Below are 57,671 nucleotides of genomic sequence, written 5' to 3'. Positions count from 1 at the left end.
TCTTCTCCACGATATCCTCCGGAAGATCCTCGCGCTTACCGATGATCCTTACACGCATGTTATTCCGATTGGATCGCTCGATGCTGTCAACCAGATACTTGCGGAAAATATTCATGATCGTAGATACTTCCTCTACTGAACGTTTCCAGTTCTCGGTAGAAAATGCGTATACAGTCAGGTATTTAATCCCAAGTTCATCTGCATTCTCGCATGTTCGCTCGATTGCCTTTGCGCCCTCTGAATGTCCATAGGTTCTTGGCATCAGTCGTTTCTTCGCCCATCTTCCGTTTCCATCCATGATGATCGCAACATGCTCAGGAATATTGATCATTTCTCCATTTATTTCTTTATTCATAATTACTCCAAATTAAACAGTTAAGATCTCTGTTGATTTCTTCTCAATAGCCTTATCGATCAGACCAACATACTTGTCTGTCATCTTCTGGATCTTATCCTCGTTTGTCTTTAATTCATCCTCTGAGATATCTCCGGCTTTCTCCATCTTCTTGATCGCATCGTTTGCATCTCTTCTGACATTACGGATAGCAACTTTTGCATTCTCACCTTTTTTCTTAATATCCTTAACGATCTCTTTTCTTCTTTCCTCTGTCAGTTCAGGGAAATTCAGGATGATGTTCTTACCGTCATTGTTTGGTGTCAGCCCAAGATCTGAATTCAGGATCGCCTTCTCGATTGCCTTTACCAGTGATGGCTCCCATGGTGCGATCATCAGCGTTCTTGCTTCCGGGACGGTGATATTTGCAAGCTGCTGCATCGGTGTCGGTACACCATAATATTCTACCTTGATCTTATTTAAAATGTTAGGGTTGGCACGTCCTGCACGGATCGTAGCATATTCCCCTTCCAGGTTTTCAACTGTCTTCGTCATTTTCTCTTCGTACTGTGTCAACATATCTTTGTTCCTCCTGTTTATTTATACGTTCACATATGTCCCTGTAAAGCCACCGGTAACGGCCTTTACAATACTGTCTTCACCATTTAAGCCGAATAACATCATCGGCATTTTGTTTTCCATTGCAAGAACTGCAGATGCAAGATCGATAACTCCAAGCTTATTATCAACAATGTCTTTCATTTGCATGCTGTCATATTTCTTTGCATTTGGATTTGTCTTAGGATCACTGTCATATACGCCGTCAATTGCTTTTGCAGATAAGACTACATCTGCCTTTACTTCAACCGCCATAAGAACAGTTGCCATATCTGTTGAGAAATACGGATGTCCGATTCCTCCGGCAAAGAAAACAACTTCTCCCTGCTCCATATATTTTACAGCTTTATCACGGTTGAACAGCTCTGTCATTGTTCCACATGCAAATGGGGTCATGATATGTGATTTGATTCCGAATACACGAAAAGCATCTGCGGTATAGATACAGTTCATAACAGTTGCAAGCATGCCGATTGAATCTGCTTTTACACGATCCATATTTTCTGAGGTTCTGCCACGCCAGAAATTACCACCACCGATTACTACACAAAGCTGGATTCCCTTATCCAGAATCTTCTTCACCTGTCCGGCAACATCATATACAGTCTTTTCATCAAAGCCCTGCTTTTTTTCTCCGGCAAGTGCTTCTCCACTAAGTTTCAATAACACTCTGTTCATTTCCATAATTGTAACCTCTTATGTTTTCTCAAAATTTTTCTATCCTAGTATAGCACAATATAACTATATTTCAAACAGGAAGTTGGAAAGATTTTATTCAAATTATCGTAGCTCCGGATCTGTTCTCCATAACAAAAAGAACACCACAAAATCCGACTGGTTTCATGATGTTCTTTCGTTTCTGATATGTTTCTATATACTATTCATTAACAATTGAATCCGGATCATCTTCTACTGTAAACGTATCCAGATCGATCTGGTTATAATATCCTGTATCGTTGATGATATTTGCACTGATATTTTTAACTGTCTGGGATGGAACATAATCATAATCGTTAAACAGATATCTGTGAAGAACAACTACATTGTTCTCCAGATCTCCTGCTACAACCAGACTTCCCTTGCTTCCAAGTGTCGGTGTTGACCATGTAAATGGGAAACCGGTTGAGGATTTCAGTTTGTAATTGAAGCAGTTCGTTGCAAGATCCATGATCTCTTTCTTTGTAAGGCTGGAGCTGATATCATCTACAACTGCATTCAGACAGTCATTTAACTTGGAGATTCCGGCACTCTTTGCCTTTTCGATCATAAGGCTGATAACCTTTCTCTGTCTCCATGCTCTTGTGATATCTCCCTGGTCTGTACTTCGGATTCTTGCATATGCGGTAGCCTGAACACCATCGAGATGTACAACACCTGTCTCATATACATAAGAAGACTGGATGCCATTGACTCTCTGCTGTTCATCGATACACTGATTCAGCTTGTCAAGCTCGCTGGACTTCAATTCGATATCAAGGCCACCAAGTGCATCGATTGCTTCTGTAAGTGCCTTGAAATTTACAGTTACATAAGCTGTGATATTCAGGTCAAGATTCTTATTTAATGTATTGATTGCTTCCTTGGCACCGCCATATGCATATGCATGTGTTACTTTTTCATAACTCTGTGAGTCATTGGCAAGCTCTAAATAAGTATCACGATATACGGAAGACATCTTGACTTCCTGTGTGTCATTATTGATGCTTACAATAATGATCGCATCAGAACGTGCTCCGTTCTCTACCATATCAATATCTCGGCTGTCAACACCAAACAATGCAATCGTCGTATATCCGGTCATCTTCTTTACTGTTTCTTCTGACAGGTCATCATTGGCCTTTACACCCTCTAACTTCTCGTAGTGCATCTTGCCAAGGGCAGAATTGATATAAGCATTTACAAATAATACAACTCCAAGGATGATCACAAGTACTTCTACGATCAATGCAATAATCCATGGTTTGTTTCTGCTTTTCTTCTTTCTCTTTTTTCTACCATTTCCGGAAGCGCTTCTTCTTACCGGTTCTCTGGCCGGTGATTTCTCGTAATGAACATCATCTGTATCATTATAATCGTCAAAATCTTCATCGCTAAAAATATTATCGCTCATTTTTATTCTCCTATGCATTTGTACATCTGATCTGTCACATCAAATCAGTTACTATCAATTATTTACGAATAAACAAAGTGTATTCTACTACAAACATATTTCAAATTCAACCTGTTCATAAAAATATAACATTTACACTATAAATTTAAAATAAACTTCTCGATCACCGGAACCAGACCATCTTCATCATTAGTAAGTGTGATATAATCCGCATGATCTTTTACGATCTGCTGTGCATTTCCCATTGCCACTCCGACTCCCGCATAATCTATCATGGTCAAGTCGTTAAATCCATCTCCGCATGCGATCAGATCCTTGACATCCATATCCAGATATTTCAAAAGCTTTTCAAGCGAAGTTGCCTTATGGACGTTCTTCGGCATGATCTCTACAAAGAACGGTTCGGAACGAAAAACCGTAACTTTATCACCATATAGTGCATTTAATTCCTGTTCCACCTGTTCTGCAACAGTACTTTCCGCCGTCAGAAGACATTTGTTCAGCGGAAAATCAATATACTCTTTGAAATTGTCCACCTGATGTATCTCCATAAAATTCAATCTTGCTTCAAGACTCATATATTCGTCGATCGGCGTACCTGTGATAACTGTATCTCCTTCATAAGTAACCATTCCAATCTTCTTTTTCACACAATAATCATAGATTCTCCGTGCAATATCATTATCGACACATGCCTGATATACCACTTCTCCTGTCTTATAATCAACGATTCTTCCACCATTAAATGCAAGTACATAGCCTTCATATTTATCAAGCTTCAATGTATCAGCTATCTTTCTGATCCCGGGAAGCGGTCTGCCTGAAGCAATTGCTACTACATGTCCCTTCTCCTGTATCTCGATGATCTTATCAAGTGTCGGCTGTGTCACTTCTTTTTTTGAATTTGTAAGTGTGCCATCAATATCTAATGCAATAATCTTCTTCATCATTTTTCTCCATTATGTGTAATCAAATTGATAATATATATTAGATTTGCAGCTTTGTCCAGTAGTTTGCCGAAAAAAAAAGAATCTCATACCGTAATTTTCTTTTCTTGTAAACTACCGCGTGATTGTATTATAATAACCAATCATAAATGCATCTTTTTTATTAAAATTGTGAGGAAATACTATGAATTACGAGCTTTTTGTTAATCAGAAAAAAATATCAGCCGGTACAAAAGACGCTGTTGCGGAATATATAAAACGACTTTCCCCTTTCTGTAAGGTCACCGTCATTCCATGCAAAAAAGCTCCGAAGCCTGTTCAGGATGCGTATAACATCCAGCTTCTTCCCGATAAGGCAGGCACTCAGACCATATCCTCCGAACAGTTTGCATCCAAGATCAACCGGATGAATGTAAACGGGTACTCTCACATCTGTTATTATATCGGTTTTCCGGCATCAGATGCTTATAATGAAAGCTTCTTTATTTCCAGTATGTCCATGTCCGATGAAGTAACTCTTATCGCATTTACAGAACAGTTATATCGTGCTTATACGATCAACAACCATATTACATATCACAAATAATCTGAAGCTGATCAAGCAACATGACACGCATTAACTGATGTGGAAATGTCATATTTGAATAACTAAGCTTAAAATCTGCCTTTCGAATCAGTTCATCTGACATCCCAAGTGAGCCTCCGATCAGAAATGTAACTGTCGTAATCCCTCTGTCTTCTGCCTGCCGTATCTTTTCTCTTAATAACTCTGTTGTACACTTCTTTCCATTAATGCACAACGCTATCACATATTCTGATTTTCCAATACTTTCCATGCATTTGTGGCTCTCTGTATCAACAATTTTCTTTTTTATCGTATCTGATGCATTTTGTGGTATTTTCTCATCTTCATGCTGTATGATCACAAGTTCATGTTTTCTGCCGATCTGTCTTTTATATGCATCGATCATATCAGTGTAATACGTCTCTTTTATTCTACCCACACACACTATTTTAAATGTCATTTCTGCTCCAATTTAATCTGTTCAAATAATTTATTCTCTGCTTCATCTGCCTTATGTGTAAACATACTTACAATAACCGTAACTGCCAGACTGATGATAAATGCTGCAACCCCGCTTCCTAGCTCTGTTGCATTTGCAAGTGTCTGATTCTCAAGGAGAGGAATAAATCTCCAGATCGTACAGACAGCAAGACCTGTAAAAAAACCCGAAATGATTCCTGCCTTACTGGTCTCTCTCCACAAAATCGGCAGTATACAGACTGCTGCTATCGCAGCTGAATAATCCCATGCAATATATAATATTTCCCGGTAATTATTCTGAATAATTATCGACATTACAGCAATAAATCCTGTAAAAAACAAAGCAGCCATCAAATCAATCCCGGTTATCAGAGTTTTTGACCGGATCTTTTTCTCGTATCCAACCATACCAAATAACAGATCAAACATCATTGTATAAATGCGTTCCAACAGACAGATCACGGCACATAAGAACAGTCCACCGGCTATATATCGGAAAAACAACGGATACTCCTCTTTATAACATAATGACGTAATATAGATATCAAGCAGTTTTCCCATTTCAATATCTTCACTGGCTTTTAACGGATACATGCTGACAACATTTAACAACGCCCATACACTAAGAATCACAACAGCTATACCTGTATATATTATGGAAAGAACACGTCCGCGATCCAGACTGCGTACATCTCTTGCTTCCATTGCTCCATGGAACAAAAATGGTAATCCCAGACACCCAAGTCCCATTCCAAGCATGGATATAATATGAGAAACCCCTATACCTCTTCCATCATAATACAAAATATTGAGATATGTACTTGTTCCACCCGACAAATGAACTTTACCGTAAGTATCCAGTATCTCAGCCGGCGTATTCACCGCAAACAGCCATATGACAAGTACAAGAAACATCACCACCATCAATGTATATATAATATTTCTTACAGTACTTCTTATCCTGCGACTTATAAAACACATAGAACATGCGCAAAATAATGAAACCACACATACAACCACGATCATATGTTGGTTTGTCGCACCGCTAAGATATTTTCCAATATAACTGAGAAGACCCATTGTGATCATTCCGGTCAGAATCAGCCAAACACACATGAACATCTCTTTTATAATAAAAGAAGAATATCTGGCGTACAGAAAATCACCCATATCAGAAATTTCTTTTCCTGAAATATCCCGATAAGAACGTAACCTTTTTACAAGGAAAAGGCAGGCAAAGGTTATCCCTGCAAACAATCCTATATGAATAAAACAAACCCCTGCTCCATTTACAGTAATAACCGGTGGTAATAAGATTAACGCCCATAGCAGAACCTCGGCCATTGAATTATTTCCGGCAAGCTGCATTCCATTTAGATCATCCTGCTTTTTTCGTATCATTTTTTCTCTCCCAAATTTATATTCATTCCATTCAACTTTATCATAAACACAGTTTTTCCTTCCGCCTTATGTTCTCACCAAGTTCTCTGTACTGTCAAGACCATATTATGTATTTTTTCCAGAATTCTTTTTAAAATATATGTAATATTCCAAATTTCTGTGCTTCATAATAAAAAATATAGAACATGAAAATAATCTATGTTATAATACCCAAGTATGTAAAATTTGATTTACAATTTAATTACATTGATTTGACATTAAATAAGTTATTTTTTCACAGGAGGATATGGACGTGGACTTTTTTTCAATTCTGACTTTACTGGGAGGCGTAGGGCTTTTCCTGTTTGGAATGAACATGATGGGTGATTCCCTGAAAAATCTGGCAGGAGGAAGTCTGGAACGGATACTTGAAAAACTGACGACCGGTAAAAGTCAGGCAACCGGTGCGATTAAAGGCTTTGGGCTCGGTACCGGTGTCACAGCGATCATTCAGAGTTCAGCAGCAACTACGATCATGCTGATCGGTTTTGTAAATGCCGGTATTATGAAGCTCAGTCAGGCAATTCCGGTAGTATTTGGTGCCAATGTCGGCAGCACCGCAACTGCACAGATTCTGCGGCTTGGTGATCTTGGCGAAGATATGTTTATCCTCAAATTATTAAAACCGTCTTCTTTTGCACCCGTTCTGATCGGTATTGGTGCTTTTATCATTCTGTTTGCCCATAAGAAAAAACATAAAGATATCGCCGGTATCTTAGTCGGTCTTGGTATCTTATTCCTTGGTATGAATACAATGGAAGCTGTGTTCGCTCCTTTAAAAGAATCCGAAACCTTCCAGAACCTGTTCATTTCTTTCAGCAATCCACTCCTTGGTATCCTGATCGGTCTTATCTTAACAGCGATCATCCAGAGTTCCTCTGCTTCGGTCGGTATCCTTCAGGCATTATCCTCAACAGGAGTTGTTTCCTATGGTTCTTCGATTCCAATTATTATCGGTATTAATATAGGAAAGTGTTTCGCGATCCTGCTCGGCAGTATCGGTGCAAACAAAAAGGCAAAACGTGTTGCCATGTCCTATCTGTTATTTAATATTATCGGTGCGATCTTCTTCGTTGTTGTGATCTATGGACTTCAGTTGTTTATCACATTCCCATTCATGGATAAGATCATCAACCGTGGTGTAATTGCAAACCTGCATTTTATGTTTAACTTTATCATTGCGATCCTACTGCTTCCATTCGCAAATAAGATCGCAGATCTGACCGGTAAGATCATCGGTGACGATATGGAATCCAAGATTGACAAAGAGCTTGCGTCTCTCGATCCAATGCTTCTTGATACACCAAACATCGCTCTTACCCAGGCACAGAAGGTAATGTTCTCCATGACAGACTCCATCAAGGAAAACTTCGAACTTGGAAGTCAGTTATTATCGGAATATAATGAAGAAACTGCCGGAAAACTTCTGGAAAATGAGATGTTCATTGATAAATGCGAAAGTGCGTTAAACGAATATCTGTTAAAGATCACCTCCAAGCGACTGCATTCATCCGAACGAAAGCTGGCATCGGAATTATTAAACAGTGTCAGTGACCTGGAACGAATCGGTGACCACTGTGAAAATCTTCTGATCGTCAGCAGAAAGATCTCCGATGAAAAGATCTCCTTCTCTACACAGGGAACCATGGAGATCAATACGCTCTTACAGGCTACAGCCAATATCATCGATACAACCTTTACTGCTTTTAAAAATGATGATCTGACTGCTGTTTCCCGTATCGAACCGCTTGCTCAGTCGATCACAGAGGTAAAAGAGATCATCAAAGATCACCATGTTATCCGTTTACAGACCGGAGACTGCGATATCGACGGTGGTTTTGCTCTTGTAGATATCCTGACCAGTCTGGATCGTATCGGAAGTCACTGTTCCAATATCGGACTTCATATTGCAAAGAAATTAACTACAGATTCCTTTGACGAAATGCATGGTCATATCTACACAAATGGATATAAGACCTCCGAAGAATACAAAGCACTCTACTGTTACTACATGTCTCTGTACTCTGATCCGATCACCGAAAAGTATAAAGCGAGCCTGTCAGAGCTGGAACATAAGATCTCGCAATCAGATGCAAATAAATCTTCTGCTCCGAAATCTGTGGATCTGAACACAGCTAAGGCAGATAAAAACGAACAGCATACCAAAAAAGAGCCTAAATTAAAAGAAATCAAAAAGGCAAAGATTGAAAAAGTAAAACAGAAGAAAGACTCTAAGAAAAAATAAAGATTATTCTGATAATAAGTATTATAAAAAGATACTCTGATCACGGGATCATACAGGTCCTTTGCTTTCAGAGTATCTTTTTTATTTTCTTTTATTCTTTGATACTGCATTTTATTATTATCTGATATTGTATATCGTATAGACAGATATACATAATGACTCTATCTCAATCACGGCTTTCAATTACAATTAACAATCCGGATTCAAATTCGATCAGGCCGCACTCTGCGATCAGCTCATTGCTGACGCCGATGCTTTCTCCAAGCTTCAATGTAAGCCCCTGCGCATTATAATAAAAACCCTGAAGCGTTACTCCGGTCACCTGTTCCGTATATGGAAGCAGTGACACATATCTGTATGCATCGTTACGCTTCACAATATGCCGGTGTGCTGTCATCGTAATCCTGTTATGCTCGTCGATCAGATATGCCGATATTCTGGCCTCTGCAAACTGCTTTAATAAGCCAATATTGGCAAGGGTATGATCCATACGGGTTCCGGTTGCTCCAACCAGAATTACTTCATCCGGTCTGATCTCCTGCTCCAGTATATACGAGATTGCAACATGGGTATCTGTAAAATCCTTATGTGTATCCAGATCCAGAAATTCTGTTTTTCCCCGATATGCCGCTACGACATCTATCTTTGCAGAATCAAAGTCTCCAATGATCAGATTCGGCAGTATATTACATTCCTTACAGATCTCAAGTCCTTTATCACATGCTATTATTTTTTGAAAATCATAATCGGAAAGAACCGTTTCAAGCAATCTTTTTGAAACGGTTCCTCCTGTAACGATTAAATATCGATTCATCTATCCTGTTACCTTTTCCGGCAGACAGCAGATCTGCTTTCCGCCTTTTTATTACTATCTACTGTATTTCTGAAAAAATCTTACGGAAGGCTTTTACATTCTCTGTCTTGTCCCCTTTAAATACTGCCGAACCGGCAACCAATACATTCGCTCCTGCCCGAATAATCTCTGCTGCATTTGCAAGGGTAACACCACCATCCACCTGAATATCCGTCTGAAGTCCACGGCTGTTTAACAGTTTTCTGGTCTCTGCAATCTTCCGCAGAGAAGACGGAATAAATTTCTGTCCGCCAAAACCCGGATTTACCGACATGATCAGAACCATATCTACATCCTCTAATACATAATCAATTACTGATAATGGTGTTGCAGGATTTAATGCAACTCCGGCTTTCATTCCCAGCTCTTTTATGGCTGCGATGGTTCTATGAAGGTGCTTGCAGGCTTCTGCATGTACTGTTACGATATCTGCTCCACAATTCTTATAATCCTGTAAGAAACGCGTCGGTTCATCAATCATAAGATGAACATCAAACACCTTATCAGATACCGGACGAACACTCTTGATAACCGGTGCTCCAAATGAAATATTCGGCACAAAGGACCCATCCATAACATCCAGATGAATATATTCACTTCCTGCCTGATCTATGATCTGTATATCTTCTGCCAGATGTCCAAAATCCGCAGATAATACTGAAGGTGACAGCTTTAACATTTACCATTTCCTCTTTTCTTTTAATTCATTGTATATCATGACATAATCATCATACCGCATCTTACTGATCCTGCCATCACCGACGGCTTCTTTTACCAGACATCCCGGTTCACTGATATGATTACACATATTGAATTTGCAGGTTCCTGTATATGCTGCAATCTCAGGAAAATACAGCTTCAGATCTTCTGCTTCGATTCCTTCTGTATATAACGAACTGAAACCCGGTGTATCCATAATATAAGTATCATCATCTACAAACATTAACTCAGAATGCCTCGTTGTATGCTTTCCACGCTGTATCTTCTCACTTAATCCACCAGTTTGTACATTTGCATCCGGAAACAACGAATTAAGCGTCGAGGATTTACCTACTCCTGACGGGCCTGCAAATACCGTTGTCTTTCCTTTTATAACTGCTTCTAATGTATGGATTCCATAACCGCTCTCCGCACTGATAAACAACACTTCATATCCGCTCTTTGTATAAGATCTGCATATATCCTCACTTTGACGAAATCCTTCCAAATCTATCTTATTAAAGCAGATTATAGTCGGAACTTCATGCTGCTCCATATTGATCAGAAAGCGGTCAAGCAGATTGAAGTTAGGTGCTGGTGCAGACACTGCAAAAATAATTACAGTCTGATCTACGTTTGCAACTGCAGGTCTGTTTAACCAGTTAAATCTGGGCAATATATCTTCAATATTGCCCAGATTCTTCTCCGCATCTAATATCTCTATCTCTACATTGTCACCAACTAAAGGCTTGATCTTTCGATTTCGAAAAACTCCTTTTGCTTTACACTCATATGTGACGCCGTTTTCGCAGACGACATAGTAGAAACCTCCAATACCTTTTATGATCTTTCCTGTCATAATCTCTCCTATTCCTTTGAGAATGACGCAGACAGACCACTGGTATTAAAGCTCGATGTTACATCTATTCCATCTGAATCCGTAATTGTTACTGCAAATGTACCGGAGTTCTGCGATAAGCCACCGATAGGATCTGCAGATCCTATATCCAGAGGGAACGAATCCTCTCCTGCAGCTCCGGAATACAACTTATAGGTTGCGTCACCAACCGTATAGGTAACATTGACTGTCACATTTCCAAAGGTTGCAAAATCGAATCCGGAATTTGTTATACTTCCTGTAAATTTAACAGAATATGTTACTTTTTCAGGTCCATCACTGATCACATAACCAACTGTTGAACCTTTTTCTACAGACGAGCCGGCTGAAACATCCTGACTGATAACCTGACCTTTCTTAACCTCATCACTGTTTGCATGCGATACTTTACCGCTTAATCCTGCCTTTTCCAACAATTCGGCTGCCTTGCTTTCAGATTTACCAACCAGATTCGGGACCTCAACTTCCTCAACCTCTTTACCATTACTTATTATGATCTTAACTGTTGAACCGGATTTCTGCATCGTTTTTCCTTCCGGTGACTGACTGATAACCTTATTCTTCTCTACCGTATCATCATATTCATAACCATGAGTAACAACAAATCCGGCTTCCGTAAGAAGTGTAGTTGCCTGATCATCCGAATAACCTGTTACATTAGGTACTTCGACATCTTCTTTTCCCTCTGATACCGTAATAACAATTTTCTCATCAGCAGGAATCGCTGTTCCTTCATCTACACTCTGACTGATAACATAACCTTCTTCTACCTTATCATCCGTTGCCGTCTCAATTGTATATGCAGTAAATCCTGCTTTCTTTAATTCTTCTTCTGCAGCCGTCTTATAAAGACCTACTACATTGACCATAGGAATCGTCGCCTTATCCGAAGTATCCTCATCTGTAGATCCATCTTCGGTGGAATCTCCTGAATTTTCTTCTGAACTGTTTTCCGTCTTTTTATTATTTCCGGAGAATATTCCTCCAAGTCCACCGGGGCTTGTAATCTTAAGAATCAGGATTGCAACAAGAATCGCAATGATAATCACAACTGCTACACTGGATATCATAATGATCTTCTTAAGCTTCGGATCCAATTCCTCGATCTCATTATCATCATCGTCCTCCGGAGCCATCCCCTCATCACCATATGAATCATCATCGTCATCATCGTCAAACAGATTATCAAATTTGGATGGCGGAATGATCGGAGTAATATCCGGACGTTCCACTACACTTGACGGAGTTTCCTCAACAACAGGTGCTTCATTCATCTGTCTGCCCTCTTTGATCGCTTTCATCTCATCCGATGTGATCTCTACCGTCGGTGAATTTGGTACAACCGGTGGAACTACAACACAATCTATGTCAGGATTTGCCTGTACACGTTTCAAATCTGCAATCAATGCGCTTGCAGTCAAATATCTGCGTTCTGCTTTCTTCTGTGTGCATTTTAAAATTATCTTTTCCAAACTGGTTGGAATATCCGGATAATATTCTCTAGGAGAAACCATCTCTCCCTGTATATGCATAAGAGCGACTGCAACATTATTCTCGCCTTCAAACGGTACATGTCCCGTAACCATCTCATACATGGTGATACCAAGAGAATATATATCGCTTCTCTCATCACTGAATCCGCCTCTTGCCTGCTCCGGAGAGATATAATGTACACTTCCCATTGCATTCGCTGTCATTGTATTTGATGAAGCAGCTCTTGCAATACCAAAATCTGTAACCTTGATTCCGCCATTTTTCGATACAATAATATTCTGCGGCTTAATATCTCGGTGGATCGTATGGTTCTGATGAGCTACCTCCAGGCCTTGGGCTATCTGAATAGAAAAATCAATTGCCTGCTCAGGCAGCAATCTGCCTTTTTTCTGAATATATTCTTTTAAAGTAATGCCCTCTACAAGTTCCATTACTATATAATAGATACCATTATCCTCTCCGACATCATATACGTTTACGATATTCGGATGAGAAAGTCCGGCTGCGGACTGTGCTTCAATTCTAAACTTTGTAACAAAATTTACATCAGAACTAAATTCCGGTTTTAATACTTTAATTGCAACATATCTGTTCAGTACATGACATTTTGCCTTATAGACTTCTGACATACCGCCTGTACCGATCAATTCTATTATCTCATAACGATTACTGAGTATCATTCCTGGATTTAACATGCTTACACCTCTCACTATTTTACAGCTACCACTACGGATATATTATCTCTACCACCATAGTAATTCGCTCTGTCTATCAACTTTTCAACCGCTGCTGTTATATCCCCGCTGCTCTCCAACACGATTTCTTTTATCTCATCATCCTCAAGCATATTAGAAAGACCATCTGAGCAAAGAAGGATTCCATCCCCCTGTTTCATCTCTAATTCAAAAAAGTCTGTCATAATCTTGTCAGATATTCCAAGTGCTCTAGTAATAATGTTCTTTTCCGGATGGTTACGTCCTTTATTTCGATCAAGCTGACCGGAACGGATCAGCTCTTCAACCAGTGAATGATCCATCGTTACCTGCCGTATCTCATCATCTATGAAATACAATCTGCTGTCACCGATATTTGCTACATATAATATATCATCCTCACATACAGCAGCTACAAGGGTCGTTCCCATTCCCTTCCAATCCTCATTTTCCTTTGCCATTTTATATATCTTGTCATTGGCATACAGAATCGCTCTTTTTAGAACGGATACCGAGTTATTTATTGCACTCTCTTTTATATATTCAGTTACACATTCTATCGCAGTCTTTGATGCAACATCTCCTGCCTTATGACCACCCATTCCGTCTGCCACTATATAAAGATTGGGTAATGGTCCGATCGGCTCATCTGTAAAGAAAATGCTGTCCTGATTCTGAACTCTTTTCTTACCGATGTCGGTTCTTCCATCAGATCTCATTTGCTGCCTCCCGTCTAAAAAGTATCTTTTGCTTCTTCATATTTTCTCCGAAGCTGACCACAGGCAGCGTCAATATCTCTGCCCATACTCCTTCTTATTGTAACATTTATATCTTTCTTTTCAAGTATATATTTGAATTTTTCAACAGAATCATTGAGAGATCGACAATACTTTCTCTCCTTTATCGGATTTACCGGAATCAGATTCACATGTCCGTGCATATTCTTAAGAAGCTCAGCAAGCTTATATGCATGTTCCGGTGTATCATTTTCATCTTTCACCAGTGAATACTCGAAAGTAACCCTTCTTCCTGTTTTTTCAAAATAATACCGACATACATCCATCAATTCTGCAATTGAATACTTATTTGCGATTGGAAGAAGTTTTCTTCTGTCTTCATCAGTCGGACTGTGAAGGGATAATGCAAATGTAATAGAAAGGCCTTCATCTGCCAGTCTTTTTATCTGCGGAACCAATCCACAGCTTGAAACCGTGATATTTCTCTGACTGATGTTCTTACCCTGCTCATCATTGATAATGCGAATGAATCGGATAAGATTGTCATAATTATCAAGTGGTTCCCCTGTTCCCATTACAACGATATTCGATACACGTTCACCCGTGATCCGTTCGATCGCATAGATCTGATCGAGCATCTCAGACGCCTCCAGATTACGGATCAAGCCACCGATCGTAGATGCACAGAATCTACATCCCATACGGCATCCGACCTGAGAAGATATACAGACAGAGTTGCCATGCTTATATCTCATTAATACGCTTTCCAACACATTTCCATCCTGTAAACGAAACAGAAATTTATTTGTGCCATCCTGTTTTGACACCAGTCTGGTCACTTCTTCCACACCATACATGTGCTGCTTTTTGATTTCTTCAATTAATTTTTTCGGAACATTGGTCATATCTTCCGCATGTGCTATACCTTTGGCATGAACCCATTCAAATATCTGTTTTGCTCGAAACGCCGGCTGTCCTACTGATTTTACCCAGACCGCAAGTTCATCAAACATCATGGAACGGATATCCAGTTTCTTTATATCTTCTATCTCTGTAAACATACTCTTTTCTTCCTGAATCATGTACTGATAACACGAGAAGCTCAACTCCTCTGTGTCATTCTGTCATCTATTATTTTTTTCTTCGTAATCGCGAAATAAAGAATCCATCACAATGATCAATTCCCTGCAAAAGCGTGATATATCCTTTTTCTCCACGTTCTTTCAACTTCTCCGGCAGATATGGTGCAAGACTTTCCAGATAATACTCCTCGTGCCTTTTTAAAAATATCTCTACATTTTCTTCATTCTCTGTCCGATCAATTGTACAGGTGGAAAAAATTAACGTTCCACCCGGTTTTACATAAGACGCACAGGCATCCAGAATATTCTTCTGTATCTCGGCAAGTTCACTTATCGAGTCTGCCGTCACATGATATTTGATATCATTTTTTCGTGCCATAACACCCAGTCCGGAGCATGGAAGATCCGCAAGAACGACATCTGCTTTTTCTATCATTTTCGGATCAGTTTCCATTGCATTCCATACCTTAGTTGTCACATTATGAATCTCTAATCGGCCCAGATTTTCTTCCAACTTATCGATCTTTTCTTCTGAAATATCCCTCGCATACACATGTCCCTGCTCTCCGGTGCGTTCTGCCGCATACATGGTCTTTCCTCCCGGAGCCGCACAGACATCAAGGATCACATTTCCCGGTCTGATTCCTGCTGCAAGCACCTGCAAACTGGAACTCTCATCCTGAACCGTAAACAGGCCTTCATGAAATCCCGGAACCATACGAATATAATCATATCCCGAAATAATAAGAGAGGTCGGATTATAATATCCTTTTTCTACCTTTATGCCCTTTTCAATCAAATTATTCCGAAATTCCTCAAGTGTTGTATGCATAGTATTCACACGAACCGTCGTTCCGCGATTTGTTTCACCCGCCTGCAGAATCTGTTCTAACTGTTCTGCACTGTAATCATTTAACAGGAATTTTACCAGTTCCTCCGGAATCGAATATTTAACAGACAGATACGCTTCTAGACCATCCTCTTTTTTCGGAAAGATGATAGCTGCTTTATTTCTGCACACGTTTCGAAGGACACCGTTCATATAGCCTTTTAATGTCCGAAATCCTCTTTTAGCAGTCAGGTTCACATATTCATTACAGGCTGCCTCATCCGGAACAGAATCCATATAAAAGATCTCATAAGCAGCCATCCGTAAAATACAGCGGATGACCGGTTTACATTTTTTTACTTTTACTTTTGAAAATTGATTAAGAATATAATCCAATCTGATTTTCTGCTCTGTTACACCTTCTGTCAACCGACCGATGTAAGCCCTCTCTTTTTTATTCATAAACTGGTTTGCCCGGAGTGCTTCCCCTAATGCTTCACCGGCAAATCTGTCATTTTTTTCAATATCCAGCAGAATATCCAGAACTATCTCTCTTGAAGTTTTACTCATATACCATCTGACCTGTCTTAAGTTTATTTCCTGCAAGAAATGCTGCACAATCCATCGGTTTCTTGCCTTCCGGTTGAAGCTTTCTTATCGTTAATGCTCCACTTCCACATGCAACCGTAAAGTTTTTCTTCGTCACATGAACGATCATCCCCGGTACGATCTTTGTTCCATCCTCTAATGTCTCCTCTGTCTGTTCACATACAGAAGCCTCATAGATACGTACCGTCTTCTGATTCATTTTCATATAAGCAACCGGCCATGGCTGCAATCCTCTGATCAATCGTTCCAGTGAAGCTGCATCTTTCGTAAAATCAAGCTCACCCTGCTCTTTCTTTAACATGGATGCATAGCAGCTTAAGGAATCATCCTGCGGGGTTCGTACTGCTGTATGATCCGCAAGCTTTGTAAGCGTAGACAGGATCAACGCTGCACCTGCATCAGCAAGTTTATCATGAAGTGTAACACCGGTATCTGTATCTGTGATCGGAACAACCGTCTTCTCGATCATATCTCCGGTATCAAGTCCTTTTGCCATATACATCGTTGTGACACCGGATTCCGTCTCACCATTGATAATAGCCCATTCAATCGGAGCGGCTCCCCTGTATTTGGGAAGCAGGGACGCATGGATATTAATGCAGCCATACTTTGGAATATTCAAGATTGATTCCGGCAATATCTGACCATAGGCCGCAACAACGATAGCATCCGGCTGATAGTCCCTGATAATCTGAACATTTTCTTCTTCCCTGAGTTTTACCGGCTGATAGACAGGTATATCAAGAGAAAGAGCCTTTTCCTTAACAGGTGTCGGCTGAAGTGTCTTGCCCCTTCCTTTTGGCTTGTCCGGCTGTGTAAAACATGCAAGGACATTATGTCCTGCATCTACGATCGTCTGTAATGGTTTTACTGCAAATTCAGGGGTTCCCATATATATAATATTCATACGACTGTCTCTGCCTCCTTATTATTATCTGCTTACTTTTCTATTCTGTCTCGTATAAACCATCTTCTACTTTATCTTTATATAAGATACCCTCCAGATGGTCTGTCTCATGGCAGATTGCCCGTGCCAGAAGGCCTTCACCTGTTACCGTGATCTCATTCATATCACGATCCAGTGCTTTACAGACAACATGCATCGGCCTTGTCACCTGTCCAACCTTTCCCGGAAGGCTCAGACACCCCTCGTCTCCGGTCTGCTCACCGGACGTCTCTATAATCTCAGGATTAATAAGCGTCAATGGATGCTCATCTCCGATATCAATTACAACGATCCTCTTTACAATTCCAACCTGTGGCGCTGCAAGTCCGACACCATTCGCCTCGTACATGGTATCAAACATATCATCGATCAACTGGGATAACCGTGGTGTCATCTCCGTAACAGGCTTACATTTCTTTCTTAAAACGCTGTCGCCATCGATTCTTATCTTTCTTGTTGCCATTTTTCATTCTCTCCTTAATACATATTTAATGGATTAAAGTCAAATTGCAGACTAAAATCCTGAAGTTCTTTTTTCTCTGATACATATATTTCAATCTGGTCTTTTAAAGCCACCAGCTCATTATACCGATAATTCTTAATATAGACAACCCTTCTGTAAATATCTCGTATCTTTGCTATTACAGGTGCCGATGGCCCGATTATTCTCATATCCCGGTCATTTTCTGAACAGCTTCTGATATTTGAACAGATATCTTCCGCCATTTGATCCAGAAAAGTCTCGTCGGAACATACCATCAATACCACCATCATATTCCATTCCGGCGGATATTTCATAAGTCCACGGTACGCTTCTTCTTCCTTATAAAAATCCAAATAATTCTGAGCTGCTGCTGCCTTTATCGCATAATGCTCCGGCTTATAAGTCTGGATCACGACTTTACCCGGCTGTGTCCCTCTCCCGGCTCTTCCGGCCGCCTGTGTGATCAGATCAAAGGTACGTTCTCCTGCCCGGTAATCATTCTGGAATAAAGTAAGATCTGCAAGAATGATTCCAACCAGAGTTACATTCGAAAAATCATGTCCCTTTACGATCATCTGAGTTCCAACCAATATATCCGCTTCTCCGTTTCCAAACTTCTCTAAGATCTGTTCATGTGCATCCTTCGCTGCCGTTGTATCCTTATCCATACGAAGGACTCTCGCCTGAGGAAATAACCGCTGAACCTCCTCCTCAAGCTTCTGGGTTCCTGTTCCGTATCCACCGATCAGCCCGGAATGACAGGACGGACATACTTTTGGCTGAGGCATCTGGAATCCACAATAATGACAGATCATCCGGTTATTTTCATGCCTGGTCAGGCTGACATCACAGTGCGGACATTTAAGTGCCTCACCACAGTTTCTGCATGAAACGAAGCTGTTATATCCTCTTTTATTGATAAATAACATTACCTGCTGCCTGCGGGCAAGCCGATCCGCGATATCATCTGCAAGCTCCCTGCTTATGATAGATCGGTTTCCTGCTTTTAATTCCTTTCTCAGGTCAACGATCGATGTCTTTGCGAGCTGTCCGCTTCCCGCACGTTCATGCAGTTCAAGCAAACGATATGTCCCGTTAAGTGCCCTGTGATAACTCTCAACGGACGGAGTTGCCGAACCGAGAAGCACGCTTGCATGTTCGAGCTCTGCACGTTTTACTGCAGTCTCCCTCGCATGATATTTGGGTGGGTAATCACTCTTATAACTTGTCTCATGTTCTTCATCTATAATAATGATCCCCAGATTCTGAAATGGGGCAAATAATGCAGAACGCGGGCCTATCACGACATCTACATCTCCATTTTTCGCGCGCATAAACTGATCATATTTTTCTCCGTCACTTAGCCTGGAATTAATGATAGTCACCCGGTCACCAAAATAATTTCTAAAATAGCGGACTGTCTGATAGGTAAGGGCAATTTCCGGAATCAGTATGATCGCCTGTTTTCCCATCTCAATTGTCTTTTTTACAATTTTAACATAGACTTCCGTTTTCCCACTTCCGGTAATTCCATGTAGCAGATATGTTTTCTGTCTTCCCTGTTCCATATCACCAGTCACTTCATCTACAACTGCCTGCTGTTCATTATTTAAAGTGATCTGAAAATTCTCTTTATAATCATAAACACCTGCTGTCCGATACCGTTCTTTACTGATTACAGTAATTACACCGTCCTGCTGCATCGTTTTAAGTGTAGCCGGTGATATATTCCATTTCTGCTTCACGACATCCATCGAAAGATATCGTTCCGGCGTTTCTTCTAACGCCTGTAACAGACGCAGTTTTGCCTGTGCATGTTTTCTATGATATTGCTCCCTGATATCTGCCAGATGCTCTGTATCCATATTCTCCGCAAGCACCACGACCTGATCTACTAATTGTCGAATTGTTTTTTTTACCGGCATTACCGTACGGATCGCATTGATCATTGTAGATCCATAATTCTCACGAATCCATGCCGCAAGCGCAAGCAACCGCCCTTCCACAGGCACGGAACGATCACAGAGTTCTGAAATCTCCTTAATCCGATCCGGCTGATACTCTGTCTGATCTGAAAATCCGATCACATATCCGGTTCGAAGATGATTTCCCCTGCCAAATGGGATCTTAACCATACTGCCAAGCCGGATATCTTCCCTCAGGCCATCCGGTATTCTGTATTGAAATGGACGATCAATAGCTTCATGCGAAATATCGATTATTATATCCGCATATCTTGGTAACATCTTCTTCCTCCAGTACCTCTCTGATCAGGTCTCTCTCATCCATATGATGCTTTACGCCCTTGATCTCCTGATAGTCTTCATGTCCTTTCCCGGCAAGCACGATCACATCTCCCGGTTCAGCATTCATGATCGCATACCGGATTGCTTCCTTCCGGTCAATAATCTCTACATACTTTCCTGTAGTTTTATTGATTCCTGTCTTTATATCATTAATGATATCCTGTGGTTCTTCAAATCTTGGGTTATCGGAAGTAATGATCGTAAGATCTGCCATATTACCAGACACTTCACCCATCTCATATCTTCTCTCTTTTGAACGGTTACCACCGCAGCCAAACAGACTGACCAGTCTTTTCGGCTTATACTCTCTTAATGTCTCCAGAATGCTCATCAGGCTTACTGCATTATGGGCGTAGTCGATCATGATCGTAAATTTGTCCGATATCGGGATCAGTTCTACCCTTCCCTTTACCTTGATCGTTTTCAGGATCTCTTGTATCTTGTCAAATGGAACACCCATCAGATCTGCAACTGCAATAGCTGCCAGGGAATTATAGATACTGAAATTACCCGGAAGATTGACCAGCACATCTCCATCTAACTTTCCTGACAAATGATAACCGATACCGAGATGACCATCTTTATTATACAGATTATGGTTATTTGCCTTATAATCATAATCGCCATTAATTCCATATGTTACAATCTTACAGGTTGCATGTTCTGTCATTGTATCTACATGTGGATCATCTGCATTAAAAATGCCAATTTTACACATTGTGAATAATTTGCTTTTCCACATCGCATATTCTTCAAATGTCTTATGTTCATTTGGTCCGATATGATCTCTGGAAAGATTTGAAAAGATTCCATAATCAAAATCAACCCCGGCCACACGGTCAAGCATCAGCCCCTGTGAAGACACCTCCATAACAACACTGTCTAATCCGTTGTCAACCATATCCTTTAATTTCTTATGCACGATCATGGATTCCGGTGTTGTATTATTTGCTGCCGTAACATTATTGCCGTCAATAATCTCTATCGTTCCGATCAGACCGGTCTTATGTCCTGCACTCATTAGCATCTCGCGAATCATATATGTCGTTGTTGTCTTACCCTTTGTTCCTGTGATACCGATCACTGTCAGCTTGGATGAGGGATTTCCGTAGAAATTGCTGCTGACGATTCCCATTGCATATCTCGTACTGTCTACCTTTACGATCAGTACTCCCGGAACCGGCTCTACATCCTTCTGAACGACCAGGCAGACTGCTCCCTTATCAATTACATTCTTTACATAAGCATGTCCATCAAAGTTTGCCCCGACAATACAGAAGAACAGCCCCTGTTCCCCTACTTTTCTGGAATCATTATAAATCTCTTTTATCTCAACATCTTCGTCTCCGCAGATTACTGAATACTGTAATCCTTTTAACAATTCTCTTGCTTTCATATGCCGCTCTCCTTTTTATAAAAGAAAAAGGCTGCGCAAAACTGCAACAACCTCTTTTTTCTGATTAGTTCTCTTCTTCGTCATCGCCAACAATCTTTACTTTGCCGCTGTAAAGCTCATCAACTGCTATTGATAAAGGCTTATTGCTTGCTGTATTTACAAGTGGCTCCTGTCCTGCGATTATCTCTCTTGCACGCTTAGCGGTTGCAAGCACGATAGAATATCTACTCTGAACTACCGGATGTTCTCCCGGTTCAACCTCTGAATTAACAACTGCCATTAAGTCTGTGTATGATGGATGTAACATAATATTATATCCCCTTTCTGAATTTATTTTTCTTACCAGATGCCTTTCAGGTCATCCCTTATTTCTTTTATATATGCCTTATTATTCGATGTTCTGCATGCATATCCTACAATTACTGAATTCACCGTCTGTATGCACTCCTCCAGATCATCATTGATAACAATGTAGTCATATTTATCCATGTCTGCTGATTCTTCTGTTGCCTTCTTTAAACGCTTCAGTATCACATCTTCTGCTTCTGTACCTCTTCCACGCAATCTGTCGCGCAGACTGTCTATGCTTGGCGCGCTGATAAAAATCAGCAATGCATCCGGGTACTGTTCTTTAATCTTCATAGCACCCATAACTTCTATCTCAAGAATAATGTTCTTACCCTGATCCAGACTTTCTTCTACAAACTTTCTCGGTGTTCCATAATAATTCTCAACATACTGTGTCCACTCGATAAATCCACCGTAATCGATCAGATTTTCAAACTCACTCTTGTCCATAAAGAAATATTCTCTTCCATGTTCTTCACCGGCACGTGGACTTCTTGTTGTTGCTGATATAGATAATTCATATCCGTAATCAGATACCAGTCTTTTTACGACCGTTCCTTTTCCAACTCCCGAAAAACCCGAAATTACAATTAACGAACCTCTGTTTCCCATCTTTTTTACTCCAAATTCTGTATCTGTTCTCTGACTTTTTCGATATCTGTTTTTAATTCGATCGCCCGGTTCGATACATCAAGAGAATTCGCCTTGGAAAGGATCGTATTCGCCTCTCTGTTCATCTCCTGTGCAATAAAATCGAGCTTTCTTCCGACACTTCCGCCTGCCTCCAGTATCTTTCTGGTGCTGTCAATGTGGCTCTTTAATCGAACCGTTTCCTCATCTACACATATCTTGTCCGCATATATAACTACCTCAGTCGCAATACGATTCTCATCAATAACTGAACTGTCAACCAGTTCTGAAATCTTATCGATCAGCTTCTGTCTGTATGCTGTTATTAGCTCCGGAGAAACTTCTTCGATATAATCAACTGCAGCCGTCATATTATCAAGCTTCTCCAACAGATTAACCTTCAGGTTCTCACCTTCCACCATTCTTGACTTCACAAACTTATCAGCCGCCTCGTCAAGTGCACCCTGTATCAGGCTCCATAACTCATCTTCATCTACTGTCTGCTCTTCCAGAACAAAAATCTCCGGAAGTCTGCATATAACCGATGGACTGATATCATTTGTAAGATTGAAATCTGCTGCCATCTGATTCATATAGCCAACATATTCCTCTGCCAGCTCCTTATTATATTTTACTGAGACATTTGTCTCGGTCAGATCTTCATAAGTGATAAAGACATCTACCTTACCACGTTCTATATACTTCTTTAAATATGCTCTTATAGTTGTTTCAAAAAAACTCAATTTCTTTGGTGTTTTTACATTGATCTCGCAAAACCTGTGATTAACAGCCTTAATCTCCACAACTATCTTACGGGCTCCGGAAACAACTTCGCTTCTTCCAAAGCCTGTCATACTCTTAATCATAAAATCACATTCTCCTTAAAACAATGGATACTATATTATACTTCAACCACTATAAAAAATCAAATATTTTATCTGATTACCTCTTCTATTCCGTGTATCGTCGGCTCGGCTATCATAGAATAGTTTGTATGATAAATTACAAATCCGGGTTTTGCCCCTGCCGGTTTTTTCAGATTCATCCTTTTTGTATAGTCGATCTCCACCTTTGGATTTTCTCTGCCGGAGGAATAATATGCCGCAAGCCTTGCCGCCTCTTCATAAGTCTGGTCCGGAAGTTCTTCCGCTCCCTCCATCCGTACGATCACATGTGATCCGGGCATCTTCTTGGCATGGAACCACATATCTCCACCATTTGCAAACTTAAAGGTCAGTTCATCATTCTGCAGATTGTTCTTTCCGACATACATATGAAAGCCGTCAGACGAAATGTAATGATACGGTTTACTCTTATTCGTATGCTTGTCCCCCTTTTTTCCGTATCTGCCTTTGATATATCCGCTTATCATAAGCTCCTCTTTCACTTGTGCCAATGCATTCTCATCCAGAGTCATATCGATAAATGCCTGAACCGACTGAAGATATTCCAGCTCATGTCCCGTCTCAACAATCAGCTTTTCTAATGCTTCATACGTCCTCTTCTGTTTATTGTACTTTGCAAAATATCGTTTGGCATTTTCAAGCACCGATATCGTTGGATCGAGTGGAATCTCAATTTCTTCATTCGTATAATAATTCAGTGCATGGAAGCTCTTTGCTCCCTGCGCCACTCCATATCCATAGGTATTGATCAGCTCACCATATACCTTATATTTCTCTCGGTCTTCGGTATCCTTCATCTGCTTTAACTGCAGATCATATTTCTTGCTGGTTCTTTCGATCGCAGTTGAGATGATCTTCCGCAGGTCTGCCGACTTCTGCCGGATCCTTGTTACCTTGCTCTTCTTAAAGTAATACTCATCTAAAACCTTTGAAATTTCATCCTTATCTTCTGCCTGATAGTCCTGATACATACTGAGTCTTACCGATGAAAATTCAACCGGAACATACCCGTCATATACAATATTCGGCACATAGTTTTCTGTATTAATATCGGAAAACAGTTTCTCAAATTCCTGATACAGCTTCTCTTTCTGAACATCCGTTAACGCTGCTGTTGACTGTCCGCCATCAATCCCCGCGCGATAACAAAGCTCATTTGCGATCAGCGGTGAAATACCTGTAACAGAGGAATAAATTGCCTTTGTGACAGTTACCGGTTTTGTATATACCGTAGATATAAAATAATCCCGGTCTGCATCATATGGGGGACGCTTATCACCGGACGGCGGATATACATACGCTTTACCCGGAAGTACCTCTCTTACCGAGCTTACCAGATGGGATATATGTTTGATACTGTCAATGATCATTCCATCCGCATCCGTGAAGATAATATTACTGTGCTTACCCATGATCTCTATGATAAGTTTCTTTCTGCACAGATCTCCCATCTCATCAAGATGCTCGATCGTGAATTCCACGATACGTTCAAAACCCGGCTGGCAGACATCTACGATTCTGCCATTTCCGATATGCTTACGAAGCAGCATACAGAAATTCGGAGCTGTCATCGGATTCTCCTTCGGCACCTGCAGCAGATAGATCAGAGGTAGACTTGCATCTGCAGATAACAGTAAGCGGTAATTCTCCCTGTTGTTTTTTATAATAATATTCAGTTCATCATTTTCCGGCTGATAGATCTTATAGATCCTTCCATCCACTAATTTCTTTTTCAGATCACTTACAACATTTGATATTACAACTCCGTCAAAAGCCATATGAAACCACCTTTCCTGCGCAGATCCGCATATTTTCATATTCACGCAGCTTGTCTCTCCGTTCTGCGGTAAAAAGGCAGAAAATGTATCGCAACATCTTCTGCCTGATTTTTCATTTATGAAAAATAAGTTTGTTCGTTCATTTTATAATGAATTATACAGATCATTATAGATCTTTGCTGAATTATACCATGAGTAATCCATTCTCATGCCACGCTCCTGAATACCATACCATGCGTCTTTATTATTATAATAAACTTCCTTTGCATAGTTGATCGCATCAAGCAACTCATATGCATTGTAATTTGCAAATGAGAAACCTGTTCCTGTATTCTCAAACTGATTGTATGGTTCTACCGTGTCCTTAAGTCCTCCTGTCTCTCTTACGATCGGAACTGTTCCATAACGAAGTGCCATTAACTGGGTCAGACCACATGGCTCAAATCTGGATGGAACAAGCATAACATCACAGCCAGCATACATCTTATGAGATCTTTCATCCGAATAATAAATATTCGCTGAAACCTTTGCCGGATGAATGCCCTGATAATAACGGAACATATCTTCATATCTGCTATCTCCGGTTCCGAGAACGATAAATTGGACACCATCGCAACAAATATCATTCATAATGCGATCAACCAGATCCAGTCCCTTCTGGTCTGTCAGTCTGGATATGATACCGATCACAAACTGCTTATCATCCTGTGGAAGTCCACATTCCTTCTGAAGTTCAACCTTATTGATCTTTTTCAGTTCACGGAAGTTATCTACACTGTAATTCTTATATACCTGTGGATCTGTTGCCGGATTCCATACATCATAATCAATTCCGTTTACAATTCCCCAGAGTGACTGCCATCTTGCACTCAGAAGTCCATCCAAGCCTTCACCGTAATATGGTGTCTGAATCTCTCTGGCATATGTGTTACTTACTGTTGTGATCTTGTCTGCATATACAAGACCGCCCTTTAACATACTTGCATCTTTTCTGACTTCCAGCTTATCCGGTGTAAATACATAATCCGGAAGACCGGAATCCGCCTTGATCGTATCGATATCCCATTTACCCTGAAACTGTAAATTATGGATCGTCATAACCGACTTCATTCCACTGAAAAACGGATTTCCGGCAAATAATGTTTTCAAATATACCGGAACCAGACCCGCCTGCCAGTCATGGCAGTGCAGGATATCCGGCTGAAATCCAACTGCCGGCAGGATACATAACGCTGCCTTTGAAAAGAAGCTGAACTTTTCAATATCCCACTTTACATCTCCATATGGAGTGAAGCCATTGAAATAATATTCATTGTCAATGAAATATACTTTTACTCCTTCGTACTCCAGATACATAACCCCAACATAATCATTCTTGTATCCAATATCCATATAGAAATGAGTCAGGTACTGCATCTTTTCTCTGTATTTATTTGGAATACAAAGATAGTTTGGCATAATAACCCGAACATCATATTCATTTCTGTCAAATATTTTTGGAAGTGTTCCTACAACATCCGCCAGACCACCCGTTTTGATAAATGGCACACACTCTGAAGCAATATAAGCAACTTTCTTCATCTTCTCTAATTTCCTCCCATGGAATAACTCCAAAATAATATTAATTTTATCATATTTATACATATAATTCAATGAATAAAGCACCTGCATTTTATTGCTTTATAAAAATTTGGATGTAGACTTTTTGTTATTTTTCCATTATCATGGAATTATCCGGTCAATATGATTTTAAATGATAACAACATATCATAAAGTTACCGGTAATTTTATTTGATAAGGAGATCAAACATGTCAAAACAGAATGATGAAGAATTAGATGATATCGAAATGATGTCCCTTGAACTTGATGACGGAACAAAGCTCGAATGTGAGATTGTTGCAACCTTCGATGTTGAAGATACCTCTTATATTGCTTTGCTTCCTATAGAAGCACCGGAAGGCTACGATGATGACGAAGTCCTTGTATACCGCTATATCGAGCTTCCAAATGACGAGTTCACCTTAGAACCGATCGAAGACGAAGAAGAATTTGATATTGTCGCAGATGCTTTTGATGAAATCTTAGACGAAATGGAATTCAATTCCATGTCTGAAGATGATTAGTCATCTTCAGACATGGTAACCAGATTATTTTTAATCGTATATTCAATACTTAATGTTTTTGTGATCTGGTCTTTCTCAAAATAAACACAAATTTTTTTATCATCCACAAATGTTATGACACCTCTGCCATATCGTTTGTGGATGATTTTATTTCCAATCTGCAGCATATCATGATCAACTACCATCTCTGTGACAAAACGCGATATCCGGGCTGTCTTTCCATAAACCACCTTAGGTACATAGATATATAATCCGTACCGTGCTCTGGTAACTGCAACATAGAACATCCTACGCTCTTCTTCTAATTCAGCATCCGCAACCGACTTCTTATGAGGGGTCATCCCCTCTACCGCATTCATGATAAATACCTGATCAAATTCCAGACCTTTTGCCCCATGCATCGTAGCAAGTACAACTGCATCCCTGGTGTGATCCGTCGTTTTCATCTGTTCCTTAAGCTTTATCCTGTATTCATTTAAAAAATTAAACCATTCAATAAAAGAATCCGCATCCCGTGCCATTTCCTGAAATTCATCCGCAATATCCATATACTCCTGCGGATTAATCCCTCTGTATGAGGCATATTCCTTCAAATACTCGTCATACCCAACTGCTTTTCTGATATAATTAACCGCTGCATATGGCTTTAATTCTGCGATTCTTCTGAGATCTGCTTCCAGTGTTACCATATTCTGTACCAGCCTGTTATTATCCCTATAGAATTCTTTCATCCGTTCCGTATCAACCGGATCAGTCTCCAGACTTTCCCGGCTTACGTATCGATTCGGACGATTTATAATTCGTAAAAACAAAGCTCGTTCCCTGTTTCCAAGTGCTGCCTTTATATAATCAAGAATATTCACAACTACGAAATGTGACATCAGATCAGGTATACTATCCTTCACACGAAAAGGGATATTACTCTGCATCAGCTTCATTGCAAGTCCTGATGGTTCAGAATTTGTCCTGTAAAGTACAGCAATATTCGAATACGGGATTCCGTTTTGATTCATCTTCCGAATTTTCTGTACAATCCCGTCTGTTTCCTGTCTCATTCCATCCACTTCGATCACATGAACCCGTTCACACTGACTTTTTTCAAATGCCGAATGAATTGCCTTTTTATATCTTTCCTTATTATTCTTTATAATACGACAAGCAGATTCTACAATGGCACTGCTGCATCTGTAATTTGTATTCAGATATACCAGCCTTGTTCCCGGAAATTCATTTGGAAATCCAAGCATAAGCTTTGTATCCGCTCCACGGAACCCATAGACTGACTGATCATCATCCCCTACAGCAAATATATTCTGTTTCTTTCCAAGCAGAAGTTTTACGGTTTGGTACTGTATCCAATTGATATCCTGAAACTCATCGATCAGAATATATTGAAATCTCTGTTGCCACATTTTCCGAATATCCGATCTGTCACGAAGCAATTCATATGTAAATACAAGCATATCATCAAAATCGATTTTATTGTTTGCACGCAGGATCTCATCATATTCCCGGTAAGTGATTTGAAAATCATCTGCCTTCATATTCACTGAATGGTACTGTTCCACCGGTTTCATCTCACTTTTTACCAAGCCGATCTCTGCTATCACATTCTTTGCAAAATCATCCTGTCCGTTATATTCCATATTATGCTTTTCAATGATTCCATTTATGATCTGATACTTCTCTGATTCGAGTATAATATTGCTACTATTATATCCGTAAGCATGACGTAGGATCATGAAAAACACAGAATGAAATGTTCCAAATGTAACTCCATCGGAATAACCACTTATTTTCTCAAATCGTGTCCTCATTTCATTTGCTGCAGCTTTTGTAAATGTTATCACCAGAATCTGATTCCCGTTTATACCTGTCTGCTCCAGCATATATTTCACACGATACGTAATTACGGTTGTTTTGCCGCTTCCGGGTCCCGCCAGGACCAGCATAGGTCCATCTTCATACCGGATCGCATCTGTTTGTTCTTTGCTGAATTGCTGTTTCTTTTCCAATTGTTTCTTCCCTTCAACTGAAAAGAGAACAGGACGGATACCACCATCTGTCTGTTCTCTTTGTCTTTCCCTGTTATTGAATTCTGCTATAGTTACCCTGTAACTGATTATCTACCGCAGCACTTCTTATACTTCTTACCGCTACCACATGGACATGGATCATTTCTTCCAACCTTTGGAGGTTTTACAAGTGTTCTGGATGTCTTCTCTTTTTTATAAAGCTCGTCTCGCTTTTCTTTTGTAAAGATCTTATCCCATGCAGGTAATGTATATAACCATTCTGCATTACACCCAACCATATTCATATACAGTTTCTCATAATCAATACCCAGTGTTACTTCTGAATCCTCTGTTACATCATCCAGATTGTTAGATGTGATCAAACTGTCATCAATTCCATCCAGGAAACCGATCATTGTCTGAATGCTGACATTATACTTCTCTGCAAGTTCTTTCACAGTTCCTTTCACAGGATCTGCCTTTGGTGTTGCAAGAATTGTTTCATAGATTCCTTTTTCAGCCTGAAAATAATCAAACCAGAATTGCTTTCCTTCCGGTGTTCTGTCATCAAAACCATACGCATATTCGCGCCACTGTGATAATAAACTCATGTTACATACCTCGTTTCAATTTTTAAAACTTTATAGAGTATATCAGATTATACCTTATTTTTCAACATTATTCTTTTTTGTTTCGACGTCTGACCCGGTCTGATTCGCAAGTTCTTTTCCTTTTGCTGTAAGCAGCCTTGTGACCAGACTGATTCCATAAAATAGTACCGGTACCAGAATACACAGAAACAATGCTGCCGAAAAATATTCACTTCCTGTTATCCCAAGGATAAACGCCCAAACAACCAGTCCTAAGATCACTAGGATCATAAGAAAAGCTGCTATCCGCTTTATTATCTCCATTAAAGTCCTTCCTTTATCTTCTTAAAATATTGTTTTATATTCTGCTCATATCCGTTATCCGACGGCTCATAAAACTGCCTGTCCGCAATCTCATCCGGCAGATACTGCTGTTTTACATAATGATTGGGATAATCATGTGCATATTTATAACCTGTATGTCCAAGCTTCTTCGCTCCGCCATAATGTGCATCTCGAAGATAGACCGGAACCTGCCCCGACTGTTCATGTTCTACGACATCCTTCGCAGAAAAGATCGCATTCACAATAGCATTGCTCTTTGGAGCACACGCCACATATATAGCTGCATGTGCCAGTATGATCTGTGCCTCCGGCATACCAACCCGTTCCACTGCCTGCGCACATGCCGTTGCAACACAGATTGCATTCGGATCTGCATTTCCAACATCCTCACAGGCACAAATCATAATTCTCCTGGCAATAAACGTGATACTCTCACCACCGTAAAGCATCTTAGCCAGATAGAAAACAGCTGCATCCGGATCTGATCCACGCATGCTTTTTATAAATGCTGATATAATGTCATAATGATTATCTCCGTCTTTATCATACCGAAGTGCCCGCCGCTGAATACATTCCTCTGCTACTGCCAGAGTTATATGAATCCTGCCGTCCGCTGCCGGCTCTGAAGAAAGCACGCCAAGTTCCACTGCATTTAATGCACTTCTGGCGTCTCCCTCCGACATATCACTTAAGAACTCTACCGCATCATCATCTATACATACATTAAAGGCTCCCATGCCCTTCTGGTCATAAACAGCCTTTAAGATAATGTCTTTAATGTTCTCTTTTGATAACGGCTTTAGCTCGAATATATTCGACCTCGAAATCAAAGCTCCATTCACTTCAAAATATGGATTCTCCGTCGTGGCACCGATCAATATGATCGTTCCATCTTCAACAAACGGCAACAGATAATCCTGCTGCGATTTATTAAACCTGTGAATCTCATCGATAAACAGAATCGTACGCCTGCCATACATAGCTTTCGTATTCTTTGCTTCCTCGATGATCTGCTCCATATCCTTTTTACCGGAAGTTGTCGCATTGATCTGTTTGAAATCCGCTTTTGTCGTATGCGCGATCACCATAGCAAGTGTTGTCTTTCCTGTCCCCGGAGGTCCATAAAAGATCAATGAGCCCAACTTATCCGCCTTGATCGCACGATATAACAATTTATTCTTACCTATGATATGTTCCTGTCCAATTACTTCGTCCAGATTTTCCGGGCGCATTCTCTTTGCCAGTGGAGAATCATCATCCTTCTGATTCTCTCTCATATAATCAAACAAATCCATCTATCTGTCCTAAATTACATCCAATTTCTTAAGAATATCATTCAACTTCATAATATCAATCGGCTTACAGATGTATTCATCATAATCATCACTTGCCTGATTGCTGTCAAAACTTGTTTCATCCAAAGCACTGGTCATTATTACCTTGGAACGTAGCATTCTGGATACCCCGTGCTTTCTCTCAGCATTTCGAATCGATGCAAGTACTTTATAACCATCAATCTTTGGCATCATAATATCCAGACATACAAGTTCGAAGTTTTCGCCTTTTTCCAGGTGTTTTACAAACTCATCCACAGCTGCAATTCCATCCGGTGTAATAACAACCTCTCCGAATTTGCTTAAATATTTTGATAAAAACTTTGCATTTGCAACATCGTCCTCAGCAATTAAAATTCTCATGACAAACTTCCTCCTATACTAGAATTTCAGCATCTTTTCAATCTGGTTCAACATTTCCTTCACTTCCACACGAAATGTCTTCTTCGAATACTTTGTTCTTCGCTCCAGTAAGCCTTCAGTAAATATACCATTAAACATCAATGTCAGTTCTCTCGGGGTAAATACAGCCCGAATCTCTCTCTCTGCTATAGCATCTTCAAAAAGCTTACAGACAAATTCGTTTCTTTTCAGTATACATTCTGAGATAATCTCCCGTGTCTCACTTAAATGTAATAATTCCTCATAATGCAACATGATTGCTCCCATACCGATATAATTATCATAGTATGTAGCATATGTATCTGCATAAAACCTTAACTTATCCATATTTGAGCCACTCTGCTTTACTACCGTCATCTGAATATTTTTATCAAATACAGCATACTGCAGAACTACTTCTGTAAGTACTTCATCTATGCCCCCGAAATACTTATAAATTAGGGTTTCGGATATATTTTCTTTACGAGCCAGATTTTTCGTTGTCAGAGCGTTCAACCCTAGATCGCCGATCAATTCGACTGCCGATGCAACAATTTTATCTCTCCTTGATACATAATTTTCAGCCACACCGTTCTCCTCTCAACACATAAATTTACACCCAATACACCTTTTAATTCTATGTCATGCTCTTTCTTTTGTCAATACAGAGAATCATCCGTCCGTGCTGTTAGTTCTTTTGTTATTTATTTTTCAATGTACCTTTATACTTTGAGATCTATACCGGAACTGTTTCCTGTTCCGACCGGATCATCATTAGCCTTTTCGCCTTTCTACTGTACCGATATGCATTATAGGATAATATATCCGACTGGCTGATCACTTTGTCGTTTGCCTCCTGAACAATCTCGGTCAGCAACTCAGGATCATCTACTATAGACACCCCTGCAAATATCGTTTCATGAATACTGGATGGCAATACATATATATCCTCCCCAACCAGATCTGCACAATCCGCAAGCAGACCTTCATATAAAAGCGCCGCTGCTCCGTTGATCCCAAACGAATTAGACAGCACATAGAGTTTATCATCGTCCTGCGGGAAATCTTCTAATAAGGAATCCGGCACGTTTGCATGAACCTTCAGATAACGAGTAATCTTATCCATTACAGGAGGGAAAAGTCGTGGCGTATTCTTTGCTGCCAACTGATACAACAATTTCGTATCTACCCCCCATCGTTTCATATCATCCTCGGATACTACCGATGACGCAATCCCATTTTGACCGATATGGAAAACACAACGGAATACAATCGCCAGATCATAGAATGGCAGATATGGGACATTCTGCAGCATTTCTTCATTCATAGAATGGTTTATCAAGGTATAAAAGATTCTCTCACTTACCCAGTCAAAATCCAAATAATTTTTCACCTCTTCCCCGACCGGATTCTCCTTGCATCTTCCCTGATAGATTCGTTTGATCTTCAGTACAATGTTGTCAATCTCCTTTTTATCCACATCTTCTCTGTAAAAATCATTGATATAAATCGTAGGTGCCACCATCGTATGTGCCTGTCTTATATTAATTCCCGTCAGCATAATTCCATTATTCTTTACTATTTTATTCACGGTTATGTCCATATCATTCATCTCAAATACCTGAACCAACCCTGTTTTTATAGTTTCTGTAAATTCCTCAAAATTCATTTTATCTCTCCTTCGTAACTTATATTGAAACGTTTCGAAAATTGATAAAATCCGGATTTTTGTCTGAAATATTTCTGACTCCCATAATAAAAAGAGATTAGATTAAAGTCAACATTTTGCGTGTGCTATTTTGAGTCATTTGTGCTATATTAACACATACATATACGCAACGTGCATAACTGCGCGAAAAAAAATAAGCCAAAATCAAATCTGTTTTCTGATATTTTTATGAAAAACAAATCTTTCTTTTGGCTTATTTATTAGCTTTATACTATAATTGCTTTTAATTTTCAGTCATTGTAAATTTTAATTCTGCTTTGTCTCTACATATCCCTTTAAGAATGCAACAAATGCGTCCATCTCTGCGTCAGTTCCAATCGAGATTCTCAGATAATTGTCAATCCTTGGCTTATCAAAATAACGCACATAGATATTATTCTCTTTTGCCGCAGCAAAAATCTCCTTTGCAGGAATACTCTCATGTGTTGCAAATACAAAGTTTGCAGATGATGGCAGACAGGTAAATCCAAGCTCTGCGATCTCTTTCACAAATCTTTCTCTGGTTGCAATGATCTGTCCAACCTTCTCCCTGAAATATGCATCATCATGAATGGATTCTACACCGAGCACCAGAGACGGGCGGTTCATCGTATATGAATTATAGGAGTATTTCACATCATTTAAGGCTTTGATCAGTTCAGAGTTGCTGATCGCATAACCGATTCGAAGTCCCGCCATGGAACGTGATTTTGAAAAGGTTCTGACTACCACAAGATTGTCGTATTTGTCGATCAGCGGAAGTGCTGTTTCTCCTCCAAAATCAATATATGCCTCATCTACGATCACGATCACGTCCGGATTGTTCTTTATGATCTCCTCTACATGATCCAACGATTCGTAGATACCGGTCGGTGCGTTTGGATTCGGGAATACGATTCCACCGTTTTCGCCCTTATAATCATCTATCTTCAGACGGAAGTTCTCATCAAGTGGCATCTGCTTATATGGAATCCGGAACAGTTCTGCCCATACATCATAAAAAGAATATGTGATATCCGGAAACAGAATCGGTTTATCCGAATTAAAGAAGGTCAAAAATGACATTGCAAGTACATCATCGGAACCTACACCTACAAATACCTGTGATGCATCCACACCATGATACTCCGCCAGTGCGTCCACCAGTACGCTTGCCGTCGGATCCGGATATAACCGTAACAGATCCTCATTATCCTGAACCGCTTTTACTCTTGGAGACGGTCCATACGGATTCTCATTTGTATTTAATTTGATCACATTTGTATTCTTTGGCTGCTCACCAGGTACATATGGCTCAACCTGACGAATATTATCTCTCCATGATGCCATGATTTATCCTCCATGTTATCTCTGCTAATCAGCAGGTTATCGTTTTCAGTTGTCTATTCTATCATTTTGTAGGATGAGATACAAGATAGGAATCATCTGACACTTATTTATAAAAGGACTCTACGATTGCATCCACAACTTCTTCTTTGGACTTTTTACCATACAGATAATAGTCAGCATTCGTTTTAAAGGAATCGTAGATATTTTCCTTCTCAAATATCGGCGGCAAAATTTCCAACCGATCTGTATTCTGTTCTCTCTTATCATCAGCAAGCTTCTCATAACCAACAAGCTTACCTTCTTCATCCAGAACATTTCTGGCTGCAGCTCACTCATATCGTCAGATGCGGTAAGGGCATCACTGAGTTCCCTGCTGTAAAATTCTGCGATCAGGATTGCATTTTTATTTAACCGTTTCAGATAATAAAGCCGGTCATAACATTTACTATAGTCAAAAAACACCCGGATCCTGTTTTTGAATTATTGATATTATTATCAAGATAAGCGAATAATCCTCCATTTGGAAATAACTGTATCGTTGTATTCGATATCCAGCCAATCGTAGAATCATCTGCATACACGATTCCAAAGTCAGAGAAATTCTCCAGAATACCCAAATCATCCAGTCGGTTCTTGATCGTCTTCTCGGTCTGAAGCTTTTCAAATGTATCGAGAGCCGGCGCCGTTGAATCGAACTCATAATATAGCTCATCAGAGAATAACAATGCCGCCGTATCTTCTATCTTTCCAAGATAGCTATTCACATTATTAATCTGCTGCCTATTTCCTTGTGCAACCAGGTTAACAACCTTATTCTGCATCTCGTTTCAAGATTTTCTTGTTATTATAAATGAAACAACCCCTACTGTTATCGTGATCACAATAAAAAACAGCAGTATTGTCTTTGCCTTAATTTCTCGTATCTGAATTTCTGTTTTTGTATTTTCTGAAAATGCCATTTTCCGCTCCATATTCAAACTGACATACTACAACCTTCGTTCTATGCCGGGAATAGGTACATTCTATATCTGTACTGCCCGGATAGAAATATTATACTCAATTTTTCAGATATGGCGTATAAATCCTTTTATAACAGAATGTGTTTTTTCCAAATTCCGGCTTTGTAAAATAAAAATGATATTATAGCTCCAACGGCTGTCGCGATCGGTATAGATATCGCAATTCCTCTTACACCAAGTTCACAAAGAAATGCCAGAACATATGCTAACGGAATACGAACGATAAATGCAGATATCATATTTGTAACCAGCGTAATCCATCCATTTCCAGTTGCGGTTGAAACCGTATTAAATGACATGATAAATGGAAGTCCCACATATTCAAACGAAAAAGCAAAGATATACGGCATACCATAGACTAGGACATCTTCTTTTACGCCAAACAGATGAAATATCTGCTCCGGGAATATATGCATCAACGTAAACACGACCAAAGACACACCAATACAGAGAACCAGACAACAGTGCATAGTCTTTGATGATCGTTTCACATCTTTCTTGCCCATATTCTGTGCGATCATGGCTGATGCAGCCGAGCTGATCGCTGCTTCCGGAAGAATTGCAAATCCATTAAAGTTATTTACTATTCCTGCTGCAGCCGATGCTGCTACACCACCCGCCCTGTTAATGAATGTAGTCAAGATCAAAAACGAAAAATTTGTACCAACCATTTGAATACTAAGCGGCAATCCGGTACGAAGCAGAGTGTGGAATTCCTCTTTTATAAAATGAAAAGAAGATGGTTTGAAATCAAACATAAAATCATGATGTTTTAAATATATTATACAAAATAACATCGAACAGCCCTGTGCAAATACAGTTGCAACAGCAGCACCACCGGCTCCTAAATGACATCCGGCAACCAGCACCAGATCCAAAATAATGTTGATCACACATGCAATCATAACAAAGATCATCGGTGTCCGGCTGTCACCAAGTCCACGCATAATTGCACTTAATGCATTATAACCATAAATAAATAATAGGCCCAAAGTGCAAATAAACAAATACTGTTCTGCCTGTGAAAATGCCTCTTCAGGTGTATCAAGTAATCGAAGTAATGGCTGTTTTAACATAAATAACAGTACCATAAATACTGCTGCCATAACTGTCAATGTTATGAATAATGTACTGATCGCTCCATTAATCTTATCCTTACGTTTTGATCCAAGATAATTTCCAAGCATCACAGTTCCTCCGCCTGACAGTCCCGCGGCAAGATTTGTCAGGATCACAAGCACCTGGCCTCCGATATTAGCTGCCGATATGGAATTTGTTCCGCCAAAATGTCCTAATATGATCAGATCGATCAGGCTGTATAAGGACTGGATCAAATTACTGATAAAAAACGGCACAGCAAACCATACAAGCTGCTTCCAGATATTTCCTTTTGTAAGATCATGTTCAAATGTACTCATGTCTACATTCACCTCTTTTGTAATTAAAATGGTATATATCCTTTATTAAAGTCATGTTTTTATTTCTAATTCATACGCTCTAACATACTTATATCACCAGACTGTATTGCCTGAATATTCTTTTTAATTCGTTCTTCTTCCCAGTCCCACCATCTGATTTCTTCAAGTTTCTGAATTGTTTCTTCATCAAATCGTTTACGGATTGGCTTTGCCGGCACTCCTCCAACTACCGTATATGAAGGCACATCTTTTGTTACCACTGCACGAGTGCCTATAATTGCGCCATCACCGATTGTTACACCAGACAAAATAACTGCTTCATATCCAATCCACACATCATTTCCAATTACAATATCACCCTTATTATCCCATGCATCGCATATATTCTTTGCATCCAACCCCCATTCTTCAAAGAAAATAGGAAACGGATACGTAGATAACGATTCCATTGCGTGATTTGCACTGGTAAATAAAAATTTTGCTCCACATGCAATAGAACAGAATTTTCCAATTTTTAGCTTATCCTTATTAACAGGATAATGATACAAAACATTATTTTTTTCAAAATCAATCGGATCATGTACAAAATCGTTGTACATTGTATAATCCCCTACCTCTATATCAGGGGTATTTATTACATTTTTCAGATAAACGATCTGTTTATCGAATGTCCTAGGGAAAATTTTATCTTTCATTTTCTTCCTCCTGTTGTCGAAAATATCTGTATAATTCTCGAAATCTCCATAACTGCAACCTTCAGCATCACACCACCGGACATTTTAGTTTGATATATTTTCCTGCATTTCCTGTAGAAAATGATCCATGTGATTTTCCAGAAGCCTTATCACCCGACTCTTGTCATCTACTCCATCATATATGCTGTAAAGCAAAAAAATAGGCCCATAAAAATCAAGTGCTGTCTGTCTGGCTTTTCTTGTATCCCCCAGCATATCCGAGAACAAAGCTTCTATATAAGTTAACGGTCCACCTGCAAGATAATTCTGATATAACTGTGCCATCTGCGGCTCCCTGTACTGTTCCAATGTCAGCATCTTACGGAAACAGGATGAAAACTCTTCCTCTGTCCAGTGAAGAAACTGCACCTTTGTAAACTGCTTAATTTTATCAAATGCTGTTTCTTTATACTCGGCCACAACCTTTTCCAGATCGCCCTCCGGCATTTCATACCGCTTTACTCTCTCCATATCCAGTTCATTCATTTTATCAATAATACTGTCCAATATCTCCTGCTTGCTTTTATAATGCTTATACAATGCAGCCTTGGTTACTCCAAGCTTTGAAGCAATATCATTCATGGATGTTCCCATATATCCGCTCTGTGCAAATAATTTTAAAGCTTCTTCCAGTATTTTGTTCTTTGTATTCTTTTCTTTAATCTCCACACTTGTCTCCTAAATCAGCCTCATCAATCGGTTACCTTTTGGCCACTTTATTATAGTTACCTATCGGTTACTTGTCAACAGCTATTATTTAAAAATAGAAAAGAACATCGTTAACTGCCTATCAAACTCTTCCACTTCCTGCTCGTCAACCAGATAGCCCTCCGGTGTTGCATATTCCCCTGTAATCCCATCCAGAAACCCTGGTATCAATTCTTTACACAAAAAAAATGATGCATCTTCCCCCTCCGGCAATCCGTGATAACGGATACCATACTCGCTTGCCTGTCTGAAACCACTCTTACCATAAAAATCAATATTTCCTTCATGATATTATATTTTACAAAATCATCCAATGACACCGTCTCATACTTTTCAGGCATTCTCTCTTTATCATCCTCCGGCATATCATGATCTGATGCCTGCTCACTATCCTGTTGCTTCATCCGCTCCACAATACAGTTAAAAATATCTTTTTTGCTCTTATAATGATGGTATAATCTCCCTTTGTCATACCAAGTTCTCCTGCTATCTGGCTGACTGAGACAGCGTCGTAACCATCCCTGGCGAAAAGATTAAGTGCCGCAATTAATATTTCTTCTTTTCTATTACTCATACTAATAACCTCCGGGCAAAAAATAAACGACCGTTTACACTTTTATTTTAGTAAACGTTCGTTTATTTGCCAAGGCTTCATTTTTTAACATTTAAGCAAAACCTGAAATGTTCTCATATCGACTTTATGCTGTGATTATAATTTTCTTTTGCCTCCCATTATTCCATATACATCCTCCTTCAGCCTAAATCCGCACGTTACGTGCTGTCAAAGGCTTTTATGATTTTTTTATTTCATAAAAGAGAATGGTTTTTTCGCGAACCATTTCCCATGCTACAAATTATTCGGTTATATCCCTCTTTGTATCTTCAATTAATTCATTCAGTTTTTTCATAGCTCTCTCAGATTTATTTCTAACCAAAAGATTTCTCAGTTCTTCTAAATCTCTTAACAATTTTCTGTTAAATGCTGTAAATATAATTGTATTATCTTCCACTTCTCTATGCATATCATTTGTCTCCTATTCAAATTATAATTTTACTTTTCCGTTTGTTGCGATCTTTCTGATGCTATTTCCAGATTAAATCTGCACGTTACGTACTGTCAAAAATTTTTTCTTATAAAAAAATTTGTATTTTTCGCGAATATAATAAGCTCTGAAAGATATTCATGGATTTAATGGATCTATCTCTCTTGCCAGAGTTATTTCATCGTCACAGTTTTACTGTTTTAAGCCGATTTTGGGACATAAAAAATACTATGCTAATACGGAGTGCTTTTAATACCACATATATTCTAGTGTTTCAGGATAATTATCATTCTCAATACATTTTTCAACAGCTTTTATAGCTTTATTAAAATATGTCTTCAAGTTAGCTTTGCTATCTCTTTGACAATATTTATGCTCAATAACTTCATGTTTTTTCTATATCATAAATAAATGTTCCAATATCCTGCCTACTATCTTCTGGAAAATACTCCGCTGATATTATATTATTGTCTTTTTTATTTTTCCCAAGGTTACCATAATATTCATTAACTCCCTTTTGATAACCGTATTTTCTGGTAGCAATAGAATGCGCCTCAATATGAATCATATTGTTATTCAACTTCATCTCATACAATTCATGCTCAATCAATACTCTGTCATGTTCTTTTATATCTTTTCTACTCATACGGCTTTGGTATTCCTGCAATCCAAATCCAATATTCTTGCGCTTATTATCAAGTTTAGCACTTGAATCCGCGTTTGTAACAGATTTTTATCTGCGTAAATGTTTCAACAAAAATTTGTGTTTCTCTATCACTACTATATCCATATGAACTGGTCTGATATTTTATCATGATCTCTATGAGATCCCCAATGTAACAAAAAAAGTTTATACCCACAGAACTTTAGATCAACTAATAGAAGAAATAGAACTGGTACAATAGTAGCAAAATCCCCGGAAGAAAAATTCCGGGGATAGTTATTCTTTATTTAGCTTTCAGACATCCACTCAACTAAACTCAATCTTCGGCATACACCTCGATTTCATTAAGTTGCTTTCGGTCTAGAACTTACCAGCCTTTGCAGCTTCCTCTACAGAAACAGCTACAGCAACTGTCATACCAACCATAGGGTTGTTACCAGCACCGATCAGACCCATCATTTCTACATGAGCAGGTACGGATGATGAACCAGCGAACTGAGCGTCACTGTGCATACGTCCAAGTGTATCTGTCATACCGTAGGAAGCAGGACCTGCTGCCATGTTATCTGGGTGAAGTGTACGACCTGTACCACCACCTGAAGCAACTGAGAAGTACTTCTTTCCTAACTCGTTACATTCCTTCTTGTAAGTACCAGCTACCGGATGCTGGAAACGAGTTGGGTTTGTTGAGTTACCGGTGATAGATACATCAACACCCTCTTTGTGCATGATAGCAACACCTTCTGGTACAGAGTTCGCACCATAGCAGTTAACCTTTGCACGAAGTCCTTCTGAGTAAGACTTTCTGAATACTTCTTTAACTGTGTTTGTATATGGATCATACTCAGTCTCAACAAATGTGAAACCGTTAATTCTTGAAATAATCTGAGCAGCATCCTTACCAAGACCGTTTAAGATAACACGAAGTGGCTCTTTACGAACTTTGTTAGCTTTCTCTGCGATACCGATCGCACCTTCTGCTGCTGCGAATGACTCATGTCCTGCTAAGAAACAGAAGCACTTTGTCTCTTCTTCCAGTAACATCTTACCAAGGTTACCATGTCCAAGACCAACCTTACGTGTATCAGCAACTGAACCTGGAATACAGAATGACTGAAGTCCTTCACCGATTGCTGCTGCAGCTTCTGAAGCCTTTCTGCAGTTCTTCTTGATTGCGATTGCTGCACCTACTGTGTATGCCCAGCATGCATTCTCAAAACAAATAGGCTGAATGCTCTTTACCTGATTGTATACGTCTAAACCAGCATCCTTTGTGATCTTCTCTGCCTCTTCGATTGAGGAGATACCGTAGCTGTTTAATACTTCATTGATCTGTTTGATTCTTCTTTCATATGATTCAAATAATGCCATTATATCGTTACCTCCTTCTATTATTTCTCAATCTCTTTGTCTGTACGTGGGTCGATGAGTTTAACTGCATCTGCAACACGTCCATACTGTCCACATGACTTCTCATAAGCTGTGTTAGGGTCATCACCCTTCTTAATGAAATCAGTCATCTTACCAAGGTTAACGAATTTATATCCAATGATCATACCCTCTTCATCAAGAGCGATAGCATTTACATATCCTTCAGCCATCTCAAGATATCTAGGACCCTTCTTTAATGTACCGTACATAGTACCAACCTGTGAACGAAGTCCCTTACCAAGATCTTCAAGTCCGGCACCAATAGCAAGTCCGTCCTCTGAAAATGCGCTCTGTGAACGACCATATACGATCTGTAAGAATAACTCTCTCATAGCTGTGTTGATAGCATCACAAACAAGGTCTGTGTTAAGAGCTTCCATAACTGTAAGTCCCGGAAGGATCTCTGCTGCCATAGCTGCTGAATGAGTCATACCTGAACATCCAACTGTCTCAACTAATGCTTCCTGAATAATTCCTTCCTTAACATTTAATGTCAGCTTGCAGGCACCCTGCTGTGGTGCACACCAGCCAATACCATGTGTAAAGCCTGAAATATCCTTTACTTCTTTTGCCTGTACCCATTTTGCTTCTTCTGGAATTGGAGCACATCCATGATGTACGCCCTGTCCAACTGGGCACATGTTTTCAACTTCCTGTGAATAAATCATTGTGAATCTCCTTTCGAAATATGAAAATCTGCTTAAAGCGGTTATGAATATCTATTCTTTTTTCGTAACCATCAGACATATTTTCTCATAAACCGTCAATTAAGTCTATACCAATTAATAAAAAATATCAATAAGTTTGTCTAAAAATTTGCCATGTTTTTAGATTCATATTATAATTATTTTGGTTTGCTTTTATCTTTTTAGATTTCGGTAAACCAATCCTACATTGTATAAAGAAAAGAGGAATACATATGCGTTTTATAGATCTACATGTCCATACAACTGCTTCGGATGGTTCTTTTACTCCATCTGAAGTATGCCAGATGGCTCTTGATAAGGGACTTGCCGCTCTGGCGATCACCGACCACGATACGGTTGATGGAGTCCCGGAAGCAATCCGGTTCATGGAAAATCATCAGCCGGCCCCGGATACACAGGATTCTCTCCCTATGGAATTGATTCCCGGTATCGAACTTTCGTGCAACTATGGTTCACGCGAGATCCATATTCTGGGCTTCTATATGGACTATACCAATCCCGGACTTCTTGCTGAATTGAACGCTTTAAAAGATGCACGTTTTAATCGAAATGTGGAAATGTGCAAGCTGTTTCAGCGTGACGGCATCGATATGACCATTGAAAAACTTCAAGAGGGAAATCCGGATACAGTTATTACCCGTGCGCATTTTGCAAGAGTTCTGATTGAGGACGGCATTGTCAAGAACAAGGATCAGGCATTTAAAAAATACCTTGGCGAAAAATGCAGATACTATCTTCCGAAACCGGAGGTCACATGTGAACGTGCTCTCTCGATCATCAACCAATATGGCAAATGTGCAGTTCTCGCACATCCATTACTCTATAAGCTTGGTTATAACCAGATTGAGGAATTACTGGACTATCTGAAACCACTTGGGTTAAAGGGCTTAGAAGCTTATCATTCTTCTAATAATTCCTATGAGAGCGGAAAGCTCCGGGCGATTGCAGACAGACATGACTTGTTTGTCTCCGGCGGTACGGATTTCCACGGTGTGATCAAACCGGACATCTCTCTCGGAACCGGTCGCGGCGGTATGCGGATCACCACCGGAATTCTGGACAATATAAAAGCGCATCTTTTTTGAAGAACAGAAAAAAATCTCCATATTCAGATTTTCTACTGAACATGGAGATTTTTCTGTTCTGACATCTTCTTATCTAAAAAGATATTCTTTATTTCTTTTCCTTATCTTCTTCCACTACTGCTGCATTCTTCTTTTCAAGCTCAGCAACTGCATTCTTATGCATTGGAATACGACAGTTCTTGTTATTACCAAACTCAACAATGATAGTTGTGTCATCTACAATATCAAGGATTGTGCCATAGAAACCACTGGTTGTCATAATATTGTCACCCGGTTCCATCTGGTTATGCATTTCCTCTGTCTTAGCCTTCTGCTTCTTCTGTGGACGGATCATCATGAAGTAGATAATTGCAGCAAAGATCAGGATATATACAACGATAAACATTGTGCTGCTACCTGTATTTGCTGGTGTACTACCGCTTAAAACCATTCCTAATGTGTTCATAATATTCTCCTTCTAAACTTCATTTGATGTTAAACTCTCTATCATAGACTTTTTATACGATGCATATGAGCCTTCTTCGATAGCCTGTCTAATCTCTTTCATCATATTATTATAAAAATACAAATTATGCAAGACGCAAAATCTCATACCAAGCATTTCATTTGCCTTTAACAGATGTCTGATATAACCTCTGCTGTAATGCTGACATGCCGGACATCCGCAGCCTTCTTCAATCGGTCTGTCATCTGTCTCATATTTTGCATTCTTCAGATTCAGTTTTCCATGTTTTGTGTATACATGTGCGTGTCGTCCGTTTCTGGATGGATATACACAGTCAAAGAAATCCACACCACGGTCAACTGCTTCGAGTATATTGATCGGCGTTCCGACACCCATCAGATAAACCGGCTTATTCTCAGGAAGATATGGCACGGTTACATCCAGAATATGATACATTTCCTCCGCTGTCTCTCCAACAGCCAATCCACCAATAGCATACCCCGGCAGATCCAGCTCCGCAATTCTTTTTGCATGGTCAATACGAATATCCTCATATACTGCGCCCTGATTGATTCCGAATAGCATCTGTTCCTTATTGATCGTATCCGGCAGGCTGTTTAAACGTGTCATCTCTGCCTTACAGCGCTCCAGCCAACGATAGGTTCTGGCAACCGAATTCTCCACATAAGAACGTTCCGCCTTTGCAGGTGCACACTCGTCAAACGCCATTGCGATCGTAGATGCAAGATTAGACTGGATCTGCATACTTTCCTCCGGTCCCATGAATATCTTGCGTCCATCTACATGCGAGTTAAATGTAACGCCTTCTTCTTTAATCTTTCGAAGTCCTGCAAGCGAGAACACCTGAAATCCGCCGGAATCCGTAAGAATCGGACGATCCCAATACATAAACTTATGTAAACCGCCCATTTTCTTCACAACCTCATCACCCGGTCTTACATGTAAATGATAGGTGTTTGATAATTCAATCTGACAGCCGATTTCTTTCAGATCTGTCGTAGCAACTGCGCCTTTGATCGCAGCAGCAGTTCCCACATTCATGAATACAGGAGTTTCCACTGTACCATGAACAGTCGTAAAGGTAGCTCTTTTTGCTCTGCCATCTTTACAAATAATTTTATACATAATTACTCATTCTCCTTTAATATTCTTTCTCTATAATGCTCCAGTCTGAACGGAAATGCAACAGTTTCTTCTTATTAATTTTATTCCTATCCACAATACGGTTGAAAATTGTAATATTTGTACCAAATATAATGACTATTTTTTATTTACTCACTCTATTTTTAGTCATATTTACTTGTTTTTTATCAATTTTCATCGTCCTTTACCGAACCTTTACCGAAAAATATTGACTTTTTGTGCAATCTTCCTATAATGATAAACGGAAAAAAAATATTATAAATAAGAAGAGATACTACCATTATGATTTTCAGGTATCTCTCAAGAAGGAGGAAACATGTTAGCATCCATCTTAGCAGTAACCATCTTCCTGGCTATGTTTGTGCTGATCGTTCTTGATAAGATCGAACATTATCTTATAACGCTGGGCTGTGGATTACTCACCATCATCTTTGTCCTTGGTATCTGTCTGCACAGTGGACAGGCTATCATGGAAGTGTTAAACGTTAAAAGCATTTTTACAACCAGCTTCTGGCATACAGTTGGACAAGCATCTGAAGATTCCAACGGTATCAGCTGGGCGACCATTATTTTTATCGCCGGTATGATGGTCATGGTTGAAGGTATGAAACGTGCAGGTTTCTTTACATGGCTCTGCATGCTGATTGCAAAGCTTGTACGATACAGAATTGTTCCGATTCTGATCACCTTTATGATCCTGTCAGCATTTCTTTCTATGTTCATTGCAAGTATCACAGTTATTCTGTTCCTTGCAGCTGTAACAGTAGAACTCTCACAATTATTAAAATTCAATCCGGTTCCAATGATCTTGGCAGAAGTCTTCTGCTCCAACCTCGGTGGAACTGCTACCGTCTGTGGTGATCCACCAAACATTATCATCGGTACCTCACTTGGATTTTCATTCTTTGATTTCCTGACAAATACAGGTGTATTTGTTCTTATTTCACTGGTAATTATGATTGTCTATTTTTATCTTGCTTTTCATAAGGAATTAAAGCAAAATGAAGGTGGGGTTGATACCTCAACAATACCAAGTCCTTCAGAAGCAATTACAGACAAATCCGGATTTATCTTCAGCTGTGTTATTTTCCTGCTTTCTGTTGTTCTGCTTCTTACACAGACACAGACAGGGCTGACAGTTGCTGCGATTGGTGTTATAATAGCTATAATCACACTGATCTGTTCCGGCAGACATGGACTGGAACTTTTAAAGAAGATTGATTACAAGACACTCTTATTCTTTATTGGTTTATTTGTTGTCGTTGGTGGTTTGGAGCAGACCGGTATTCTGGAAGTCATTGCAAAATTCATCAAAAACGTCAGCGGTGGAAATATGTATATCATGGTTGCTATTATCATCTGGCTCTCAGCTATCTGCAGTGCCTTTATCGATAATGTTCCATTTGCTGCTACTATGGTTCCTGTTATCAAAGAACTTGCAGCAGGTAATGGTGGGGTTCTTGCCGTCCTTGCCTATTCATTAGCCATTGGTACAGATATTGGTGGAAATGCAACGCCTATCGGTGCTTCCGCAAATGTTGTTGGTACTTCAGTAGCTGCTAAAGCAGGTCATCCGGTCGGATGGGGCGAATATTGTAAGAAGATGGCTCCTGCTACTATTCTTGTTATGATCATTTGTACACTCGGTGTATTTATTCGATATAACAGCGTCTTCTAAGAAACTTACATATTTTTAGGGAGGTTATAAAATATGGACAAACAGGTTATTATCACAATCGGTCGTGAATATGGAAGTGGCGGACATGTAATTGCTCAGGACATTGCAAAACGTTTTAATGTCCCATATTACAATCGTAATCTAATTGAAGAAGTTGCAAAACAGAATAATTTTGATACAGATAATATTAAAGACTATGATGAGTCACCTAGAAAATATCTGTTCTCTCGTACCGTTCAGGGATACAGCAATTCTCCGGAAGAGATTCTTGCCGGTCTTCAGTTCGATTTTATAAAAGAAAAGGCAGCATCCGGAGAATCCTTTGTAATTGTTGGCAGATGTGCCGACTATGTATTAAAGGATATGGATTGTGTAGCTTCATTCTTTATTGTTGCTGATAACGAAGCAAAGTTACAGCGTACTATGGAAACCAAGCAGTTATCCCAACGTGATGCTGAAGCTACGATCAAACGTCATGACCGTAACAGAAAAACATATTACAAGGATCACACTGATATGGAATGGGGCAACAGTAAGAACTATGATATGACGATCAATTCAACCGTCCTGGGCTTCAAAAAGACCGCTGATATCATTGAAGATTTTGTAAAAACAAAATTTGATCTGTAATTCATAATTTACTGACAAAAACAAAGCCGGGTATGAAATATCATATCCGGCTTTCTGCTTTATTCATATCTCTCGTCAATTACACGTTTTGTCTTCTTCTCACTTCTTGGAAGCACCCCAATCTCTACAACCTTAACAAGTGGGGTAAATCCAATCCGACTCTTTACTCTCTCTGCAATACGCTTAGATAACTCTACGAAATCTACGCTTCCATCCGTCTCTACATAGATTCTCATTGTATCTTTTCCATCCAGATGGGAGATGCGAATCTGATATTCACTTGATAATTCAGGGAATTCCTTCAATACTTCTTCAATCTGGCTTGGGAATACATTTACACCCTTGATTTTCATCATATCATCCGTTCTTCCCATAATCACACCTAACCTTGGATGCTTGCATCCACATGGGCAATCTCCCGGAATAATTCTTGAAAGATCATGTGTACGATAACGAATCAGAGGTGCACCCTCTTTTACAAGCGTTGTTATAACAATCTCACCCATTTCGCCATCCGGAACCGGCTCTAAGGTTACAGGATCAAGAATCTCGATATAGATATAATCATCCCAGTAATGCATACCGTTGTCATATTTACAGCTGATTCCGATACCCGGTCCATAGATCTCTGTCAAACCATAGATGTCATATAATTCAATTCCCAGTTCCTCTGAGATACGTTTTCTCATCTTTTCGCCCCAGCGTTCAGAACCGATCACACCCTTCTTCAGGCAAATCTTATCTTTGATACCACGTTTCTCGATCTCCTCTGCAAGAAGAAGTGCATAGGAAGATGTCGAACAAAGGACAGTAGATTTCATGTCCTGCATCATCTGAAGCTGTTTATCCGTATTTCCCGGTCCCATAGGTATGACCATAGCACCCAACTTCTCTGCTCCGTTCTGGAAGCCGATTCCTGCCGTCCAGAGTCCATATCCCGGTGTGATCTGAATACGATCCATATTCGTGATACCTGCAAGCTCATAACAACGCTTGAACATGATTGCCCAGTCATCTACATCCTTTGCTGTGTATGGAATAATAACCGGAAGTCCTGTTGTTCCTGATGATGAATGGATACGAACGATCTCACTTTCCGGTGCTGTCATTAAACCAAGTGGATATGCATCTCTCAGGTCTTTTTTTTCTGAAAATGGAAGCTTCTTAAAATCCTCCGGTGTCGAAATTCTTGTAATTCCTGCTTCCTCCAGCTTCTTTCCATAAAAACTTTCAGCCTTAATCAATGCTTCGATCTGTTTATTGACCTGACTGATCTGTAACTCTGAAATCTCCATTATTTATCCTCCAAACTTTCTATTTTATAAAATATTTTTATTGTATATAATCAAGTGCTCTGAAATTCAGCTCATGTAATTTTTCCGGCAATCTTTTTATCAAAGCCTGTTTGATATCTTCTTTTTCAAGTCCAAGCATACCGGTCGAAATTGCGGCTCCCAGCATCAAGACATTTAACACCTTTGCAGACCCAAGAGTTTCACATGCCTGATCTGTATCGATCACCAAAACCTGATCTACCTGTGTCTTCAGATATTCGATCATAGATGCTCCGTTATAACCGGTCTTCGCCAGCGATGCTGTAACCGGCATAACCGCACGATTGCTGACGACTACTGCTCCGTTTTTTTTCAGATAAGGAAGCATCCGCACCGTTTCTCCCGGTTCAAATCCCAGGATCATATCTGCTGTTCCTTTTGCTATCATTGGTGAATACAGATTTTCACCCATTCTTACGTGGCTGAATACGCTTCCTCCGCGCTGTGCCATACCGATCGTTTCCGCACTCATAACCGGGATTCCTTTCTCCATAGCTGCGGCTGCGATCAGCTTGGATGCAAGCACTGTTCCCTGTCCACCGACACCACACAGAATAATATTCTTATTCATTATGCCTGCCCCCTTTCTTCTTGTCCGTCCCCGATTGCATGTACCGGGCAGAGTTGGCTGCACAAAGTACATCCTGTACAGAGACTTTCATCGATACAAACCTTGCCTTCAAATGTGTAAAGTGCTGGACAACCGATCTCTCTGATACATTTCTGGCAACCTATACATGCATCTGTATCTATATGCATACATCTGGACGACTTCGTAATGGCTATACATGGAGATTTGAAAATAATTGCCTTCACACCCGGTTCTGCTGCAACACGCGCAACTGTCTGTACCGCTGCTTCATGCTCAAATGGATTGATCGTCTCTACTGTCTTAAGACCAATTCCCTTTAAGATACCAACAATATCAATCTTATTTACAATATCTCCCATCATCGTATGTCCGGTTCCAGGATGTGGCTGGTGTCCTGTCATAGCCGTCGTGGAATTATCAAGAACGATCAATGTCATATCTGCCTGATTATAAACCGCATTTACGACGCCGGGAATTGCTGACGCGAAGAATGTAGAATCTCCAACAAATGCAAAACATGTCGTATCCGGTTCTGTATGATAAACCCCCTGCGCAATTCCAAGCCCTGCGCCCATACACAGACAAGTGTCAACCATATCAAGCGGCATGGCATTTCCAAGTGTATAACATCCGATATCTCCACAAAAGATTGTCTTCTTTCCCTTCATAGCGCATTTTACATCATAAAAGGAAGCACGATGAGGACAACCTGCACATAATACAGGTGGACGTACCGGAAGCTCCGGCATCTCTGCCAACTCTTCCGACTGATTGTTCTTTTCACCTGCGGTAAGTGCCTTGTACCGGTCTGCTGCAATACCCTGATCCAATAAGAACTGTGTGATACTGTCCTTTACACTGTCAATCGTGTTCTCACCTGAGGCTGCTACATGACCGGTCAGCTTACCATAGATCTTTACCGGGAGATGATATTTGCCCGCTATATAGGTAAGCGCACGTTCGATCACCGGATCTAATTCTTCCACACATAAAACCGCATCTAACTGTTCCAGATATTCAACTGCTTTTCGTTCCGGGAACGGAAATGGGGTCGCTACTTTAAATATCGCTATTTTTTCTGCATCGTCTCCCAGGGCTTCCATTGTATATGTATAATTGATTCCACCGGTTGCAATACCAAATCTTGTCTCTATCTTTCTACTCACAACATTTCTGTCATATTCAGAAAAGGCATCCCCCAGCTCGACATTTCGCTTTTCAATATTACGATGTGCCTGAAAGGACAGCTTCGGGAAAATAACCCACCGTTTGGAATCTTTCACAAATCCTTCCGATTCATTCTTTTTGTATTCTGCCGCATCCTTTACTTCAATCGTTGCATATCCATGACACACTCTTGTTGTCGGTCTTAAGAATACAGGTGTTTTATATTTTTCCGAGTACTCAAAGGCCTCCTGTACCATTTCATAAGCTTCCTGTGCCGATGTAGGATCAAAGCATGGAACCTTTGAAAATGCTGCAAATGTCCGCGTATCCTGTTCTGTCTGTGATGAGATCGGCCCCGGATCGTCGGCAACCAGAATCACCATACCGCCTTTTACTCCCACATACTCCAGACTCATCAACGGATCAGATGCCACATTTAATCCGACCTGCTTCATTGTTACCATAACTCTCGCTCCTGAATAAGCAGCACCGGCTGCTACCTCCATGGCAACCTTCTCGTTAACCGACCATTCTACATAACAGTCATTTGTTCTGTTCTTTGCAACCGTCTCAAGTACCTCTGTCGATGGCGTTCCCGGATATCCGGAAATCAAATTTACCCCGGCAGCAATTGCCCCAAGCGCAATTGCTTCATTTCCCATTCGAAATTCCTTATGCATCTTTCTAACTCCTGTAATAATCTTGTGAATAATTTTTATTATAAATCTTTAAAATGAAATTCTTTCTTTCCTGTTGCATAATCATCTACAATCTGTCCACATCCAAACAGCTTGTATTTATAAGTAACAAGCCCTTCCAGACCAACCGGACCTCTTGCGTGGATCTTTCCTGTACTGATTCCAACCTCTGCACCAAAACCATAACGGAAACCATCCGCAAACCTAGTTGAACAATTCTGATAAACTCCGGCAGAATCTACCATCTGCATAAATAATTCTGCAGTTTCCGCATTTTCGGTAATGATACTGTCTGTATGATGGGAACCGTATTTATTGATATGTGCGATCGCATCATTTACCGTATCTACAATCTTAACAGAAACAATCAGATCCAGATATTCTTTGAACTCCTGTTCACCGATTGTCTCTCCGCCAATCAGATCTGTTACTTCCTTTGTTCCACGAAGCGTAATTCCATTTTCCTTTAATGCTTTTGCAAGAACCGGAAGAAATTTTCCTGCTATATCTCTATGGATTAACAAAGTTTCCACTGCATTACATGCTGCTGTATACTGGGTCTTTGCATCGATAATAATCGGAATCGCTTTATTTGGATCATAATCTCTATCTACATAAATATGACAGATTCCATCTGCATGTCCCATAACAGGAATCTTTGTATGATTCATAATATACTGAACGAAACTGTTCGATCCTCTCGGTATCAGAAGGTCAACCGTCTCATGACACGACAGAAGTTCATCAATCTCACTGTGCTGCTCTGCCTGAAGCATACAATCTGCCGGCAACCCTGCATCTATTATACTATCATGTATAATCTGAAACAGGATACGATTGGTATATGTTGTCTCCCTACCACCCTTTAGTATCGCACAATTTCCACTCTTAATACAAAGAGATGATATCTGAACAAGTGCATCCGGTCTTGCTTCAAAAATAACTCCGATAACACCAATCGGACAGCTGACACGATTCAGAACTAATCCCTCATCCAACTGGCGTTTTAATGTCACCTTCCCTAATGGGTCAGGCAGAGCAACTAACTGCTCAATTCCTTTTATAACATCTCTTAGTTTTCCCTCATCAAACTTCAAGCGTTTCTTCACTGCCTGTGCAATATGATCTTCTTCTGCCGCTGCCAGATCTCGTTTATTCTCTTCAAAAATCTTTGCCGCATTTGCCCTTAAATTCTCTGCAACCATTAGAAGTGCTTTATTTCTCTGTTCTACAGAGGAAGCTGCCAGATAAGGTGCTGCCGCTTTCATTTTTATTGTTTCTTCTTTTATTCCCATACCTTTTTCAATAGCTGCCTGCTATTATCGTTCCTTCCTATTACAATACATCTGTAATTATTGTTCTTATTTATCTGATATAATATATCAGAATAATACCCTTTTTCACACAGTTTATGTATGATTCACCATATCTATTTTATAGATTTATGTATATAATTGCAATAAAAATACATAATCTTTTACCATTATATCAGTTTTTATATACCATAACAGCCTTCAATATCCGGCTATCTAAGAATAACATGCCGTTGCTTTTTAATTTTTATATTTTACAATCTTTTATGAGGTACAGAATGATTATTTCATATTTCAAATTAATATTTATAAACAAAAAAAGAAAGCGTTTTAACGCTTTCTTTTTTTAAACTATTTCATGTACCTTCAGAATTTCATACAGAAAGTCTCGCGACTTCATCTTCTCCAATCTCTTTCTCGCTTATCTTTCGAACCTCTCAGGATAAGTCTTCGACCTATTAGTATCTGTCAGCTGAATGCGTTACCGCACTTACACCTCAGACCTATCAACCTCGTAGTCTTCAAGGGGTCTTATTTCTTTAAAGAATGGGATATCTAATCTTGAGGGGGGCTTCACGCTTAGATGCCTTCAGCGTTTATCCCTGCCGGACTTGGCTACTCTGCCATGCTGTTGGTCAACAACAGATACACCAGCGGTCCGTCCATCCCGGTCCTCTCGTACTAAGGACAGCTCCTCTCAAATATCCTACGCCCACGCCGGATAGGGACCGAACTGTCTCACGACGTTCTGAACCCAGCTCGCGTACCGCTTTAATGGGCGAACAGCCCAACCCTTGGAACCTGCTACAGCTCCAGGATGCGATGAGCCGACATCGAGGTGCCAAACCACTCCGTCGATGTGAACTCTTGGGAGTGATAAGCCTGTTATCCCCAGGGTAGCTTTTATCCGTTGAGCGATGGCAATCCCACGTTATACCACCGGATCACTAAGTCCTACTTTCGTACCTGCTCCACCCGTCGGTGTCGCAGTCAAGCTCCCTTCTGCCTTTGCACTCTTCGAATGGTTTCCGACCATTCTGAGGGAACCTTTGAGCGCCTCCGATACCCTTTCGGAGGCGACCGCCCCAGTCAAACTCCCCGTCAGACATTGTCCCCCAGCCGGGTCACGGCTGCAGGTTAGAAACCCAGTACTGTAAGGGTGGTATCCCAAGGTCAGCTCCATGACAACTGGCGTCATCATTTCCTAGCTTCCCACCTATCCTGTACAGACAGTACCGAATCCCAGTATCAAACTGGAGTAAAGCTCCATGGGGTCTTTCCGTCCTGGCGCAGGTAACCAGCATCTTCACTGGTATTTCAATTTCACCGGGTGTGTTGTCGAGACAGTGCCCAAATCATTACGCCTTTCGTGCGGGTCGGAACTTACCCGACAAGGAATTTCGCTACCTTAGGACCGTTATAGTTACGGCCGCCGTTTACTGGGGCTTAAATTCAAACCTTCGCTTGCGCTAAGCTCTCCTCTTAACCTTCCAGCACCGGGCAGGCGTCAGCCCATATACCTCACCTTTCGGTTTTGCATAGACCTGTGTTTTTGCTAAACAGTTGCTTGGGCCATTTCTCTGCGGCCACATCTCTGTGGCACTCCTTCTCCCGAAGTTACGGAGTCATTTTGCCGAGTTCCTTAACAACACTTCTCCCGCCGGCCTTAGGATTCTCTCCTCATCCACCTGTGTCGGTTTACGGTACGGGCACATACAAAACAATAGCGGCTTTTCTTGGCAGCTAGCTCACCAGCTTCGTTACTTATAGTTCACTCCGCATTACGTCTTCTCCTTGCAAGGGGGTTTTGCCTCCCTTACGGATACCTCGCTTGCACCGGCTTTTCCATTTCCGGCTCTGGCTTTCTCTCTGCGTCCCCACAGTTCTGTTTGTATGTGGTACAGGAATTTCTACCTGTTATCCATCGACTACGACTTTCGTCCTCGCCTTAGGCCCCGACTTACCCAGGGAAGATCAGCTTTACCCTGGAAACCTTAGATATTCGGCCTTTAAGATTCTCACTTAAATCTCGCTACTCATTCCGGCATTCTCTCTTCTTAACACTCCACTGCTCCTTCCGGTACAGCTTCGTCACGTTAAGAATGCTCCTCTACCAATGTGTTCACATTCCATAGCTTCGGTGGTGTGTTTTAGCCCCGGACATTTTCGGCGCAGGACCTCTCGACTAGTGAGCTATTACGCACTCTTTGAATGTATGGCTGCTTCTGAGCCAACATCCTAGTTGTCTTCGAAATCCCACATCCTTTACCACTTAACACACACTTTGGGACCTTAGCTGATGGTCTGGGCTCTTTCCCTTTTGACTACCCAACTTATCTCGTGCAGTCTGACTCCCGTACATCATCTCTGCGGCATTCGGAGTTTGATAATCTTCGGTAAGCTTTGACGCCCCCTAGGATATTCAGTGCTCTACCTCCGCTAGACTAATACGAGGCTAGCCCTAAAGCTATTTCGAGGAGAACCAGCTATCTCCGGGTTCGATTGGAATTTCTCCCCTACCCACACCTCATCGCCACCCTTTTCAACGGATGTGCGTTCGGTCCTCCATTGCCTTTTACGGCAACTTCAACCTGGACATGGGTAGATCACCCGGTTTCGGGTCTTCTTATACTGACTTTACGTGCTATTAACACTTGCTTTCACTTCGGCTCCGTACCTGAAGTACTTAACCTCGCCAGCACAAGAAACTCGCCGGACCGTTCTACAAAAAGTACGCGGTTCTGCTTTATTCGCAGTTCCACAGCTTGTAAACACAGGGTTTCAGGTTCTCTTTCACTCCCCTCCCGGGGTCCTTTTCACCTTTCCTTCACAGTACTATGCGCTATCGGTCACTGAGTAGTATTTAGCCTTGGAGGGTGGTCCCTCCGCCTTCCCACAAGGTTTCTCGTGTCTCGTGGTACTCCGGATCCTGCTAGGCGTGTTTCTGATTTCATGTACGAGGCTTTCACTCTCTCTGGCGGGACTTCCCAGACCCTTCTACTATCTTCCACACTGCCATATCGCAGTCCATACCCCGTCGTGCACGCACAACGGTTTGGGCTCTTCCGCGTTCGCTCGCCGCTACTTACGGAATCGATGTTTCTTTCTCTTCCTCCGCCTACTTAGATGTTTCAGTTCAGCGGGTTCCCTCCGTATACCTATGTATTCAGTATACGGTGACTGAGGTTTACTCAGCCGGGTTTCCCCATTCAGATATCTGCGGGTCATCGGATATTTGCTCCTTACCGCAGCTTTTCGCAGCTTATCACGTCTTTCTTCGGCTCTCAGTGCCAAGGCATCCACCCTGCGCTCTTTCTAACTTAACCTTACAGCATACGTAGCTTGATATGCTGTGGTCCGTTGCTATCTTTCGATAACTTGATTCGCGTTTGTTTCAATCTCTTGAAACGTTTCTTGGATTATTTGATGTCTTGTTAATTATTAATGGCTTATTAATAATATCTCTTTTCTTTCTGTATGAAATTCTCAAGGTACATTTAAAACATAAGGCTTTATTTTCGCTTCCGGGATTCGTAAGCTTCGCTTACTTCATCACGGACATTCTACAAATGTCCTCCTGTTTGTCAATCGTTCCACCGAAGAACAAGTTCTTCGTGAACCGCTTTCCAAACACCGGACGCTTGTCCTATGTTTTCGTGGAGATAACGAGATTCGAACTCGTGACCCCCTGCTTGCAAGGCAGGTGCTCTCCCAACTGAGCTATACCCCCAGAGTGGGCTTAAATGGACTCGAACCATCGACCTCACGCTTATCAGGCGTGCGCTCTAACCAGCTGAGCTATAAGCCCATCTCTTTTTCTGCTTACACTTGATAAGCACTTTGACCATTTCTGATCAAACTTGGAGCTGGCAGCCACCTACTCTCCCACACCGTCTCCAGTGCAGTACCATCGGCCGCTTACGTCTTAACCGTCGTGTTCGGGATGGGTACGGGTGTTTCCCATAAGCGCATCACCACCAGCAAATATTCTGCTTTTCCTTGAAAGCTTAACAACATAACAACCCTTACTTCTTCCTTTTCCTTAGAAAGGAGGTGATCCAGCCGCACCTTCCGATACGGCTACCTTGTTACGACTTCACCCCAGTTATCGAACCTGCCTTCGGCAGCTCCCTCCTTGCGGTTGGGTCACTGACTTCGGGCGTTTCCGACTCCCATGGTGTGACGGGCGGTGTGTACAAGACCCGGGAACGTATTCACCGCAGCATTCTGATCTGCGATTACTAGCGATTCCAGCTTCATGTAGTCGAGTTGCAGACTACAATCCGAACTGAGACAGCCTTTTTGAGGTTTGCTCCACTTCACAGTTTCGCTTCTCTTTGTAACTGCCATTGTAGCACGTGTGTAGCCCAAATCATAAGGGGCATGATGATTTGACGTCATCCCCACCTTCCTCCGGGTTATCCCCGGCAGTCTCTCCAGAGTGCCCATCTGACTGCTGGCTACTGGAAATAGGGGTTGCGCTCGTTGCGGGACTTAACCCAACATCTCACGACACGAGCTGACGACAACCATGCACCACCTGTCTCTGCTGTCCCGAAGGAAAATTCC

Annotated in this window: 55 protein-coding genes, 2 tRNA genes and 3 rRNA genes (1 of these 60 running past the window's edge); 6 read left to right on the top strand and 54 right to left on the bottom strand. The window is 40.5% G+C overall.

What is annotated here, in order from left to right; genetic code table 11:
* The 5 genes from CLOL250_RS07115 to CLOL250_RS07095 form a co-directional block, all read right to left on the bottom strand.
* Nucleotides 1-355: the beginning of an isoprenyl transferase gene (locus tag CLOL250_RS07115; protein WP_008401600.1), read on the bottom strand. It extends 374 nt beyond the left edge of the window; only the first 355 of its 729 coding nucleotides appear in the window; its start codon is at nt 353-355; its stop codon lies beyond the left edge, outside the window.
* Nucleotides 356-367: 12 nt separating this feature from the next.
* Nucleotides 368-913, bottom strand: coding sequence for a ribosome recycling factor (frr, locus tag CLOL250_RS07110; protein WP_008401599.1), 546 nt, complete (start codon nt 911-913; stop codon nt 368-370).
* A 21-nt stretch (nt 914-934) separates the two neighbouring features.
* Nucleotides 935-1,636 (bottom strand): UMP kinase, encoded by a 702-nt coding sequence (gene pyrH / locus CLOL250_RS07105; RefSeq protein ID WP_008401598.1) that lies wholly within the window; start codon nt 1,634-1,636, stop codon nt 935-937.
* A 193-nt stretch (nt 1,637-1,829) separates the two neighbouring features.
* Nucleotides 1,830-3,062: an LCP family protein gene (locus CLOL250_RS07100; RefSeq protein WP_008401597.1), complete on the bottom strand. Its 1,233-nt coding sequence runs from the start codon at nt 3,060-3,062 to the stop codon at nt 1,830-1,832.
* A 137-nt stretch (nt 3,063-3,199) separates the two neighbouring features.
* Entirely contained in the window at nt 3,200-4,009 is an 810-nt protein-coding gene (locus tag CLOL250_RS07095; protein WP_274922255.1) for a Cof-type HAD-IIB family hydrolase, read from the bottom strand.
* 184 nt (nt 4,010-4,193) lie between these two features.
* Here CLOL250_RS07095 and CLOL250_RS07090 point away from each other — a divergent pair, with 184 nt between their 5' ends.
* Complete coding sequence (locus CLOL250_RS07090; RefSeq protein ID WP_008401594.1) at nt 4,194-4,595, top strand: 23S rRNA (pseudouridine(1915)-N(3))-methyltransferase RlmH; 402 nt, start codon at nt 4,194-4,196, stop codon at nt 4,593-4,595.
* On the opposite strand, the gene CLOL250_RS07085 is transcribed toward CLOL250_RS07090, so the two are convergent.
* Nucleotides 4,579-5,034, bottom strand: coding sequence for a 23S rRNA (pseudouridine(1915)-N(3))-methyltransferase RlmH (locus tag CLOL250_RS07085; protein ID WP_008401593.1), 456 nt, complete (start codon nt 5,032-5,034; stop codon nt 4,579-4,581). The genes CLOL250_RS07090 and CLOL250_RS07085 overlap by 17 nt on opposite strands.
* Nucleotides 5,031-6,455 (bottom strand): hypothetical protein, encoded by a 1,425-nt coding sequence (locus tag CLOL250_RS07080; RefSeq protein ID WP_008401591.1) that lies wholly within the window; start codon nt 6,453-6,455, stop codon nt 5,031-5,033. Before CLOL250_RS07080 ends, CLOL250_RS07085 begins: the two co-directional genes overlap by 4 nt.
* A 286-nt stretch (nt 6,456-6,741) precedes the next feature.
* Here CLOL250_RS07080 and CLOL250_RS07075 point away from each other — a divergent pair, with 286 nt between their 5' ends.
* Nucleotides 6,742-8,739 carry a Na/Pi cotransporter family protein gene (locus CLOL250_RS07075; protein WP_008401590.1) on the top strand — a complete coding sequence of 666 codons (1,998 nt, stop codon included), beginning with the start codon at nt 6,742-6,744 and terminating at the stop codon, nt 8,737-8,739.
* Between the two features lie 166 nt (nt 8,740-8,905).
* On the opposite strand, the gene CLOL250_RS07070 is transcribed toward CLOL250_RS07075, so the two are convergent.
* From CLOL250_RS07070 to glgA, 16 genes are all read right to left on the bottom strand, one after another.
* Complete coding sequence (locus CLOL250_RS07070) at nt 8,906-9,553, bottom strand: thiamine diphosphokinase (RefSeq protein WP_008401589.1); 648 nt, start codon at nt 9,551-9,553, stop codon at nt 8,906-8,908.
* Between the two features lie 58 nt (nt 9,554-9,611).
* Nucleotides 9,612-10,271, bottom strand: coding sequence for a ribulose-phosphate 3-epimerase (rpe, locus tag CLOL250_RS07065; RefSeq protein WP_008401588.1), 660 nt, complete (start codon nt 10,269-10,271; stop codon nt 9,612-9,614).
* Entirely contained in the window at nt 10,272-11,150 is an 879-nt protein-coding gene (rsgA, locus tag CLOL250_RS07060) for a ribosome small subunit-dependent GTPase A (protein ID WP_008401587.1), read from the bottom strand.
* Nucleotides 11,151-11,158: 8 nt separating this feature from the next.
* Nucleotides 11,159-13,378, bottom strand: coding sequence for a Stk1 family PASTA domain-containing Ser/Thr kinase (gene pknB / locus CLOL250_RS07055; protein WP_008401586.1), 2,220 nt, complete (start codon nt 13,376-13,378; stop codon nt 11,159-11,161).
* A gap of 14 nt (nt 13,379-13,392) precedes the next feature.
* A complete protein-coding gene (locus tag CLOL250_RS07050; RefSeq protein ID WP_008401585.1) occupies nt 13,393-14,115 on the bottom strand; it encodes a Stp1/IreP family PP2C-type Ser/Thr phosphatase in 723 nt (240 codons plus the stop codon).
* 14 nt (nt 14,116-14,129) lie between these two features.
* On the bottom strand, nt 14,130-15,215 hold the full coding sequence (rlmN, locus tag CLOL250_RS07045; protein ID WP_008401584.1) for a 23S rRNA (adenine(2503)-C(2))-methyltransferase RlmN: 1,086 nt from the start codon (nt 15,213-15,215) through the stop codon (nt 14,130-14,132).
* Between the two features lie 49 nt (nt 15,216-15,264).
* On the bottom strand, nt 15,265-16,614 hold the full coding sequence (gene rsmB / locus CLOL250_RS07040; RefSeq protein ID WP_008401583.1) for a 16S rRNA (cytosine(967)-C(5))-methyltransferase RsmB: 1,350 nt from the start codon (nt 16,612-16,614) through the stop codon (nt 15,265-15,267).
* Complete coding sequence (fmt, locus tag CLOL250_RS07035) at nt 16,607-17,560, bottom strand: methionyl-tRNA formyltransferase (RefSeq protein ID WP_008401582.1); 954 nt, start codon at nt 17,558-17,560, stop codon at nt 16,607-16,609. Before fmt ends, rsmB begins: the two co-directional genes overlap by 8 nt.
* Before the next feature lie 40 nt (nt 17,561-17,600).
* The gene (gene def / locus CLOL250_RS07030) at nt 17,601-18,062 is read right to left on the bottom strand and encodes a peptide deformylase (RefSeq protein WP_008401581.1); all 462 of its coding nucleotides are present in this window, start codon (nt 18,060-18,062) and stop codon (nt 17,601-17,603) included.
* A 14-nt stretch (nt 18,063-18,076) separates the two neighbouring features.
* On the bottom strand, nt 18,077-20,329 hold the full coding sequence (gene priA, locus CLOL250_RS07025; protein ID WP_008401580.1) for a replication restart helicase PriA: 2,253 nt from the start codon (nt 20,327-20,329) through the stop codon (nt 18,077-18,079).
* Complete coding sequence (locus tag CLOL250_RS07020; protein WP_008401579.1) at nt 20,286-21,785, bottom strand: UDP-N-acetylmuramoyl-L-alanyl-D-glutamate--2,6-diaminopimelate ligase; 1,500 nt, start codon at nt 21,783-21,785, stop codon at nt 20,286-20,288. The genes priA and CLOL250_RS07020 overlap by 44 nt, the downstream gene beginning before the upstream one ends.
* Before the next feature lie 64 nt (nt 21,786-21,849).
* Nucleotides 21,850-22,092, bottom strand: a complete 243-nt coding sequence (rpoZ, locus tag CLOL250_RS07015) for a DNA-directed RNA polymerase subunit omega (RefSeq protein WP_044945455.1) — start codon at nt 22,090-22,092, stop codon at nt 21,850-21,852.
* 32 nt (nt 22,093-22,124) lie between these two features.
* Nucleotides 22,125-22,745: a guanylate kinase gene (gene gmk / locus CLOL250_RS07010; protein ID WP_008401576.1), complete on the bottom strand. Its 621-nt coding sequence runs from the start codon at nt 22,743-22,745 to the stop codon at nt 22,125-22,127.
* Between the two features lie 5 nt (nt 22,746-22,750).
* Nucleotides 22,751-23,629 carry a YicC/YloC family endoribonuclease gene (locus CLOL250_RS07005; RefSeq protein ID WP_008401574.1) on the bottom strand — a complete coding sequence of 293 codons (879 nt, stop codon included), beginning with the start codon at nt 23,627-23,629 and terminating at the stop codon, nt 22,751-22,753.
* Between the two features lie 68 nt (nt 23,630-23,697).
* Entirely contained in the window at nt 23,698-25,446 is a 1,749-nt protein-coding gene (locus tag CLOL250_RS07000; protein WP_044945453.1) for an Rqc2 family fibronectin-binding protein, read from the bottom strand.
* A gap of 144 nt (nt 25,447-25,590) precedes the next feature.
* Complete coding sequence (gene glgA / locus CLOL250_RS06995) at nt 25,591-27,027, bottom strand: glycogen synthase GlgA (protein WP_044945451.1); 1,437 nt, start codon at nt 27,025-27,027, stop codon at nt 25,591-25,593.
* A gap of 228 nt (nt 27,028-27,255) precedes the next feature.
* Here glgA and CLOL250_RS06990 point away from each other — a divergent pair, with 228 nt between their 5' ends.
* Complete coding sequence (locus CLOL250_RS06990) at nt 27,256-27,570, top strand: DUF1292 domain-containing protein (protein WP_008401569.1); 315 nt, start codon at nt 27,256-27,258, stop codon at nt 27,568-27,570.
* On the opposite strand, the gene CLOL250_RS06985 is transcribed toward CLOL250_RS06990, so the two are convergent.
* The 20 genes from CLOL250_RS06985 to CLOL250_RS06905 form a co-directional block, all read right to left on the bottom strand.
* Entirely contained in the window at nt 27,567-29,585 is a 2,019-nt protein-coding gene (locus tag CLOL250_RS06985) for an ATP-dependent helicase (protein ID WP_008401567.1), read from the bottom strand. The two genes, CLOL250_RS06990 and CLOL250_RS06985, sit on opposite strands and share 4 nt — an antisense overlap.
* A gap of 107 nt (nt 29,586-29,692) precedes the next feature.
* The gene (locus CLOL250_RS06980) at nt 29,693-30,196 is read right to left on the bottom strand and encodes an SEC-C metal-binding domain-containing protein (RefSeq protein ID WP_008401566.1); all 504 of its coding nucleotides are present in this window, start codon (nt 30,194-30,196) and stop codon (nt 29,693-29,695) included.
* Nucleotides 30,197-30,250: 54 nt separating this feature from the next.
* Entirely contained in the window at nt 30,251-30,499 is a 249-nt protein-coding gene (locus CLOL250_RS06975) for a hypothetical protein (protein WP_008401565.1), read from the bottom strand.
* Nucleotides 30,499-31,815: a replication-associated recombination protein A gene (locus tag CLOL250_RS06970; RefSeq protein ID WP_008401564.1), complete on the bottom strand. Its 1,317-nt coding sequence runs from the start codon at nt 31,813-31,815 to the stop codon at nt 30,499-30,501. The genes CLOL250_RS06975 and CLOL250_RS06970 overlap by 1 nt, the downstream gene beginning before the upstream one ends.
* A 9-nt stretch (nt 31,816-31,824) precedes the next feature.
* Nucleotides 31,825-32,217, bottom strand: coding sequence for a response regulator (locus CLOL250_RS06965; RefSeq protein ID WP_008401563.1), 393 nt, complete (start codon nt 32,215-32,217; stop codon nt 31,825-31,827).
* A gap of 18 nt (nt 32,218-32,235) precedes the next feature.
* Complete coding sequence (locus CLOL250_RS06960) at nt 32,236-32,823, bottom strand: TetR/AcrR family transcriptional regulator (protein WP_008401562.1); 588 nt, start codon at nt 32,821-32,823, stop codon at nt 32,236-32,238.
* Between the two features lie 148 nt (nt 32,824-32,971).
* Entirely contained in the window at nt 32,972-33,904 is a 933-nt protein-coding gene (locus tag CLOL250_RS06955) for a DUF5688 family protein (protein ID WP_008401561.1), read from the bottom strand.
* Between the two features lie 306 nt (nt 33,905-34,210).
* Nucleotides 34,211-35,272, bottom strand: a complete 1,062-nt coding sequence (gene hisC / locus CLOL250_RS06950) for a histidinol-phosphate transaminase (RefSeq protein WP_008401560.1) — start codon at nt 35,270-35,272, stop codon at nt 34,211-34,213.
* Nucleotides 35,273-35,375: 103 nt separating this feature from the next.
* Nucleotides 35,376-35,501: a hypothetical protein gene (locus CLOL250_RS14165; protein WP_274922253.1), complete on the bottom strand. Its 126-nt coding sequence runs from the start codon at nt 35,499-35,501 to the stop codon at nt 35,376-35,378.
* Nucleotides 35,502-35,688: 187 nt separating this feature from the next.
* A complete protein-coding gene (locus CLOL250_RS06945) occupies nt 35,689-36,036 on the bottom strand; it encodes a hypothetical protein (RefSeq protein ID WP_147554307.1) in 348 nt (115 codons plus the stop codon).
* Between the two features lie 323 nt (nt 36,037-36,359).
* Entirely contained in the window at nt 36,360-37,709 is a 1,350-nt protein-coding gene (locus CLOL250_RS06940; protein ID WP_008401555.1) for an MATE family efflux transporter, read from the bottom strand.
* A gap of 65 nt (nt 37,710-37,774) precedes the next feature.
* The gene (locus CLOL250_RS06935) at nt 37,775-38,404 is read right to left on the bottom strand and encodes a CatB-related O-acetyltransferase (RefSeq protein ID WP_008401554.1); all 630 of its coding nucleotides are present in this window, start codon (nt 38,402-38,404) and stop codon (nt 37,775-37,777) included.
* An 84-nt stretch (nt 38,405-38,488) separates the two neighbouring features.
* Nucleotides 38,489-39,112 (bottom strand): TetR/AcrR family transcriptional regulator, encoded by a 624-nt coding sequence (locus CLOL250_RS06930; RefSeq protein ID WP_008401553.1) that lies wholly within the window; start codon nt 39,110-39,112, stop codon nt 38,489-38,491.
* 84 nt (nt 39,113-39,196) lie between these two features.
* Complete coding sequence (locus CLOL250_RS14160; RefSeq protein WP_274922252.1) at nt 39,197-39,334, bottom strand: hypothetical protein; 138 nt, start codon at nt 39,332-39,334, stop codon at nt 39,197-39,199.
* Nucleotides 39,319-39,555: a hypothetical protein gene (locus CLOL250_RS14155; RefSeq protein WP_008401551.1), complete on the bottom strand. Its 237-nt coding sequence runs from the start codon at nt 39,553-39,555 to the stop codon at nt 39,319-39,321. The genes CLOL250_RS14160 and CLOL250_RS14155 overlap by 16 nt, the downstream gene beginning before the upstream one ends.
* Nucleotides 39,552-39,725, bottom strand: a complete 174-nt coding sequence (locus CLOL250_RS14150; protein WP_008401550.1) for a TetR/AcrR family transcriptional regulator — start codon at nt 39,723-39,725, stop codon at nt 39,552-39,554. Before CLOL250_RS14150 ends, CLOL250_RS14155 begins: the two co-directional genes overlap by 4 nt.
* Nucleotides 39,726-40,005: 280 nt before the next feature.
* Complete coding sequence (locus CLOL250_RS13920; RefSeq protein WP_008401549.1) at nt 40,006-40,173, bottom strand: hypothetical protein; 168 nt, start codon at nt 40,171-40,173, stop codon at nt 40,006-40,008.
* A 406-nt stretch (nt 40,174-40,579) separates the two neighbouring features.
* Entirely contained in the window at nt 40,580-40,840 is a 261-nt protein-coding gene (locus CLOL250_RS06915) for a hypothetical protein (protein ID WP_008401548.1), read from the bottom strand.
* Nucleotides 40,841-41,218: 378 nt separating this feature from the next.
* Entirely contained in the window at nt 41,219-42,229 is a 1,011-nt protein-coding gene (locus CLOL250_RS06910) for a GGGtGRT protein (RefSeq protein ID WP_008401547.1), read from the bottom strand.
* A gap of 20 nt (nt 42,230-42,249) precedes the next feature.
* Entirely contained in the window at nt 42,250-42,957 is a 708-nt protein-coding gene (locus tag CLOL250_RS06905; RefSeq protein ID WP_008401546.1) for an iron-sulfur cluster assembly scaffold protein, read from the bottom strand.
* 251 nt (nt 42,958-43,208) lie between these two features.
* Here CLOL250_RS06905 and CLOL250_RS06900 point away from each other — a divergent pair, with 251 nt between their 5' ends.
* On the top strand, nt 43,209-44,081 hold the full coding sequence (locus CLOL250_RS06900; protein ID WP_008401545.1) for a PHP domain-containing protein: 873 nt from the start codon (nt 43,209-43,211) through the stop codon (nt 44,079-44,081).
* A gap of 88 nt (nt 44,082-44,169) precedes the next feature.
* Here CLOL250_RS06900 and yajC read toward each other — a convergent pair whose 3' ends face one another.
* Nucleotides 44,170-44,526, bottom strand: coding sequence for a preprotein translocase subunit YajC (gene yajC, locus CLOL250_RS06895; RefSeq protein WP_008401544.1), 357 nt, complete (start codon nt 44,524-44,526; stop codon nt 44,170-44,172).
* Nucleotides 44,527-44,538: 12 nt separating this feature from the next.
* Nucleotides 44,539-45,672, bottom strand: a complete 1,134-nt coding sequence (gene tgt, locus CLOL250_RS06890; RefSeq protein ID WP_008401543.1) for a tRNA guanosine(34) transglycosylase Tgt — start codon at nt 45,670-45,672, stop codon at nt 44,539-44,541.
* A gap of 334 nt (nt 45,673-46,006) precedes the next feature.
* On the opposite strand from tgt, the gene CLOL250_RS06885 reads away from it, so the two are divergent.
* A complete protein-coding gene (locus CLOL250_RS06885; protein WP_008401541.1) occupies nt 46,007-47,368 on the top strand; it encodes an SLC13 family permease in 1,362 nt (453 codons plus the stop codon).
* A 33-nt stretch (nt 47,369-47,401) separates the two neighbouring features.
* Nucleotides 47,402-47,998 (top strand): cytidylate kinase-like family protein, encoded by a 597-nt coding sequence (locus tag CLOL250_RS06880; protein ID WP_008401539.1) that lies wholly within the window; start codon nt 47,402-47,404, stop codon nt 47,996-47,998.
* A 59-nt stretch (nt 47,999-48,057) separates the two neighbouring features.
* On the opposite strand, the gene CLOL250_RS06875 is transcribed toward CLOL250_RS06880, so the two are convergent.
* The 9 genes from CLOL250_RS06875 to CLOL250_RS06835 all read right to left on the bottom strand — a co-directional run.
* Nucleotides 48,058-49,293 (bottom strand): phenylacetate--CoA ligase family protein, encoded by a 1,236-nt coding sequence (locus CLOL250_RS06875; RefSeq protein ID WP_008401538.1) that lies wholly within the window; start codon nt 49,291-49,293, stop codon nt 48,058-48,060.
* Nucleotides 49,294-49,330: 37 nt separating this feature from the next.
* Nucleotides 49,331-49,903, bottom strand: a complete 573-nt coding sequence (locus CLOL250_RS06870; protein WP_008401537.1) for an indolepyruvate oxidoreductase subunit beta — start codon at nt 49,901-49,903, stop codon at nt 49,331-49,333.
* Nucleotides 49,903-51,771, bottom strand: coding sequence for an indolepyruvate ferredoxin oxidoreductase subunit alpha (iorA, locus tag CLOL250_RS06865; RefSeq protein WP_008401536.1), 1,869 nt, complete (start codon nt 51,769-51,771; stop codon nt 49,903-49,905). Before iorA ends, CLOL250_RS06870 begins: the two co-directional genes overlap by 1 nt.
* A gap of 38 nt (nt 51,772-51,809) precedes the next feature.
* The gene (locus tag CLOL250_RS06860; protein ID WP_008401535.1) at nt 51,810-53,084 is read right to left on the bottom strand and encodes a glutamate-5-semialdehyde dehydrogenase; all 1,275 of its coding nucleotides are present in this window, start codon (nt 53,082-53,084) and stop codon (nt 51,810-51,812) included.
* Nucleotides 53,085-53,540: 456 nt separating this feature from the next.
* A 23S ribosomal RNA gene (locus CLOL250_RS06855) occupies nt 53,541-56,428 on the bottom strand.
* Nucleotides 56,429-56,759: 331 nt separating this feature from the next.
* Nucleotides 56,760-56,832 (bottom strand) — tRNA-Ala (locus CLOL250_RS06850).
* A gap of 4 nt (nt 56,833-56,836) precedes the next feature.
* A tRNA-Ile gene (locus tag CLOL250_RS06845) sits at nt 56,837-56,910 on the bottom strand.
* A gap of 56 nt (nt 56,911-56,966) precedes the next feature.
* A 5S ribosomal RNA gene (gene rrf / locus CLOL250_RS06840) occupies nt 56,967-57,084 on the bottom strand.
* 64 nt (nt 57,085-57,148) lie between these two features.
* Nucleotides 57,149-57,671: ribosomal RNA gene (locus CLOL250_RS06835) — 16S ribosomal RNA — on the bottom strand; the annotation flags it as partial.

This window comes from Clostridium sp. L2-50 (genome assembly GCF_000154245.1).
Lineage (GTDB): Bacteria > Bacillota > Clostridia > Lachnospirales > Lachnospiraceae > Coprococcus.
This window is presented reverse-complemented; position numbering and strand designations above follow the sequence as displayed.

What these genes read in the sequence shown, in the direction of transcription:
- CLOL250_RS06870 (WP_008401537.1), bottom strand. Translation starts at nt 49,903, where the DNA reads ATGAATAAGAATATTATTCTGTGTGGTGTCGGTGGACAGGGAACAGTG.
- frr (WP_008401599.1), bottom strand. Translation starts at nt 913, where the DNA reads ATGTTGACACAGTACGAAGAGAAAATGACGAAGACAGTTGAAAACCTG.
- priA (WP_008401580.1), bottom strand. Translation starts at nt 20,329, where the DNA reads ATGTTACCAAGATATGCGGATATAATAATCGATATTTCGCATGAAGCT.
- CLOL250_RS07000 (WP_044945453.1), bottom strand. Translation starts at nt 25,446, where the DNA reads ATGGCTTTTGACGGAGTTGTAATATCAAATGTTGTAAGTGATCTGAAA.
- CLOL250_RS06880 (WP_008401539.1), top strand. Translation starts at nt 47,402, where the DNA reads ATGGACAAACAGGTTATTATCACAATCGGTCGTGAATATGGAAGTGGC.
- yajC (WP_008401544.1), bottom strand. Translation starts at nt 44,526, where the DNA reads ATGAACACATTAGGAATGGTTTTAAGCGGTAGTACACCAGCAAATACA.
- CLOL250_RS06915 (WP_008401548.1), bottom strand. Translation starts at nt 40,840, where the DNA reads ATGAGTAGAAAAGATATAAAAGAACATGACAGAGTATTGATTGAGCAT.
- pyrH (WP_008401598.1), bottom strand. Translation starts at nt 1,636, where the DNA reads ATGGAAATGAACAGAGTGTTATTGAAACTTAGTGGAGAAGCACTTGCC.
- CLOL250_RS07005 (WP_008401574.1), bottom strand. Translation starts at nt 23,629, where the DNA reads ATGATTAAGAGTATGACAGGCTTTGGAAGAAGCGAAGTTGTTTCCGGA.
- CLOL250_RS06955 (WP_008401561.1), bottom strand. Translation starts at nt 33,904, where the DNA reads ATGAATTTTGAGGAATTTACAGAAACTATAAAAACAGGGTTGGTTCAG.
- CLOL250_RS06860 (WP_008401535.1), bottom strand. Translation starts at nt 53,084, where the DNA reads ATGGGAATAAAAGAAGAAACAATAAAAATGAAAGCGGCAGCACCTTAT.
- CLOL250_RS06980 (WP_008401566.1), bottom strand. Translation starts at nt 30,196, where the DNA reads ATGAGTTTATTATCACAGTGGCGCGAATATGCGTATGGTTTTGATGAC.
- CLOL250_RS07095 (WP_274922255.1), bottom strand. Translation starts at nt 4,009, where the DNA reads ATGAAGAAGATTATTGCATTAGATATTGATGGCACACTTACAAATTCA.
- CLOL250_RS07100 (WP_008401597.1), bottom strand. Translation starts at nt 3,062, where the DNA reads ATGAGCGATAATATTTTTAGCGATGAAGATTTTGACGATTATAATGAT.
- fmt (WP_008401582.1), bottom strand. Translation starts at nt 17,560, where the DNA reads ATGAATATTATATATATGGGAACCCCTGAATTTGCAGTAAAACCATTA.
- rpe (WP_008401588.1), bottom strand. Translation starts at nt 10,271, where the DNA reads ATGTTAAAGCTGTCACCTTCAGTATTATCTGCGGATTTTGGACATCTG.
- rsgA (WP_008401587.1), bottom strand. Translation starts at nt 11,150, where the DNA reads ATGACAGGAAAGATCATAAAAGGTATTGGAGGTTTCTACTATGTCGTC.
- def (WP_008401581.1), bottom strand. Translation starts at nt 18,062, where the DNA reads ATGGCAACAAGAAAGATAAGAATCGATGGCGACAGCGTTTTAAGAAAG.
- CLOL250_RS07080 (WP_008401591.1), bottom strand. Translation starts at nt 6,455, where the DNA reads ATGATACGAAAAAAGCAGGATGATCTAAATGGAATGCAGCTTGCCGGA.
- CLOL250_RS06975 (WP_008401565.1), bottom strand. Translation starts at nt 30,499, where the DNA reads ATGGAGATAATAAAGCGGATAGCAGCTTTTCTTATGATCCTAGTGATC.
- iorA (WP_008401536.1), bottom strand. Translation starts at nt 51,771, where the DNA reads ATGCATAAGGAATTTCGAATGGGAAATGAAGCAATTGCGCTTGGGGCA.
- CLOL250_RS06935 (WP_008401554.1), bottom strand. Translation starts at nt 38,404, where the DNA reads ATGAAAGATAAAATTTTCCCTAGGACATTCGATAAACAGATCGTTTAT.
- pknB (WP_008401586.1), bottom strand. Translation starts at nt 13,378, where the DNA reads ATGTTAAATCCAGGAATGATACTCAGTAATCGTTATGAGATAATAGAA.
- gmk (WP_008401576.1), bottom strand. Translation starts at nt 22,745, where the DNA reads ATGGGAAACAGAGGTTCGTTAATTGTAATTTCGGGTTTTTCGGGAGTT.
- rlmN (WP_008401584.1), bottom strand. Translation starts at nt 15,215, where the DNA reads ATGATTCAGGAAGAAAAGAGTATGTTTACAGAGATAGAAGATATAAAG.
- CLOL250_RS13920 (WP_008401549.1), bottom strand. Translation starts at nt 40,173, where the DNA reads ATGCATAGAGAAGTGGAAGATAATACAATTATATTTACAGCATTTAAC.
- CLOL250_RS14155 (WP_008401551.1), bottom strand. Translation starts at nt 39,555, where the DNA reads ATGAAGCAACAGGATAGTGAGCAGGCATCAGATCATGATATGCCGGAG.
- CLOL250_RS14150 (WP_008401550.1), bottom strand. Translation starts at nt 39,725, where the DNA reads ATGAGTAATAGAAAAGAAGAAATATTAATTGCGGCACTTAATCTTTTC.
- rpoZ (WP_044945455.1), bottom strand. Translation starts at nt 22,092, where the DNA reads ATGTTACATCCATCATACACAGACTTAATGGCAGTTGTTAATTCAGAG.
- CLOL250_RS07050 (WP_008401585.1), bottom strand. Translation starts at nt 14,115, where the DNA reads ATGAGATCTGATGGAAGAACCGACATCGGTAAGAAAAGAGTTCAGAAT.
- CLOL250_RS06940 (WP_008401555.1), bottom strand. Translation starts at nt 37,709, where the DNA reads ATGAGTACATTTGAACATGATCTTACAAAAGGAAATATCTGGAAGCAG.
- rsmB (WP_008401583.1), bottom strand. Translation starts at nt 16,614, where the DNA reads ATGAGTAAAACTTCAAGAGAGATAGTTCTGGATATTCTGCTGGATATT.
- tgt (WP_008401543.1), bottom strand. Translation starts at nt 45,672, where the DNA reads ATGTATAAAATTATTTGTAAAGATGGCAGAGCAAAAAGAGCTACCTTT.
- CLOL250_RS06905 (WP_008401546.1), bottom strand. Translation starts at nt 42,957, where the DNA reads ATGATTTATTCACAGGAAGTTGAAAACATGTGCCCAGTTGGACAGGGC.
- CLOL250_RS07070 (WP_008401589.1), bottom strand. Translation starts at nt 9,553, where the DNA reads ATGAATCGATATTTAATCGTTACAGGAGGAACCGTTTCAAAAAGATTG.
- hisC (WP_008401560.1), bottom strand. Translation starts at nt 35,272, where the DNA reads ATGGCATCATGGAGAGATAATATTCGTCAGGTTGAGCCATATGTACCT.
- CLOL250_RS06900 (WP_008401545.1), top strand. Translation starts at nt 43,209, where the DNA reads ATGCGTTTTATAGATCTACATGTCCATACAACTGCTTCGGATGGTTCT.
- CLOL250_RS06875 (WP_008401538.1), bottom strand. Translation starts at nt 49,293, where the DNA reads ATGGAGATTTCAGAGTTACAGATCAGTCAGGTCAATAAACAGATCGAA.
- CLOL250_RS06910 (WP_008401547.1), bottom strand. Translation starts at nt 42,229, where the DNA reads ATGGCATTATTTGAATCATATGAAAGAAGAATCAAACAGATCAATGAA.
- glgA (WP_044945451.1), bottom strand. Translation starts at nt 27,027, where the DNA reads ATGAAGAAAGTTGCTTATATTGCTTCAGAGTGTGTGCCATTTATCAAA.
- CLOL250_RS06965 (WP_008401563.1), bottom strand. Translation starts at nt 32,217, where the DNA reads ATGAGAATTTTAATTGCTGAGGACGATGTTGCAAATGCAAAGTTTTTA.
- CLOL250_RS07075 (WP_008401590.1), top strand. Translation starts at nt 6,742, where the DNA reads ATGGACGTGGACTTTTTTTCAATTCTGACTTTACTGGGAGGCGTAGGG.
- CLOL250_RS06885 (WP_008401541.1), top strand. Translation starts at nt 46,007, where the DNA reads ATGTTAGCATCCATCTTAGCAGTAACCATCTTCCTGGCTATGTTTGTG.
- CLOL250_RS06970 (WP_008401564.1), bottom strand. Translation starts at nt 31,815, where the DNA reads ATGGATTTGTTTGATTATATGAGAGAGAATCAGAAGGATGATGATTCT.
- CLOL250_RS07020 (WP_008401579.1), bottom strand. Translation starts at nt 21,785, where the DNA reads ATGAAAGCAAGAGAATTGTTAAAAGGATTACAGTATTCAGTAATCTGC.
- CLOL250_RS07090 (WP_008401594.1), top strand. Translation starts at nt 4,194, where the DNA reads ATGAATTACGAGCTTTTTGTTAATCAGAAAAAAATATCAGCCGGTACA.
- CLOL250_RS06990 (WP_008401569.1), top strand. Translation starts at nt 27,256, where the DNA reads ATGTCAAAACAGAATGATGAAGAATTAGATGATATCGAAATGATGTCC.
- CLOL250_RS07085 (WP_008401593.1), bottom strand. Translation starts at nt 5,034, where the DNA reads ATGACATTTAAAATAGTGTGTGTGGGTAGAATAAAAGAGACGTATTAC.